The sequence below is a fragment of the Nocardiopsis dassonvillei genome, assembly GCF_964273065.1.
GTDB classification, from domain to species: Bacteria; Actinomycetota; Actinomycetes; order Streptosporangiales; family Streptosporangiaceae; genus Nocardiopsis; species Nocardiopsis dassonvillei_B.
The window spans coordinates 1-55,591 of sequence record NZ_OZ186816.1; the positions used below are offsets into that span (position 1 = coordinate 1).

General features: G+C 70.4%; 57 protein-coding genes and 1 pseudogene. 37 read left to right on the forward strand and 21 right to left on the reverse strand.

What is annotated here, in order from left to right:
* Positions 1 to 457 precede the first annotated feature (457 nt).
* Both thyX and ACSUPR_RS29285 read right to left on the reverse strand, forming a co-directional pair.
* Positions 458 to 1,114 (reverse strand): annotated as a pseudogene (gene thyX / locus ACSUPR_RS29280) (FAD-dependent thymidylate synthase); the annotation flags it as partial.
* 132 nt (positions 1,115 to 1,246) lie between these two features.
* Positions 1,247 to 2,008, reverse strand: coding sequence for a hypothetical protein (locus tag ACSUPR_RS29285; RefSeq protein ID WP_436892289.1), 762 nt, complete (start codon positions 2,006 to 2,008; stop codon positions 1,247 to 1,249).
* A 245-nt stretch (positions 2,009 to 2,253) separates the two neighbouring features.
* Between ACSUPR_RS29285 and ACSUPR_RS29290 the strand changes: the two genes are divergently transcribed.
* A complete protein-coding gene (locus ACSUPR_RS29290; RefSeq protein WP_436892290.1) occupies positions 2,254 to 3,864 on the forward strand; it encodes a serine/threonine-protein kinase in 1,611 nt (536 codons plus the stop codon).
* A 123-nt stretch (positions 3,865 to 3,987) separates the two neighbouring features.
* Here the strand turns inward: ACSUPR_RS29290 and ACSUPR_RS29295 are convergent, their stop codons facing one another.
* Positions 3,988 to 4,458: a hypothetical protein gene (locus tag ACSUPR_RS29295; protein WP_436892291.1), complete on the reverse strand. Its 471-nt coding sequence runs from the start codon at positions 4,456 to 4,458 to the stop codon at positions 3,988 to 3,990.
* A 193-nt stretch (positions 4,459 to 4,651) separates the two neighbouring features.
* On the opposite strand from ACSUPR_RS29295, the gene ACSUPR_RS29300 reads away from it, so the two are divergent.
* Positions 4,652 to 4,840, forward strand: a complete 189-nt coding sequence (locus ACSUPR_RS29300; RefSeq protein ID WP_436892277.1) for a hypothetical protein — start codon at positions 4,652 to 4,654, stop codon at positions 4,838 to 4,840.
* 9 nt (positions 4,841 to 4,849) lie between these two features.
* Here the strand turns inward: ACSUPR_RS29300 and ACSUPR_RS29305 are convergent, their stop codons facing one another.
* Both ACSUPR_RS29305 and ACSUPR_RS29310 read right to left on the reverse strand, forming a co-directional pair.
* Positions 4,850 to 5,083 carry a hypothetical protein gene (locus ACSUPR_RS29305; protein WP_436892293.1) on the reverse strand — a complete coding sequence of 78 codons (234 nt, stop codon included), beginning with the start codon at positions 5,081 to 5,083 and terminating at the stop codon, positions 4,850 to 4,852.
* A gap of 356 nt (positions 5,084 to 5,439) precedes the next feature.
* Positions 5,440 to 5,709, reverse strand: coding sequence for a hypothetical protein (locus ACSUPR_RS29310; protein ID WP_436892294.1), 270 nt, complete (start codon positions 5,707 to 5,709; stop codon positions 5,440 to 5,442).
* Between the two features lie 586 nt (positions 5,710 to 6,295).
* Here ACSUPR_RS29310 and ACSUPR_RS29315 point away from each other — a divergent pair.
* Together ACSUPR_RS29315 and ACSUPR_RS29320 are read left to right on the forward strand one after the other, a co-directional pair.
* Positions 6,296 to 7,447, forward strand: a complete 1,152-nt coding sequence (locus ACSUPR_RS29315; RefSeq protein WP_436892295.1) for a ParA family protein — start codon at positions 6,296 to 6,298, stop codon at positions 7,445 to 7,447.
* Between the two features lie 116 nt (positions 7,448 to 7,563).
* Positions 7,564 to 8,394: a ParB/RepB/Spo0J family partition protein gene (locus tag ACSUPR_RS29320; protein WP_436892296.1), complete on the forward strand. Its 831-nt coding sequence runs from the start codon at positions 7,564 to 7,566 to the stop codon at positions 8,392 to 8,394.
* A 102-nt stretch (positions 8,395 to 8,496) separates the two neighbouring features.
* Here the strand turns inward: ACSUPR_RS29320 and ACSUPR_RS29325 are convergent, their stop codons facing one another.
* Both ACSUPR_RS29325 and ACSUPR_RS29330 read right to left on the reverse strand, forming a co-directional pair.
* Positions 8,497 to 11,640, reverse strand: coding sequence for a PHP domain-containing protein (locus ACSUPR_RS29325; protein ID WP_436892297.1), 3,144 nt, complete (start codon positions 11,638 to 11,640; stop codon positions 8,497 to 8,499).
* 266 nt (positions 11,641 to 11,906) lie between these two features.
* Positions 11,907 to 12,458, reverse strand: a complete 552-nt coding sequence (locus ACSUPR_RS29330) for a hypothetical protein (RefSeq protein ID WP_436892298.1) — start codon at positions 12,456 to 12,458, stop codon at positions 11,907 to 11,909.
* Positions 12,459 to 12,866: 408 nt separating this feature from the next.
* Here ACSUPR_RS29330 and ACSUPR_RS29335 point away from each other — a divergent pair, with 408 nt between their 5' ends.
* Positions 12,867 to 12,998, forward strand: coding sequence for a hypothetical protein (locus tag ACSUPR_RS29335; RefSeq protein WP_436892299.1), 132 nt, complete (start codon positions 12,867 to 12,869; stop codon positions 12,996 to 12,998).
* Between the two features lie 1,046 nt (positions 12,999 to 14,044).
* Here the strand turns inward: ACSUPR_RS29335 and ACSUPR_RS29340 are convergent.
* The gene (locus tag ACSUPR_RS29340; RefSeq protein WP_436892300.1) at positions 14,045 to 15,178 is read right to left on the reverse strand and encodes a pentapeptide repeat-containing protein; all 1,134 of its coding nucleotides are present in this window, start codon (positions 15,176 to 15,178) and stop codon (positions 14,045 to 14,047) included.
* 544 nt (positions 15,179 to 15,722) lie between these two features.
* Between ACSUPR_RS29340 and mobF the strand changes: the two genes are divergently transcribed.
* Positions 15,723 to 19,397: a MobF family relaxase gene (mobF, locus tag ACSUPR_RS29345; protein WP_436892301.1), complete on the forward strand. Its 3,675-nt coding sequence runs from the start codon at positions 15,723 to 15,725 to the stop codon at positions 19,395 to 19,397.
* 372 nt (positions 19,398 to 19,769) lie between these two features.
* On the forward strand, positions 19,770 to 20,642 hold the full coding sequence (locus ACSUPR_RS29350; protein ID WP_436892302.1) for a hypothetical protein: 873 nt from the start codon (positions 19,770 to 19,772) through the stop codon (positions 20,640 to 20,642).
* Between the two features lie 100 nt (positions 20,643 to 20,742).
* On the opposite strand, the gene ACSUPR_RS29355 is transcribed toward ACSUPR_RS29350, so the two are convergent.
* Entirely contained in the window at positions 20,743 to 20,907 is a 165-nt protein-coding gene (locus ACSUPR_RS29355; protein WP_436892303.1) for a hypothetical protein, read from the reverse strand.
* 440 nt (positions 20,908 to 21,347) lie between these two features.
* Here ACSUPR_RS29355 and ACSUPR_RS29360 point away from each other — a divergent pair, with 440 nt between their 5' ends.
* The 6 genes from ACSUPR_RS29360 (at position 21,348) to ACSUPR_RS29385 (ending at position 25,906) form a co-directional block, all read left to right on the forward strand.
* Positions 21,348 to 21,638, forward strand: coding sequence for a hypothetical protein (locus ACSUPR_RS29360; RefSeq protein ID WP_436892304.1), 291 nt, complete (start codon positions 21,348 to 21,350; stop codon positions 21,636 to 21,638).
* Positions 21,639 to 22,570: 932 nt separating this feature from the next.
* Positions 22,571 to 22,771: a hypothetical protein gene (locus ACSUPR_RS29365; protein WP_436892305.1), complete on the forward strand. Its 201-nt coding sequence runs from the start codon at positions 22,571 to 22,573 to the stop codon at positions 22,769 to 22,771.
* A gap of 7 nt (positions 22,772 to 22,778) precedes the next feature.
* A complete protein-coding gene (locus ACSUPR_RS29370) occupies positions 22,779 to 23,618 on the forward strand; it encodes a hypothetical protein (protein ID WP_436892306.1) in 840 nt (279 codons plus the stop codon).
* Positions 23,619 to 24,180: 562 nt separating this feature from the next.
* Positions 24,181 to 24,312, forward strand: coding sequence for a hypothetical protein (locus tag ACSUPR_RS29375; RefSeq protein WP_436892308.1), 132 nt, complete (start codon positions 24,181 to 24,183; stop codon positions 24,310 to 24,312).
* 1,136 nt (positions 24,313 to 25,448) lie between these two features.
* On the forward strand, positions 25,449 to 25,688 hold the full coding sequence (locus tag ACSUPR_RS29380; RefSeq protein ID WP_436892310.1) for a type II toxin-antitoxin system HicB family antitoxin: 240 nt from the start codon (positions 25,449 to 25,451) through the stop codon (positions 25,686 to 25,688).
* A complete protein-coding gene (locus tag ACSUPR_RS29385) occupies positions 25,685 to 25,906 on the forward strand; it encodes a type II toxin-antitoxin system HicA family toxin (protein WP_436892311.1) in 222 nt (73 codons plus the stop codon). The genes ACSUPR_RS29380 and ACSUPR_RS29385 overlap by 4 nt, the downstream gene beginning before the upstream one ends.
* Positions 25,907 to 26,027: 121 nt before the next feature.
* Here the strand turns inward: ACSUPR_RS29385 and ACSUPR_RS29390 are convergent, their stop codons facing one another.
* From ACSUPR_RS29390 to ACSUPR_RS29400, 3 genes are all read right to left on the reverse strand, one after another.
* A complete protein-coding gene (locus ACSUPR_RS29390; RefSeq protein ID WP_436892312.1) occupies positions 26,028 to 27,665 on the reverse strand; it encodes a pentapeptide repeat-containing protein in 1,638 nt (545 codons plus the stop codon).
* Between the two features lie 74 nt (positions 27,666 to 27,739).
* Positions 27,740 to 28,201 (reverse strand): hypothetical protein, encoded by a 462-nt coding sequence (locus ACSUPR_RS29395; RefSeq protein WP_436892315.1) that lies wholly within the window; start codon positions 28,199 to 28,201, stop codon positions 27,740 to 27,742.
* Positions 28,198 to 28,701, reverse strand: coding sequence for a helix-turn-helix domain-containing protein (locus ACSUPR_RS29400; RefSeq protein ID WP_436892316.1), 504 nt, complete (start codon positions 28,699 to 28,701; stop codon positions 28,198 to 28,200). The genes ACSUPR_RS29395 and ACSUPR_RS29400 overlap by 4 nt, the downstream gene beginning before the upstream one ends.
* 1,077 nt (positions 28,702 to 29,778) lie before the next feature.
* Between ACSUPR_RS29400 and ACSUPR_RS29405 the strand changes: the two genes are divergently transcribed.
* On the forward strand, positions 29,779 to 29,937 hold the full coding sequence (locus ACSUPR_RS29405) for a hypothetical protein (protein ID WP_436892317.1): 159 nt from the start codon (positions 29,779 to 29,781) through the stop codon (positions 29,935 to 29,937).
* 140 nt (positions 29,938 to 30,077) lie between these two features.
* Here the strand turns inward: ACSUPR_RS29405 and ACSUPR_RS29410 are convergent, their stop codons facing one another.
* The 6 genes from ACSUPR_RS29410 to ACSUPR_RS29435 form a co-directional block, all read right to left on the reverse strand.
* Positions 30,078 to 30,272 (reverse strand): hypothetical protein, encoded by a 195-nt coding sequence (locus ACSUPR_RS29410; RefSeq protein WP_436892318.1) that lies wholly within the window; start codon positions 30,270 to 30,272, stop codon positions 30,078 to 30,080.
* Positions 30,273 to 30,314: 42 nt separating this feature from the next.
* Positions 30,315 to 30,758 (reverse strand): hypothetical protein, encoded by a 444-nt coding sequence (locus ACSUPR_RS29415; RefSeq protein WP_436892319.1) that lies wholly within the window; start codon positions 30,756 to 30,758, stop codon positions 30,315 to 30,317.
* Positions 30,759 to 31,038: 280 nt separating this feature from the next.
* The gene (locus ACSUPR_RS29420; protein ID WP_436892320.1) at positions 31,039 to 31,617 is read right to left on the reverse strand and encodes a hypothetical protein; all 579 of its coding nucleotides are present in this window, start codon (positions 31,615 to 31,617) and stop codon (positions 31,039 to 31,041) included.
* 70 nt (positions 31,618 to 31,687) lie between these two features.
* Positions 31,688 to 33,010, reverse strand: a complete 1,323-nt coding sequence (locus tag ACSUPR_RS29425; RefSeq protein ID WP_436892322.1) for a hypothetical protein — start codon at positions 33,008 to 33,010, stop codon at positions 31,688 to 31,690.
* Positions 33,011 to 33,332: 322 nt separating this feature from the next.
* Positions 33,333 to 34,565, reverse strand: a complete 1,233-nt coding sequence (locus ACSUPR_RS29430; RefSeq protein ID WP_436892323.1) for an XRE family transcriptional regulator — start codon at positions 34,563 to 34,565, stop codon at positions 33,333 to 33,335.
* 122 nt (positions 34,566 to 34,687) lie between these two features.
* Positions 34,688 to 35,440 carry a GntR family transcriptional regulator gene (locus ACSUPR_RS29435; protein ID WP_355269985.1) on the reverse strand — a complete coding sequence of 251 codons (753 nt, stop codon included), beginning with the start codon at positions 35,438 to 35,440 and terminating at the stop codon, positions 34,688 to 34,690.
* Positions 35,441 to 35,652: 212 nt separating this feature from the next.
* On the opposite strand from ACSUPR_RS29435, the gene ACSUPR_RS29440 reads away from it, so the two are divergent.
* From ACSUPR_RS29440 to ACSUPR_RS29510, 15 genes are all read left to right on the forward strand, one after another.
* Positions 35,653 to 36,222: a hypothetical protein gene (locus ACSUPR_RS29440; RefSeq protein ID WP_436892236.1), complete on the forward strand. Its 570-nt coding sequence runs from the start codon at positions 35,653 to 35,655 to the stop codon at positions 36,220 to 36,222.
* 43 nt (positions 36,223 to 36,265) lie between these two features.
* The gene (locus ACSUPR_RS29445) at positions 36,266 to 36,649 is read left to right on the forward strand and encodes a hypothetical protein (protein WP_436892238.1); all 384 of its coding nucleotides are present in this window, start codon (positions 36,266 to 36,268) and stop codon (positions 36,647 to 36,649) included.
* Positions 36,649 to 36,864, forward strand: a complete 216-nt coding sequence (locus ACSUPR_RS29450; RefSeq protein WP_436892239.1) for a hypothetical protein — start codon at positions 36,649 to 36,651, stop codon at positions 36,862 to 36,864. The genes ACSUPR_RS29445 and ACSUPR_RS29450 overlap by 1 nt, the downstream gene beginning before the upstream one ends.
* On the forward strand, positions 36,861 to 37,529 hold the full coding sequence (locus ACSUPR_RS29455; protein WP_436892240.1) for a hypothetical protein: 669 nt from the start codon (positions 36,861 to 36,863) through the stop codon (positions 37,527 to 37,529). The genes ACSUPR_RS29450 and ACSUPR_RS29455 overlap by 4 nt, the downstream gene beginning before the upstream one ends.
* A 194-nt stretch (positions 37,530 to 37,723) precedes the next feature.
* Complete coding sequence (locus ACSUPR_RS29460) at positions 37,724 to 37,888, forward strand: hypothetical protein (RefSeq protein WP_436892241.1); 165 nt, start codon at positions 37,724 to 37,726, stop codon at positions 37,886 to 37,888.
* Positions 37,889 to 37,981: 93 nt separating this feature from the next.
* Positions 37,982 to 38,287, forward strand: a complete 306-nt coding sequence (locus tag ACSUPR_RS29465; protein WP_436892243.1) for a hypothetical protein — start codon at positions 37,982 to 37,984, stop codon at positions 38,285 to 38,287.
* Positions 38,284 to 38,451: a hypothetical protein gene (locus ACSUPR_RS29470; protein ID WP_436892244.1), complete on the forward strand. Its 168-nt coding sequence runs from the start codon at positions 38,284 to 38,286 to the stop codon at positions 38,449 to 38,451. Before ACSUPR_RS29465 ends, ACSUPR_RS29470 begins: the two co-directional genes overlap by 4 nt.
* Positions 38,452 to 38,673: 222 nt before the next feature.
* Positions 38,674 to 38,844: a hypothetical protein gene (locus ACSUPR_RS29475; RefSeq protein WP_436892245.1), complete on the forward strand. Its 171-nt coding sequence runs from the start codon at positions 38,674 to 38,676 to the stop codon at positions 38,842 to 38,844.
* Entirely contained in the window at positions 38,841 to 39,914 is a 1,074-nt protein-coding gene (locus ACSUPR_RS29480) for a hypothetical protein (RefSeq protein WP_436892247.1), read from the forward strand. Before ACSUPR_RS29475 ends, ACSUPR_RS29480 begins: the two co-directional genes overlap by 4 nt.
* A gap of 369 nt (positions 39,915 to 40,283) precedes the next feature.
* On the forward strand, positions 40,284 to 40,676 hold the full coding sequence (locus ACSUPR_RS29485) for an RRQRL motif-containing zinc-binding protein (protein WP_436892248.1): 393 nt from the start codon (positions 40,284 to 40,286) through the stop codon (positions 40,674 to 40,676).
* A gap of 32 nt (positions 40,677 to 40,708) precedes the next feature.
* On the forward strand, positions 40,709 to 41,428 hold the full coding sequence (locus tag ACSUPR_RS29490; protein WP_436892249.1) for a hypothetical protein: 720 nt from the start codon (positions 40,709 to 40,711) through the stop codon (positions 41,426 to 41,428).
* 36 nt (positions 41,429 to 41,464) lie between these two features.
* The gene (locus ACSUPR_RS29495) at positions 41,465 to 41,881 is read left to right on the forward strand and encodes a hypothetical protein (RefSeq protein ID WP_436892250.1); all 417 of its coding nucleotides are present in this window, start codon (positions 41,465 to 41,467) and stop codon (positions 41,879 to 41,881) included.
* A gap of 3 nt (positions 41,882 to 41,884) precedes the next feature.
* On the forward strand, positions 41,885 to 42,625 hold the full coding sequence (locus tag ACSUPR_RS29500; protein ID WP_436892251.1) for a hypothetical protein: 741 nt from the start codon (positions 41,885 to 41,887) through the stop codon (positions 42,623 to 42,625).
* A 75-nt stretch (positions 42,626 to 42,700) separates the two neighbouring features.
* Positions 42,701 to 43,060 (forward strand): hypothetical protein, encoded by a 360-nt coding sequence (locus ACSUPR_RS29505; protein WP_436892253.1) that lies wholly within the window; start codon positions 42,701 to 42,703, stop codon positions 43,058 to 43,060.
* 273 nt (positions 43,061 to 43,333) lie between these two features.
* Entirely contained in the window at positions 43,334 to 45,550 is a 2,217-nt protein-coding gene (locus ACSUPR_RS29510; RefSeq protein ID WP_436892254.1) for a hypothetical protein, read from the forward strand.
* A gap of 534 nt (positions 45,551 to 46,084) precedes the next feature.
* Here the strand turns inward: ACSUPR_RS29510 and ACSUPR_RS29515 are convergent.
* Positions 46,085 to 46,894 carry a hypothetical protein gene (locus tag ACSUPR_RS29515; protein WP_436892256.1) on the reverse strand — a complete coding sequence of 270 codons (810 nt, stop codon included), beginning with the start codon at positions 46,892 to 46,894 and terminating at the stop codon, positions 46,085 to 46,087.
* A gap of 545 nt (positions 46,895 to 47,439) precedes the next feature.
* Here ACSUPR_RS29515 and dnaN point away from each other — a divergent pair.
* The 8 genes from dnaN to ACSUPR_RS29555 all read left to right on the forward strand — a co-directional run bounded on the left by dnaN (position 47,440) and on the right by ACSUPR_RS29555 (position 52,408).
* On the forward strand, positions 47,440 to 48,606 hold the full coding sequence (gene dnaN, locus ACSUPR_RS29520; protein WP_436892257.1) for a DNA polymerase III subunit beta: 1,167 nt from the start codon (positions 47,440 to 47,442) through the stop codon (positions 48,604 to 48,606).
* Between the two features lie 174 nt (positions 48,607 to 48,780).
* On the forward strand, positions 48,781 to 49,329 hold the full coding sequence (locus tag ACSUPR_RS29525; RefSeq protein WP_436892259.1) for an NUDIX domain-containing protein: 549 nt from the start codon (positions 48,781 to 48,783) through the stop codon (positions 49,327 to 49,329).
* A 32-nt stretch (positions 49,330 to 49,361) separates the two neighbouring features.
* Positions 49,362 to 49,931 (forward strand): NUDIX hydrolase, encoded by a 570-nt coding sequence (locus tag ACSUPR_RS29530; RefSeq protein ID WP_436892260.1) that lies wholly within the window; start codon positions 49,362 to 49,364, stop codon positions 49,929 to 49,931.
* Between the two features lie 163 nt (positions 49,932 to 50,094).
* Entirely contained in the window at positions 50,095 to 50,532 is a 438-nt protein-coding gene (locus ACSUPR_RS29535; protein WP_436892261.1) for a hypothetical protein, read from the forward strand.
* The gene (locus ACSUPR_RS29540) at positions 50,529 to 50,765 is read left to right on the forward strand and encodes a hypothetical protein (protein ID WP_436892262.1); all 237 of its coding nucleotides are present in this window, start codon (positions 50,529 to 50,531) and stop codon (positions 50,763 to 50,765) included. The genes ACSUPR_RS29535 and ACSUPR_RS29540 overlap by 4 nt, the downstream gene beginning before the upstream one ends.
* 179 nt (positions 50,766 to 50,944) lie before the next feature.
* A complete protein-coding gene (locus ACSUPR_RS29545) occupies positions 50,945 to 51,568 on the forward strand; it encodes a hypothetical protein (protein WP_436892263.1) in 624 nt (207 codons plus the stop codon).
* Between the two features lie 386 nt (positions 51,569 to 51,954).
* The gene (locus tag ACSUPR_RS29550) at positions 51,955 to 52,143 is read left to right on the forward strand and encodes a hypothetical protein (RefSeq protein ID WP_436892264.1); all 189 of its coding nucleotides are present in this window, start codon (positions 51,955 to 51,957) and stop codon (positions 52,141 to 52,143) included.
* Positions 52,144 to 52,282: 139 nt separating this feature from the next.
* On the forward strand, positions 52,283 to 52,408 hold the full coding sequence (locus ACSUPR_RS29555) for a hypothetical protein (protein ID WP_436892265.1): 126 nt from the start codon (positions 52,283 to 52,285) through the stop codon (positions 52,406 to 52,408).
* 161 nt (positions 52,409 to 52,569) lie between these two features.
* Here the strand turns inward: ACSUPR_RS29555 and ACSUPR_RS29560 are convergent, their stop codons facing one another.
* Positions 52,570 to 53,679, reverse strand: a complete 1,110-nt coding sequence (locus tag ACSUPR_RS29560; protein ID WP_436892266.1) for a hypothetical protein — start codon at positions 53,677 to 53,679, stop codon at positions 52,570 to 52,572.
* 156 nt (positions 53,680 to 53,835) lie between these two features.
* Complete coding sequence (locus tag ACSUPR_RS29565) at positions 53,836 to 55,494, reverse strand: tetratricopeptide repeat protein (protein ID WP_436892267.1); 1,659 nt, start codon at positions 55,492 to 55,494, stop codon at positions 53,836 to 53,838.
* Positions 55,495 to 55,591: the final 97 nt, after the last annotated feature.

Genomic DNA, 55,591 nt, shown 5'->3' on the forward strand with positions numbered 1-55,591 from the left:
CCAAACGACAACGGCAGGCCCCGCCTCAGGATGCGGCCTCAGCAGACCTCACGGTCAGCTGGGGCCGTTTCCGTCGAAGAACAGGTCCAGCAGGTGGGAGACCACTGCTCTGGCTGCTCCCCCCAACAGGGCGACCAACCACCCAGGAGTCGAGTCGCCACCCCTGCGCCCGCGCCAACGACGGTTCATACGGCACCTCTTCCGGTCGTGACCACGCACCTCGAAGCAAGATGCGGAGGAGTCCGGCGCCTGAACGCCTGATCTGCCTCCCGGGAACAGACCCGACCGGAAGCGGTACAAGAAACGCTACACGCACCCGGTGGCTGTCGGTGGGTCGTGCGCAGCCGCACTACCCCTACGAGAATCTCCCCATCGACGACGTAGAAACGCTCTCACCTGCGGAAAAGAAGACCGGAGGGTGCTCGAAGCCTGTGGATAACTCGCGGAAGTCATGTCCAATCTTGTGCCACTGGGGCACCCAGGCGCCGTCCTCCACGGTGTAGTCGCCGAACAGCGCCGGGGCCTCCTCCTGGAGGGTCTCGCCGATGCGATGGAAGAGCAGCCGGATCTCCTCCTCCGCACCGGGCGCGGTGCGGGCCTCCAGGGTGTGGCGCAGGGTGCGCACGTTGGCGGTCCACACCAGCCCGGTGGCCACGCCCTCGGGGGCGAAGCGGCGCATGAAGGAGGTCTTGTGCTTCTTCTCCGCGAACTTCACGCCCTCGTCGTCGAGGCCGAAGTGGTCGGCCATCCAGAGCTGGAACTCCTCCATCTGCGCCAGCATCGCCTCGGCGCGCTCCATCAGCTCCGGGGCGTTCTGGGCCCACTCCGGGAACCAGAACGGCAGGTCGGTCAGGCGCACGAACCGCAGCGACTCCTGGGAGATCGCCACACCCGGCCGGTGCCGGATCAGCTCGTGGGTGAGCACCCGGGACACGTTGTGCAGCACGAACCCGAAGTTCACGTGCTCCAGGACCGAGCCGTGCAGGCTGGCCAGGATGTTGCCCAGGTAGGCGTCCTGGTCGGTGCGCACCCGCGTGACGTTGGGGTTCAGGCCCGGCTCCCAGGAGCGGTAGCACAGCCGCCCGGCGAACTCGGCGAGGTTCTGCGGGTCGTTGTGGTCGCTGGCCTGAGCAGTCTCGGCGAAAAATCCGCGCGGGTTCCCGTTGAACAGGGTGGGCTTGGAGGCCATGTTCAGGCACGATCTGTGTCCTGGCCGAAGGGTGAATCACCGGCGCGGAATCGGCGGCTACAGCTCCAGGTAGCGGCGGGAGGGACCCTGGGTCTGGGGCAGCGTGTCGCCCGGGCCCAGGCCCAGGGTGGGCAGGAGCCGGGTGATCTCCTCGGCGGTGAGCGGAGCGGTGACCGGGATGGTCGCGTAGCCGCGGGGGTCGCGGCCCCAGGGCTTGCCCTGCTCGACGCCGCGCACCCGGACCACCTTCCCTTCGCAGACATAGACGATCGCGCGCAGGCGAGGTTCCTTGTCGGCGGCGATCCGCCACCACCTGTCGTCGGCTTCCCGCTGCGTCTTCTCGTCGGCTCCGGTCTCGCCGTAGGCGCGGTCGGACTCGTCGACCTTAGGGTCGGCGTTGCGGTAGACGACCATGACCAGGTCCTTCTCGTCCGGCTTCGGGGCGCGGGGGCGCCCGGCCTGGGCGTCGGTGACGGCGGAGGGCCAGCGGGTGCGGGCGGCTTGGCGGGTGATGCCCACCGCGTTCCCGAGGTCGGTGTAGGTGACCGGGGCGTCGGTGCGCCGCCCCAGGTCCAGGGCGAGCATGTGGGCATGCTCCTCCAGGGCCGCGCGCAGCAGCTCGGTGGCGCGCAGCTGGGCGAGGTCCTGGGCGCGGACCTGGTCGGGGGTGGCGGTCAGGGCGGCGCCGGCATCGGCGGGGGTGGTCTGGGGGGCCAGGGCGTGGCCGGTGCGGCGCACCAGGGCGGCCAGGTCGCGGGCCAGGCGCTCCCGGTCCTCGGCGGGCAGTGCGTAGGGGGTGGGGCGGCGGGCCTCGGACACAAGGGTCTCCCAGGGGTATCGGGGGACGCCGACCGCGCCCCGAATATGACAAGCTTACCTGTCATTATGAGTCAATGACAGGCATTCTTGTCATTTTCCTCGTTCATTCTGGCCCGCGATAAGTGGGTGCCCGAGGCTGCCCTTCTGGAGTGGTGGTTGCTCGGGCTTTCCTTGATGCCTTGGCGGCTTGTCCCGGCCGAGGCTAGGTTGGTCGCTCTGAACCGGTCGAGCATGCGGGAGCCGCGGTGGGTGTAGGCCAGGAGGTGGGCGGGTTCCGTCTGCTGCGGGAACTGGGCTCGGGCGGGTTCGGGTCGGTGTACCTGGGCCAGGACGCCCAGGGGCGCCAGGTGGCGGTCAAGCTGCTGCACCCGCAGCTGGCCAAGGACCCGCAGGTGCGTCGGTACTTCTCCCAGGAACTGGCCAACGCCCGCAGGGTGCAGGGGTTCTGCCTGGCCCAGGTCCTGGACGGCGACGCCGACGCGACGCGGCCCTGGCTCGCCACCGAGTACATCGACGGCCCCACCCTGGCCCAGGCCATCCGCAACGACGGCCCGCGCACCGGCGCAGACCTGCAAAGGCTGGCGGTGCAGACCATCACCGCGCTGGTGGCGATCCACGCCGCCGGGGTGGTGCACCGCGACCTCAAGCCCGCGAACATCCTGCTGGCCGTCGACGGCCCGCGGGTGATCGACTTCGGGATCGCCCGCGCCCTGGACGGCGCTACCTCGACCCCCACGCGGATCGGCACCCTGGGCTACATGGCACCGGAGCAGATCGAGGGCACCGACCTGGGGCCGGCGGCGGACGTGTTCGCCTGGGGTGCGGTGATGGTCCACGCCGCGACCGGTGCCCAGGCCTTTCCCGGCCCCACTCAGGCTGCCCGTATCAACCAGACCCTGAACCACCCGCCCCGGACTGCGGACATGACCGACCCGCTGCTGGGCATCGTGCTGGCCTGCATGGCCAAGGATCCCGGCCAGCGGCCCACCGCGCGACAGGTCCTGGACATGCTCCTGGCCGGGGGCACCGTCGGCCAGGATGTCGAGGACACCGGTTCCCGGGCGAGGCCGGAGGCCCCCTCGGACGACTCCCCCGAGGAGTCCGGGGCCGCCGAGCTGGTCATCGGCAACCTCAGCCCGGACCCGATGACGGCCCTCATCGACGGGACCGAGGTGGGTACCGTCCCGGCGGGCAAGAGCGGAAGCTTCCCGGTTGAGGCGGGCAGGCGCACCGTGCAGGTGGGCTCCAATGAGCAACGCAGCGCGGTGCGCCGCATCGACGTCGAACCGCACGGCGCCGTGCGAATGGCCTTCGAGACCGGAACCGGACTTAACGCCGGGCTGGAACCGGTGGAGGAGGTGGTATTCAAAGGCTCCGGGGTAGCGGAGATGGTCCTTGGAGGCTTCTTCGTCCTAGCGGGCACTGTGTGCTTCGGCGTACTGATCAACGTCCTCGCAACCCTCGTCGGCCTTCAGTTGGGCCCACTGCCCTTTGTCGCCGCGATCATCCTGTCCGTCTTGTTGCTCAACGTCTCGATCAACAATAAGCCTGCATACCTTGGTCTGCGCGTCAGCGGGCTGACGGCCGGAGCCGAGAAGGGACCAGGAAAGCGGACGGCTCGTTGGCAAGAACTGACCCAGGTCAGCCTGGTTGGTGAGGGAGCTCAGGCCCAGTTGGTGATCTGGGCCGGCAAGGACCTCCCCGAGTTCGCCTCACTCAAGGATTTCCAGGGGGGAAAGGTCGTGTGCGTCGCCCAGGAGATAGGTGCCGCAAAGCATCACGACGCCGAGCGTCTGCGTGCGGCGCTGCGGTGGTTCGCCGGTGACCTCTGGGTCGAACAGCCGCCCGTGCGGTGAATCCCGGGCGTGGCCACGGCCCCGGAGGACCGGTATTCCTCTACCGCTTTCGAACTGCCCGGGAACCGCTCCTGGCCCGCGATAAGTGGGCCAAATCGGGGGTCAGGGCTGGCTGGCGCTCAGTCAGAACGGGGGCCCATCCCCGAAGGTCTTGCCCCAGGAGCCAGGCTTCGGGGGAGGGGTGTAGTCCTGCATCGTGCCGTGGGCGTAGTCCGTGACGCCGCGAGCCGCAGCCCAGAGTCGTCGGAAGACCATCCGCGCTGGCTCGGGATCGGGAATCGCGTTGTAGTCGTCCAGGTCGTCGGTGTACTCCACCAGCCGATCCGGGTCGAGTCCGGCCATCGTCGACAGCCCGACGAAGACGGCTTCCGCGTTCTGCCAGGCGTGCGGCACGGCCTTGCCGGTGAGCATCTTGCGCACGGTCTCCTTGCTGGCGGCCCCGGCTTCAGGCGGGACGTTGTCGGCCGCCCTGCTCACCATCTCCATGGCTGGCATGCCGGCATCGACCCAGAGGCGAAAGAGCGTCTCCATGAACCTGCGCTGCGGGCCGGCGGGGAGCTCGTCCTGCGAGGGCATCCGAATCGACCGGGACATCTCCAGGCTCCTTTGAGCAATCTTCGGCAAGTGTGAGCAGCTTCTGACAATCTTAAGCTCTCCGGAGCTGGAACGGCTGCGGTTAGGGCTTTCCGGTGCTCTCGCAGGGTCCGCAGGGTGTGGTCGGAGCATCCGGTTTTCGCTGGTCCCAGGCTGGATCACAACCGGAGGTCCCGGCGTGGAGGGAGCGGAGATGATCGAGGTGCGCGCGGCGCTGATCCTGGTGGCCAGCACGGGGTGCGCGGCCCTGGCAGGGGCGCTGCGGTTGGCGGCGGGGGCGTCCTGGCCCGACGCGCTGCTCGCGGCCGGGGCCGCGTTCGGCGCGGCGCTGGGCGTGCTGGTGCTGGTGGTCAAGCAGGACCGCTCCCCGGGAGGGTCGTGAGCGGGCGTCTTACAGTCCGACGTGGCGCAGGGGGTTGTCGGTCCAGGCGTCGGCGGGGCGGATGTAGGCGTCGATGGCGGTGGAGCGCTCGGCCCACCGGCCCTGGCGGGCGATCCAGGCCCGCGGCACCCTCGCGGCCGCGGCGGCGGTGGCCAGGGGCCACAGCGCCACGCTGGCCCCGAGGGCGCCGACGACGATCCCGGACCAGGACAGTCCCACGCGCCGTTCGCACAGGACCGCCAAGGCTCGGATGGTGCGTTCGGTGAGGGTGTTCCGCCACGGGCCGGTGTCGGCGGGGGAGCAGGTGGGACCATGTTGCGACCGTAGCCAGTTCTGGATGGGACGTGGCCCCTGACCGGGTCCGGTCACCCCCCTTCCCTCGCCCGTCCGTGGCGGAAAAGGCGTTCTCACAGTTCCAGCCCGTGGCGGTCGATGCCGCGCAGCAGCGGCCCGATGGTGAGGCCATTCTCGGCCAGGGCGCCGAGCCAGCCTCGGGGCAAAGTGTCCTGCTGGAGCTGGTGATCGACCGGATGCGTGAGGCCACGAGAGACAGAGCACCCACCACCTGCGTGGGTGGAGCTCCAGGCTTCGCAGGCACCTCAGTACACCAGAGGCGGGCCGTCGATGAACACGGTCAGGACCCCACCATCCTGTGCGTCTCTACGGCTGATCATGGCTGAGTCCGAGTAGCTTTCGCTCTCTCCCGGGAGCGAACGGCCGCTGTCCCGGGGCGGCACCGTAGCGGCGATCTCCACCTCATAGACGTCGGCAGGCGGAGCGTCCAGGCTGATGGACAAGCGGCACACGCCGTCGTCCTGGACCTCGCCGACCGCGGTCTCGTCGGGTCCGACCGCGGGGACATCCCCCACGTCCAGAACGGTGCCGGCTCCATCTCGGAGAACGTAGGACAGGGCGTGCCATGTGCACGTGCCGTCATCGTTGTGACGTGCCAGCCCGCGGTGGTCCGTGGTGACCTCTATGGCCAGCGGTACTGGACCACTCAGACTGCTTTCCGTGGCTGGTCCGCTCTGTTCCGTCGGCGCCGCAGGGCTGGCGTGGTCGCGACCCAGGGCCCATCCGACTCCTACAGCTAGCGCCAGTGCTACGGCTCCGCCGCCGACCATCAGCGCGCGCCCTGCGTTTCGGCGGCCAGGAGCCGGCGCAGGGGCGGGTACGGGCGCAGAGGGTGGCATCACGGTGGTCCTCGCTCGCATCACGGGAGGCCTGGCCGCCCGTCGGAAGCGGAACAGGGCCTCATTGGCCGGGGTGGGGCGCCCAGAATCTACGGCACCCCGTACCGCAGCGTCGAGCAGCCCAGGTAGGCACACCGCCGAGACAGAGAGCCCTGTTGAGCAAGGAATGTGCACCTCGCTGGAGGCATCGGTTTTACGCGGTAAAAACCGAGCGCGGCATGGCGATGCGCCGTTCGAGTCAAGCGTTAGTAAGGTAACGCCCATGGCATCAGCATCCCCCGGCGATAAGGAGAAGGTCACCTCCAAGCTGCCCGCCCGCCTGCGCACCCGCCTGAAGATCCGGGCCGCCGAACGCGGCCTCGACATCCAGGACGCCATCGCCCACGCGCTGGAGCGATGGGCGCACGCGGGCCCACAGCCGACGGTGGACACCTCCGGAGCGCCCCCGTTCTCCACCTGGCTTCCGATCGGCGCCTTCGCCGACTTCAAGACCGCCTGTGGGACGCGCGGGGTCTCCTTCATCCAGGGGCTCTCCCAAGCGGTGGAGCTCTGGCTCGCCGAGCACCCTTCTCCTCAGGAGGAACACATGACGCACCCCAAGCGCAGGATCATGGCCAACCAGAAGGGTGGGGTGGGCAAGACCGCCCTGTCCGCCGGCGTGGGTCAGGCCTACGCCGAGGGCAGTGAGTTCGGCGGGCCGGGCCTGCGGGTCCTGCTGGTGGACTTCGACCCCCAGGGGCACCTGACCACCCAGCTCGGTGTGGAGCCGCTCGGGCTGGACAGCGACAGCCTGGTCAAGCACATGACCAGTGAGAGCCAGGGCGATCTGAAGTCGCTCATCGTACCGATCGAGGACGAGCGCTTCGGGGACCGTCTCCACCTGCTGCCCGCCTGCGCGGACGGGTTCGTCCTGGACGTGAAGCTGTCCACGACCCGAGCCCGCGAGGCCGCCCTGGAGCGGGCCTTGGAGCCGGTCGAGGGCGACTACGACGTGATCGTCCTCGACTGCCCACCCAGCCTCGGGCTGGCCATGGACGCCGCAATCTACTACGGGCGCCGGCGCCCCGAGGAGAAGCCGGGCGATTCGGGGGTGGTGATCCCGGTCCAGGCCGAGGACTCCAGCGCCGACGCCTTCACTCTGCTGACCGGGCAGATCGAGGACCTGCGCCAGGACATGCGGCTGGACGTCGACTACCTGGGGCTAGTCGTGAACATGTACGACGCCCGCCGCGGGTTCATCGCGACGTCCTCACTGAAGTCGTGGGAGGAGATCGGCGACCCGGAGGTGATCGCGGTGGTGCCCGACCGCAAGGAGCAGCGGGAAGCGGTACGCAGCAAACTCGGGCTGCTGGTCTATGACCCCTCCTGCGACCAGTCCGTGGCCATGCGCCAGATCGCGAGGACCCTCTCGTGAGCAAGGCCGACAAACTCGGGAAGTCGTCCTCCTTCGGGGCCGCCGGCCAAGCGCGCAGCGCCCGCCGCCAGCTCATCTCCCAGGCCGTCGGGGAAGCGCCGGTCGATCCAGCCCGAGTGCCACTCTCCCAGCTGGCGGGCAACCCGGAGAACCCCCGGGAAAGCCTGGGGGACCTAGACGAGCTCGCCGCGAGCCTGACCGAGCAGGGCCTGCTGCAGCCGCTGCACGTCTTGCCGCGGCGCGCCTACCTGGAGGTGCACCCCGAGCACGAGGCGGCGATCGGCGAGGCCGTGTTCGTGGTCGTCAACGGCAACCGCCGCCTGGCCGCCGCCCGCCAGGCCGGGCTGGGAACCGTCGCGGTGCACGTCCGTGGGCCCCGCGGCGGAGAAGGAGAAAGCGAGGTCACGCTGCGGGCCGCGGTGTTGGCGGAGAACATCCACCGCCAGGACCTGCACCCCCTGGAAGAGGCCCAGGAGATCAACAAACTCCTGGGGCTCGGGCTGAACCGGTCCCAGGCTGCGTCGCTGCTGGGCAAGTCGAACGGGTGGATCACCCAGCGGCTCATCCTGCTGGACCTGCACCCGGACCTGCAGAAGCTGCTCCGCGATGGGGAACTGAAGCTCGCCCAGGCCCGCGAGTTGGGCAAGCTCCCACCCCAGGAACAGCTGGCCGCGCTCCAGAGCGCAGAGTTTTACCCCGTAAAAACCGGCGAGGAGCCCCGGCAGGGCCCCGGTAGCGGTCCGGAACCGGTGCCCAAGCGGCCGAAATCCCCTGCCGATCCGCCTGCGCCGCAGTCCAAGTCCGCGGGAAGACCGGAACAGCTCACTCTGGACTTGGAGTGGGACGAACCGGAGGTACTGGCCGACAAGCTCTACGACGAACTGTCCGTCGGCTTGGACACCGACCAACTCCGGCGGTTGGCCAAGGCACTGCTCGAGCGTCTCTGAGAGCACGGCCCCGCACTCCAGCGGGGTGTTCCCCTCACGTCGATCCCTGCAACGAACACAGAGGGGCTCCCTGAACCGAGCAGGCGACACCGACCACAGTGGTCAGCGAAGAAGGGGCCGGACGCCGGTGACGGTGAGGGTGGGCAGGGCACCGGGGGCGGCCCGGCGCACCCGGCCCCGGACGACCACCAGCTTCTCCGGTGCCAGTGTGGCGGCGGCATGGGCAGCGGTGTCGGCGAACATCGCGCACTCGACCAGGCCGGTGCGGTCCTCGACGGTGAAGAACACGACCCGCCTTCCGGAGCGGGTGGGTGGGGTCTGGTAGCCGATGCGGCGCCCGGCGACGGTGACCCGGACACCGTCGGGGTGGTGGTACAGGTCCGCGGCGACCACCAGCCCAGCGCGGGAGGCGGCGAGTTCGGTGAGGCGGTCCACGTGCGGGTCGAGGTGGTGCCCGCTGATCTCGTACCCCAGGACGCGGGCCTCATCGGCGAGGCGCTCGGTGTGGGTGAGCGGCGCGGCGCGGCCCGCCGGGATGGCGACGGGTGCGGCGTCCAGGGCGAGCTGGTCCCCACCGCCGGCGGCCGCCGCGGTGCGGGGACGGTCCCGGACCAGAGTATGGGCGTGCAGCAGGACGTCGCGCCGCCCGGGACCGCCCGGAACCTCCGCACCGCAGAGGGCGTCCAGGGCGCCGACCATGATCAGGTCGTCCAGGGCCTCGGAAGGCAGGCGGGTGCGGGTGATGAGGTCGCGCAGGTCGGTGTAGGGACGGCCGGTCAGGAGCCGGTCACGGTCGGCGTCGGTGAGCGACCCGACGCCGGACAGCGGCGGGCGGAGACCCCATTCCAGGTCACCGACCTGCTCCACCTGCCACGTCACTCCGGAGGTGTGCAGATCCAGGGGCAGGATGCGCACGCCCATCCGGCGGGCCTCGGCGATGAGGGTGCGCCGCGGGTACATGCCCGAGTGGTGGGTCAGCAGCCCGGCGAAGAACGCGGCAGGGTGGTGGGCTTTGAGCCAGGTCGACTGGAGGGCGGGAATCGCGAACGCGGCGGCATGGGCGGCGCAGAACCCGTAGGACCTGAAACCGTCGACGATCTCCCACACCTTGGCCGTGGCGCCGGCGGAGCGGCCGCGGGCGGCAGCCGCCACATGGAACTGCTCGCGGACTTGGGCGAGCCCGTGCGGGGTTGCGAGGGTGCGGCGCATCGCCTCGGCGGCATCCAGCCCGCACCCGAGGAACACATCCAGGGCCCTCAAGAGCTGCTCGTGGTAGAGCACGGCGCCTCCGGTGGCGGCGAGGACGGGGTCCAGGTCGGGGTGGGGCGCAGGGCGGGGGTGGCCGGCCCGCCCGTCCAAGTAGGCGCCGACCATGTCCACCCCGACCGGGCCGGGGCGGAACAGGCTGATGTCGGCGATCAGGTCGGCCATCCCCTGGGGGCGCAGGCGGGACAGGAGTTCGCGCTGGCCCGGGCTCTCGATCTGGAACGCACCGATCGTGGCACTGGTGGCCATAAGGTGCAGGGTCGCGGGGTCGTCCTCGGGAACCGCGTCCAGGTCCGGCACGGCTCCGGTGGTGGCCTCGATCTGGCCCAGGGCATGGCTGATCGCGGACTGCATCCGCACCCCCAACACATCCAGTTTCAGAAGTCCCCACTCCTCGACGTGGTGCTTGTCGGCCTGGAGCAGCAGGTACCCGGCCGGGGAGGGCTGGGAGGCCACCCGGTCCGGGAGGGCGGGACCGCCGAGGACGAGTCCGCACGGGTGCATCGCCAGGTGCCGGGGCAGTCCCGCCAGCTCCTCCGCGAGGTCGTACAGGGCCTCGGTTCGGGGCCCGGCGATGGCGCGCACCGCGCGCAGTTCGGGCAGCTCGGCGATCGTCTCCCGGATCCGGTCGGCCCGCACCCGTGGGAGGGCCGAGGCGATGAGGTCGACCTCGGCGGCGGGCAGGGACAGGGCGGCGCCGGCGTCGCGCAGCGCGCTGCGGGCCCGGTAGGTGTCCACCATGGCCACCGCCCCGGCCGGGCCCGGGTGGGAGGCCAGCACCGCGTCGTACGCCTCCAGGCGGCGGTGGGATTCCACGTCCAGGTCGATGTCGGGCATGCTCGCCCGGCTCGGGGTGAGGAACCGCTCGAACAGCAGACCGTGCTCCAGCGGGTTCACCGGGCTGATCCCCAGCAGGTGCACCACCAGGGAGCCGACCGCCGAGCCCCGTGCCGCGCACCGGATGCCCTTCCCCTTGATGGCGCGAGCGGCGTCGTCCACCGCGGTGAAGTAGGACCAGAACCCCATCCGGTCGATGACGGCCAGCTCGTAGGCGGCGCGCTCGCGTGCCGCACGGGAGCGCTCCAGTCCCAGACGGGCGGCGCCGTCGGCCACCCGCGCCCGGAGCTGGGCGCGGGCATCGCGGTGCTCGGGCAGGTGGGCCTGGCCCATGCCGAGGTCGGCGGCCGGGTCCAGGACACAGGAGGCGGCCAGGGCGCGGGTGTGGGCGAGCAGCCGGCGGGCGCGGGAGCCGTCCCCGCCGCAGATCCCCAGCACGCTGTCGAACAGGGCGTCCTCGCCGGTCAGGTGAGCGCGGCCGGTCTCCGGGTTCAGGTCTACGGCGCCGGGAGCGTGGCGGCGAATCCGGTCCAGGGCCGCGGCCAGCGGCGCCCCGTCGGGGGAGGGGTAGCGGACCGGGCCCGCGGCGACCACCAGCAGGCGGCGGTCCTCGCCCAGGCGCAGCAGGGCACGGGCGCTCTCGCGCTGGCCGGGGGCTCCGTGGTCATGCACAACGAGCACGGTCTCAGCGCCGGCGGCCAGCCAGGCGTCCAGCGCCGTGCGGGCCGCGGCCGGGTTCCGGTGGGCCAGCGCCCTGCCGACATCGGAGTCCGACCCGAGCATGAGCACCAGCCCGTCGGGACGCTCGGCCACCATCGCGGGAGTGATCGCGGCCGGGGCCGCCCCGTGGTGGGCAGCGGTGACCAGGCGGCACAGCGACGCCCACCCGTCCCGGCCCCGGGCCAGTACCGTGGCCCGGCCCCCGCCCGGCACTGCCAGGGCCAGGTCGGCGCCCAGCACCGGGCCGAGCCCGGCCTCCCGGCACGCGGCGACGTGCTCGGTCGCGCCGATGAGGGTGTCCCGATCGGTGAGCGCGGCGGTGGTGTGCCCCACGGCGGCAGCCGCGTCTACCAGGACGGCGGGGGCGGCGGTGCCGTGCCGCATCGAGTAGAACGAGGCGACCCGCAGATGCAACGCGTACACCCCTCCCCTCCCGTACCGCGGCCCGGGGAAGAACGCCGCATACATCGAACTCGTGTTCGATGACTGTAGCGCTGTCCGAGACCACGGAAAACCCGCCTGACCTGCTTTGGAACCCCTGCTGGCGTGAGGATCCCCGACATGGCAGAGGTTTCCGGGGTCGAAAAATCTTCCCGAGCACACCGCGTTCTGTCAGTGGGGTCCTTTACAGTACCCCCGGCAGGTCTGCGCCTGCTCTCTTGCTCATCGAGGGGAGCTGGTGGCGCACCTCAGGCGAGGAAGTCGTGCTGGCCTGGGGAGAGCGGGGGCAGCACACCGCCGACCCATCCCTCGCCCAAGCGGTGTTCCAGATGGTGGTCGCCGTCGCGGGTGAGGACGTGCCAGATGTCGAGTGCGTCGCCGGTCTCGGTGGTCCGGTCCCAGTGGGCCAGGACCCGGACCACCCGCACCCGATCGCCGGGCCGGGCCGGGTCTGTCAGTGCGGTGGGCAGCCCGTCGTTGTCGACATCCACCACCAGGTCCCGGACGGCCTGCGGCCAGCGGTGTTCGGGAGATCCGGGCCAGTCGGGCATCCACCCCCGGAAGAACCACACATCCGGCCGGGCGGGTTCGCCGTCGGGCCGGTACACCGCCAGGGCGTCCGGGTCGGGATGGCCCCGGGGGCCGTGGTCGGTCGGCAGGAACACCTCCAGGTCCTCGCGCGGTCCGGCCAGGTCTGCACCGGTGTAGAAGCCCTCGATGAGCTGGTTGTGCCAGTCGTCGGGGCCGCCGACCATCCGGACGGGCACGGTGTTGTCGAAGCGGGGGGTGGGCTCACTCATGGGACCGAGCCTGCCATCCCGCCCGGCTCCCGTCCGAGGGGCAAGGCAACCCGTTCCGCAGCGTTGATGCCGCTGACCAGGGACGATCGGACCGGGCAGGCCTGTCTCGTCCGGCGCTCCGGTCCGCAGCCGGCCCCGGAGCGCATGCGACAAAGCCCGAGCAGTGCTCGGGCTCATCTGTTTATTCCGGAATGACGACCGTACTCCGTACGAAGTTGTATCCAGGGTTCCCAGCCAAAAAGCCAGCTCACGTATGTGTTGCATTGTGCGACACCCGGAAGGCCGTCACAGAATGGCCGGAGAGGCTGTATCTTAGTGTCATTCCTCTTCGGCGGGGGTCGGTCGACCTCGCGCGAGTCGATCTGTGCCCATCAGGGGCATAGGCGCTCTTAGCCGAGGAGGCTGCCCATGGAGGGTGAACCCAGGAGCTGGTGGCGGGATCTTCGCGTCGCGATCATCAAGACCGCCCTGGCTCTGCTCCGGTTCCTGCTGGCCCTAGGAAGCTTCATCCTGTGGCTGGTCAGGTGCGGAGCCGGGTGACCTCTCGTGGGGGCCGGCCGAAGACGTCCGGCCGGACCCCACGGGGTCTGTAGGGGTTCGCGGTGGTCGTCCTGGCAGATGGCCCACCGCGGGCCCCTCTTCGTGTTTCTGTGGGCAAGTATAGACGAAACTTAATCAGCTCACGCACCGAACCTGGCTCCGGAAACTAAATCCGACCGCTGGGAAACTCTGTAAATCATTTCCCGGAGGCCGCGTTCCGGGATTTTGAGACAGTGGGTTTCGATGGTTTCTCCCTGGGTTCGGTGCCGGGTTTCGGGTACGCACCGGTGCACCGGAAAACCCCGGTTTTCGGGGTGGTACGCCCTCCGACCCCGGCTCCACCCCGGCGAAGTGGGTTGGGGTGGGTTAGACCTGGGTTGGACTTGGGTTGGGCCGGGCCGGGGTTCGGTACCGGAAAGCGCACCACCCCCTCTGACCTGGAGTGGGGTGGGTGGGTTGGGTCTGGGGTGGGGTGGTTTACCACCTCGTACCGGCGCACGTACCGCCCTGTACCGGTACAGGGCGGTACGGGGTGGTGCGCGCACCGGTGCAGGGCGGTAACCCACCCCACCCCAGACCCAACCCAGACCCGAACTGCGTACCCCACCGGGGTGGGGTGGGCTGGGGTCGCGGGCTGCACAGCACCTCTACCGCAGGGGCGGCAGGTAGCGATTGAAGGGGCCCAGGGGCCGGGAAACCGGCTAATCCACCAGGCTGTCCCTATTTCCGCGGAGGTTCTGCGGCCGCACCGGTTTTTCACCTAGCAGCGCCGGTCAAGGAGAGTTTGACCAGGCGGTTCCCTGTCAACTAGGACCGGCCCGCCGTAGGTCCAGCCTCGGGGGTAGCCGACTGGGCTCAGAACCGGCTCCGATCACGTCCATCGGGTCCGCCGCCCTTGTCTCGGTCGAGGCCTGCGGCCCGTCCCAGTGTGCGGGTCCCGCAGGGCGGTCGCGCCTGAGCGCGGCCCGGATCGCGCATCGCCCGCTTGGTGCCAGCGCGATCTGTTGAGGGCCGCGAAGATGACAGTGCCTGCGGCCACGGGGATGTCAGTGACCAAGTTGACCAGGGGGCGTGCCTGGATCTTCCTGCTTGCTCCTCGGTTTCCAGCGCTCGGGCAACGCCACCACCCTCGGCTTTCCTGCAGCGGCTGTTGCCACCAGTGCGAGAGGGGGTGGGCCTGTGACGTCGATGAAGAAAACATGCCCGTCGAGGAACTTGGCTCCATGGAAGTCCACCGTCGCGTCGGAGAACTTGGCTACGTCGAAGTCGACAGTCGCGCCAGAGAACACTGCTCCCTCGAAGTCCACCCGCCCGCTGGCGAACTCCGCCTCGACGAAGTCCACTGCCCCACCCGTGAAGTGGGCACCACTAAAGTCGCCGCCGTCGAAGACGGTGCCGGTGAAGTCGTAGTTCTTGCCCCTCCAGCGGGTGTCGGCTCGGAGGTGGTTGCCGATGATACGGATGATGGTGTGCCGCACCTCCCGGAAGGAGGCGAACTTCAGCTCGCGTTCGCGGTGCTTGGCGACTTGGTCGTCCGTAGCGCCCTCGGAGAGCGGGCCCGGCGCGGGGGTATAGGGCATGCGCAGGTAGGCGCACAGCACGTCGATGACCATCTGCACCTCCTCCTCGGAGGGGGCGTCGTCGGCCAGGTGGGCCAAAGCGTGGACGGCGCCCAGACGGACAGCCGCTTCCTCACTGCCCAGTTCGGTGTAGGCGGCCGTGAATCGCTCGTTGAACAGCTTGATAGTCTCGCGCCGGTCCCCGGTCTCGTTAGTGCGCTGGCGCCGGTAGGCGATCATGAGCAGCGCAACGCCGCCTAGGCCGGCGACGACGGCGAAAGCGCGAGTGGCGATCGAGTCCAGACCCTGAGGAGTCAGGTCTGCTGGGGGTTTCCAGTTAGGGGAATCCAGTAGCAGCCAGGCCAGCCCTGTCAAAGCCGCGACCGCGCCTGCGGCCACTGTCCAGGCGACCAGGATCAACCAGGCCAGGTGGATGGGTGAGGTGCGATTCCAGTTCGTTCCCACCACCCCGGCAGCCAGGACCAGCAAGCACGCCCCCAGAAAGACCAAGCGCCAGGCCTGGTCAGTGGTGAGGCCGAGCAGGTCCCAAACTGTCGCGACCAGAGGCCATAACGCCACCGCGGCCCCGAACCCGCCGACGATGATCCCGGCCCAGGGCAAGTAACGGAGCAGTCCGCTGACCCACGCGAGGACCCTGCTGGCCCGTTCCTTGAATCGGTGATCCCATGGGGGACGTCCGGTTGGGGGGGCAGATGTCATGAGGCGAACGTAGCCAGCCAAGCGCTTCGCAGCACCCGGCCACGCCCGATACGGGCCCCGAGCGGTCATCGAGCGCCTGGACGCCGCACGGGAGTGAAGGTGGCGGCGGAGTTGTCCTACCTTTCACCGTGACCGGACGGCGCCGAGTGTTGGAAATCGATCATTAGATGGACACCCGCAAGGTTGCGCGCTCAGTCACGTGCGTCACGGAGAGGGCTACCGCCAAAATCCGGACCGATCCTCCCCGGAGGCCGAACGGCCGGACTACTGACATCCCCGTGGCCGATGTCCACTGACAAGTTGGTGGCCGATCCACTGACATCTTCGCGGCCGTCAACAAGAGAGCCCGCTAGGGTCACCAAAGGCAGGTGAGTGCGTCAGGTATCGCTGCCGCGATACGAACCACCCGTACCGGGTGGAAACAGACAAGACGGGGGGTGGTCGGGTGGGTGCGTTCGCGACGCCGATCCACACCGCCGAGCAGGGCGACTACCGGCTGGTGGGGGCGTGCGGGGAGGAGCAGGTCCGGGCCGCCTCGGTGGCTGTGGAGTATCGGCTCGGCCTCGCCCAGGGCCAGGACCCGATCATCCGCCTCGGGTCCGGCTGGCGGCAGTTCGGCCGTGACCCGGGCACCGCCCTGGCGACCGAGGAGGACGTCGAGGAGGTCCGGCGGATCCTCGCCGGCCGCGACCCCCGCACCGGCGAGCGGCTGATGCGGTTCAAGACCGCGACCGCCCCCGAGGCGCTGCTGTCCGCCCGCCTCCTGGTCGACGCCGTCGACAAGGCCGCCGCCGACCACGGCGTGAGCGTGGAGGAGCTGCTGTGGCGCCTGTCGTGGGCCAAGGACGCCGCCCGGCCCCAATCCACGAACGAGCGGTCGCCGTGGGCGTTCAAGCGCTACCAGCGGCTGCTGCGGTGCTTGGAGAAGGGGGGCGAGCACCACAAGGCCCCCGTGGCGGACCTGGAGCGGGTGGCGCTGGCGGCCGGGGTGGACCTGGCCGACGTCTACCCCGCCGCCGACCTCGCCCGCGCCCAGGACCACAAACACGACCGGGTCGACGTCGGGGTGCGCGCCTGGGACCTCACCCTGACCCGGCCGCGCCGCCAGCAGCTCGCCCAGGAGGCCGCCCCCGCCCACATCGCCCGCCGGATGGAGCAGATCCACGACGAGGCGGTCGCCGAGACCATCGCCTACGCCGAGCAGGTGTTGGCCTACGTGATGCGCGGCCACCACGGCGACGGCCAGGCCGCGGAGCGGCACCCGGTGGAGGGGGTCATCGCGACGGCGACCAAGCACCGCACCTCCCGCGCTATGAAGGACGGGGAGCCGGGGGATCCGCACACCCACACCCACGTCGTCATCTCGGTGATGGGCCGCGACCCCTCCGATGGGGCCTGGCGGACGATCGGGGCCGGCGGCCGGGACCTGATGCGGCACGTGGCCGCGCTGGGGGAGCTGCAGCGCGCGATCGAGCGCCGCAAGATGACCGCCGAGTTCGGGTTCGTGTACGCCCAGGACCCCGAGTCGCGCCAGTGGGACCTGGTCGGCATCCCCGACACCGTCAAGGCGCACTTCTCGCGGCGCCGCGACCAGGCCCGCGAGGAGGTCGGCGCCGACGCACCGGGGGCGGCCTCGCGCGCGGCCGCCCGGCGCACCGCCGCGAAGAAGGTCGCCTCCACCCGCTCCCAGGAGCGCGAGTCCTGGCACAAGCGGATGCGCCAGCTGGGGTACCCGACCCAGGTGCTGTGGCGGGCCGTGCTGGAGGGCCGCGAACCCGGCGCCGAAGGGCCCGCGGCCGCGCGGGGGCCGCGCCCTGACCTGGGACCCGAACCCGACGCCGTGGCCGCGGCGGTGTGGGACCCCGAGACCGGGGTGACCGCGAACCGCAAGGTCGCTTCCGAGGCGCGGATCATGGCAGCGGTGGCGGCCGCGTGCGAGGGCGGCCTAGCGAGTGGGGAGGAGCTGGAGGCGCTCACCAAGCACGTGCTCGCCCACCCCATGGCGCTGCGCCTGCCGGACCAGGGCGCCGTCCACATGACCCACGTCGCCCGCTACACCGCCGCCGATCTGCCCCCCGCCGAAGCCCTGATCCTGGACACCGCCGAAGCGGGCAAGAGGGCGGGGGTCGCGGTCGTGGAGCGGGCCGAGGCCGCCCGCGCTTTGAAGGTGTGGCAGCAGGTCAAGGGGTTCTCCCTGTCCCGCGAGCAGCTGGACGCGGTGGTGCGGCTCATCGAGGACGGCCACCGCATCGACACCGTCCTCGGAGTCGCCGGGGCCGGGAAGACCACGATCATGTCGGCGGCCCGGTGCGCGTGGGAGGCGGCCGGGCTGCGGGTCGAGGGCGCCGCCGTCGCGGCGGTGGCGGCCGCCGGCCTGCGGGCCGGGGCGGGGATCACCTCGCGGACCATCGCGTCCTGGCGCCAGAGCATCAAGACCGGTCCCGGCCTGAAGGGCGTGGATGTCCTGGTCGTGGACGAGGGCGCCATGGTCGGCGACCGGGACATGGCCGCCCTGGTCGAAGAAGCGGTCCGGCGCGGCACGAAGATCGTGAGCATCGGCGACCCGCTGCAGCTGCGCCCCGTCAGCGCAGGGTCGGTGTTCGCGCGGCTGCACAAGAACATGGAGGGTGCGGAGCTGCGGGAGAACCGCCGCCAGAAGGGCAAGGTCGACCAGGAGGCGCTCGCCGCCTGGCGTGAGGGCGCCCGCAAGTCGGCGCTGGCGCTGTGGGCCGAGCACGGCATGGTGCACGCCACTGTGGACGCCGACGCCGCCCACGCCCAGATGGCGGCCGCCTGGACACAGGATCGGGCCCGCTATGAGAACCCGCTGGACGCCGTCGACCGCCTGTTCATGGTCGCGGCCACGCGGGCGGACGTGGACGCGCTCAACCGCCGCGCCGCCCAGGCCGCCCGCGCCGCCGGCCACACCGGCGCCGAGCTGACCTTCACCGGCCGGGGCGGGGAACAGCTGGCCCTTGCCGAGGGCGAACAGGTCCGCGTGCGCCGCAACGACTACCGCTCCCGGCACTCCGAGGAGCCCGACGTCCTCAACGGCTACCGCGGCGTGGTCACCGCCGTGGACGAGCGCCGCGGCGTCCTGGTGGCCTGGCGGCGCGGGGAGCACACCGAGCAGGCCTGGATCAGCCCGGCCCAGCTCCGCCGCGGCGACCTGACCCTGGGGTACGCGACCACGATCGCCTCCGCCCAGGGCGTGACCACCGACCGCTGCCACGTCTACGGGCTGGGCGCCGACACCCACGCCCTCTACCCCGCCATGAGCCGCGCCCGGGTGCGCACGGACCTGTACCTGCCCGGGGCCGAGATAGAGCCCTACACCACCCGGGCCCGGCTGGGAGAGGCCGCCACCGCTGAGGAGGCGCTGGAGCGGGTGGTGGCCGCCTACGCCGCGACGCTGACCGAGGACGAGGACCAGCTGCTGCTCGAGGAGCTAGAGCGGATGCGCCCGCCCGCCCCGCCAGCGGCCCCCGACGACCTCGAAGAGCACGAGCGCACCCCGGCCCCCGAACGACAGGTGCCCGAGCACGAGCGCCTGGAGGCCAAGGCCGAGGCGCTCATCCGCCGCGCGAACGAACTGGAGGCCGAACTGCCCGCCTTGCGGGAGGAGCTGCGCCTGGCCGAAGAACGTGTCCTGATCGGGCGGGTGCGGCTGCTGTTGGAAGGCACCACCCCCGCCCAGGCCCGCACCGCCGCCCAGCACGCCCAGGCCCAGTTCGACCGCGTCCGCAACGAGGCCTCCGCTGTGCGCGGTGAGGCGGCCACGCTTGGCCGGCGGGCCGAGGCCGAGCGCCGCCGCCACGCCCAGGCCCAGGCCGAGCAGGCCCGCCTCCTCGCGGAAGTGGAACCCCTCGCCATCGAGCGGGGGCTGACCCGCGCCGACATCCGTGCCCTGCCCGACGCCGAGCGCCAGGACCTGGCCGACCGGGCGCCCGCGCACCGGGCCCTGGCCGTGCGCCGCACCCTGCGCAAGCGCCCCACCAAGGTCAGCGCACCCGCCCCGGCCCCCGCTCCGGTGCGGCGGCCGCCGCCCTCCCCCGCACCCGGGCAGGCCCCGCCCACGCACACCCCCAAGCGCGCACCGCGCCCCGGTCTGGGGCACTGACCTGCCCGCAAAGCCACCAAGGCACCAAGCTGCGAGGCGCAAAGGCGGCAAGGCGACTGTCCGGCGGCGCGTGCGGTGTGGCCGGCGACTGGTGCGCGCGGGGGCTCGCCGCCCCCGCACCCCCGCCTTGCCGGGGGAACACCACCGCCCTTCCGGCGTGCGCAACCATCCGTTGCTGGCGGTGGTGTCCCCCCGGCCCAGCAGGCGGCCGCCCCACCCAGTCCACACCCCTGGGGGTGGATTCCCCCCGGGCCCCTCCCGTCGACCGGGAGAGTGCTGCCGCTGCCTGTCTGTACGGGTCTGGGAATCTGAGGGCGACCGGCCCCGGACAGCACCCTGGGACGCGCCTGGGGGCTCTGGCAGACTCGCGGGGTGATCTACACGCCGGAGCAGTTGCGCAGGCTGAGCGACGCCGAGCTGGCCGCTGAGGAGACCGCGGCCGCCCGTGCACTGGAGGGCACCCTCGCGGAGGTCGCCGCGGTGGCCGGCCCCGACCCCGAAGGGCTTCACGTCGTGGACCGCGCCCGGCTCCGCTTGGCCCAGGTCCGGGCGGAGCGGCACATGCTGGCCCCCGCCCTGGGACGGGAGGGGCCGATCCGCCCCTGGCCGCCCGGCCAGCGGCGCCTGCACCTGTACCTGCTGCCCGACCCGGAGCATGAAGGGCTGGCCGGTCTGCCGACCCGGGTGGGGCGGGTGCTCCAGGCCCACACCGACCTGCTCACCCCCGTCCCGCACCGGTGGCTGCACACCACCGTGGGCCGCCTTGAGGACGCCACCGAACCGGAGACCGAGGCGCTGGCCGGGGTGCTGGGGCCGTCGATCGCCTACCGGACCCGCTCCGGGCCGGTGCGCATGGCGGCGCGCCTGGTGCTCACCGACCACGGGCTGCTGCTGACCGAGGCCGACCCCTGCTCCGCCATCCCGGACGGGCGGTCCCACCCTCAGGACACCGGCCGCGCCTGGTCCTGGTCCTTCGAGCGCGACCGGTGCGGCATCGACCCGGGCCGGGCCCACCAGCCCGCCCTGGACGGGGGCTGGCACCTGACACTGGCGCACTGCCACACCGCCGGATCGGGACGCCGCCTGGCCGCCGATCTCGCAGCGGCGAGCGTGCCCCTGGACATGGTGGTGGATGTGGTCTTCACCGCGGCGGTGCTGGCGTGGGTCACCCAGCACCCGGGCCCCGCCTACACCTGGGAGACCGCGAACAGGTGGGCGCTGCCCCCGGGGCCCGGACAGGGATGATCGGCCGCCCGCGGGGCCGTGCGCTGGCTAGTCTGGTGGGTGAGGGCCCGCGCGGTGAAGTGAGACGCACACGCAGGCCCTCCCAGGACCGGCCGGTCACCTAGTGGCCGGTCGGCCCCTCCCCTTCGCGCCACAGCCACAGCAGGGCCCTGGCCAGGGCCAGGAGCGTGCGGGCGGCGTCGGCGGCCAGGCGCCACAGCCACCAGGGCTGCCGCCCGCCGTCGTCTCCCTCGCCGGGGGCAGGGCGCTTCCAGGGCATCCGCATCTCGATCTCCTCGCTCGGGCCAGCGGAACAGGGGCTCCTGTTCCGCGCACGAGAGGGCGCCTGGGCGGCTCCGAGCGCACATCTGATCGGGCGGTTACAGGCGAATGTACCGCGCCCCGACGCCTGGGTCTGCACGTGCAAATGCACATGCATGAATCGGGGACTTTGGGCCTGATCAGTGCAGACGGTGACAGGAGTCCCGGCAGCCACGAACCGCGGGAAACACGTGGCCACATCGGGACAGCAGTCCCACCGGCTCCGCGGCTCCCGGTAGAACGGCTCTCCCACCCTCAAGCCCCGGGAGCAGCCTGTGCCGCGCAACTTCAAGGGCCAGTTCAGCGACTGGCCGACCCAAGTGATCATCATCGTGGGCCTGGTCCTGCTGCTGGCGTGGATCAACGCGAACTGACCCGGTCATCCCTCTGCGCGATCCTGGGACCATGACCGAGCGCGCTGAACCGACCCCTGACGTCGAGCACCTGGCCGCGACGCTGCGCCGCCGCCGCGAAGAGCTGGCCGGCGCCCCCGGGGTGCGGATCGGGCAGGGGGCGGTGGTGCACCGCCTGGACTCGCACATGTGGGCCGGGGTGGAAATCCCCGCAGTCGGCTGCCACGCGGCGACCGACCCGCTGCGACTGGTGGCGTCGGCCGGGCCGGTGACATGCCGCCGGTGCCTCGGGAAGGGGCGGCAGGGGCGTGAGCAGGTGCCCGGCCAGACCGAGCTGCTGTGAGGATCCGCCCCGCACTCCCGGGCGAGCTGCCCGCCCTGGCGGCCGCCGCGGCCCGCGCCGGAGTCCCCTACATCCCGGACGGCGAGCTGGTCCTAGTCGCCGTCGACGACCAAGAGCGGGTCGTGGGGTGGCCGTCGGGGACGCTGGCCAGCGCCTACCCGGACCCGGGGTGCCGTGCCCGCTGCCGCACGGCTACGTCCAGGCCGTCGTCGTGGCCCCGGCCGTGCGCCGGCCGAGGCGGGACACGCGCTGCTGGCGGCGTTCACCGCCGCCGCGGCCGGGGTGGCGTGGGTGTTCAGCGCTCCGGACGAGGGCCCTGGCGTGGAGGGGCGGGTCGGCTGGTTGGGCGCCGGTGGCCGACCCGGATGAGGCGTGGCCGGTGATGGGCCGGCGGACTGCGCCTAGGCCGTGACGTGGGAAAGCGCCGGGGGTTTCCACTTGGTGGAAACCCCCGGGTGTGCGGACCGAATCGTGCCCGCGGTCTCCGGAGTGAGGGTCCGGAGCGCGGGCCGGGCGGGTTTCCCGGGGCGGCCCCACCATGGGGGTGGCTCTCCTTTGGCCGCGGATCCCGGGGCACCCACGACCCCAAACGGGGATATTCGGGGCGAAAACCGCGTCCGCTACTCATTGGCGAGTGTGTCATAGGAGCTTGCGCACCGACGGAAACACCCCTGGGGTTTCCAAAACGTTCCGCCGCAGCTCGAAGCCGCTATGGACCCCACCAGGGACCCTTTACTGGGGGTGTGCCAGGAAATGCCAGCCTCGAAGCGGTGTTCCCCACCCTGCGGCTCTACGAGCTGCCATAGTGCGATTGGGAGAACACGCCCCCTGGGGCGCACCCCTCCCATTTCACCCACCGGCCCCCGGTCGCGCCCCTCTCTCCTTCGGCGTACCCGCGGGCCCTGACCCGACCTCAACGAGGAGGTCCCTTCATGTCCGCTACTCACCCCACCACCGGCCACTCCTGCGAGCCCCCGACCTCCCGGCCCTGGCCGCGGGTGGTCATCGCGATCGTGGTGATCGCCGTGGTCGTCTACGCCATGGCCACCGGCTACGACGTGGCCGCCGCCATCACGGCAGCGACCGGCGCCGGGTTCGGCGCCGTGGCGGTGGCCCGCCGGCTGGCCCACTGAGCCGCCGGTGGGCGACGCCAGCTGGTCGGCCCGCCCGGTGCGGGCCCTTCTTGACCAGCAGATGCCGCTCGCCCGCTGCTCCGCGGAGGACCGGCTCAACACGCTGATCCTCCTGTTGCGCGACCGCTCCGCCACCACACCGGCGGACCTGCGCGACCACGGACGCCTCCTGGGCACCCCACCGGGTGCGATCGAGGCGATCCTGAACGGCGACATGCACACGCTGAACACCGTCCTGTGCGATTCCGGGGGGTGGCCGATGCTCGCCTCCCTGCTCGCCTACGGGCCGGGCCTGGGAGCCGACCTGGACACCCTGGCCGTCGCCCAGGCCGAGTACGAGGAGATCGCCCTGGGCGATGAGCGCGTGCGCCCCTCGCTGGCACCGGTGAACCTGTACCGGCGCGGCTACCGGGCCGCACGCCGCACCCGCACCCCAGTGGAAGAGGTCACCAACCCCAAGGCCGTCAACACGCACCCGGAGCTGGTGCAGGCCCTGACCATCCTGCGGGCCGCCCGCGGGGATCCCCCCTTCCGGGAGATGGCCACCCGGTCGGAGAAGCCCCTGCCCGGGTGGAACCCGGACGAGCACGAGCCCCGGTCGCACACCGGCATGCGCGCGGTGATCAAGGACGGGGCCAAGCCGCGCCTGGAGGCGGTGCTGGCGTTCGTGCGCGGGTGCGGGATCACCGACCCGCAGGTGGGCCGGGCCTGGGCTGCGGCGCACGCCCGTGCGGCGGTGCATGAGGAGCTCATGCGCTCCCGTAAGCCGCCGCCGAGTCTGGAGGACACCGTGGAGGAGTGGGCGGCCCGTTCCCCGACGGGCCCCAACCCCCCGCTGGGGGGATGATCCGGCATTGAGGATCAGGGGTGTTGCGTGCGCCATGAAGCGCGCAACACCCCTGGCGAGTAAGTAGAGACCCCTTCGCCTCCCTGCCCACGCCGGGGAGCCCGCGCTGGCCTGTGCGCGGTACCCGGGGGCTCGCGCCCCCGGGCCCCCCGCCACGTGCGGGACCCCGCCGCCCACCCGACGCGCGGTCCCGCCCGTGGCGGGTGGCGTGGACTGGTCGCGAACCGGCACGAAATGGGAGCCTTCCCCCTGTACCGGCCGCCGGGGAGGGCCCCGGACCCCCTTCGGGACGGGCGCCTGTCCAAGAGCCGCCCTTGACTGCGGGCGCCGTCCAGGACGGCGGCGTCGCGCTGACCTGCTACGACGAATTACCTCGGTAACAGTATTGTGCATTCATGTGCAGAGGAGGGGGCGACAAAATGTCGTTCCCGGCTCCCGGGAGAAGTGCGGAACGGCACCGGACTCGGGTATATTAATCGTCGAGATCCTTCACGGTGGAGGCCGATCGGCCGCACGTGCACCGATCGGTGCGCTCGAAACCGAACCGTGAAGGAGATGCCCTATGGATAGGGAGCCCCGCAGGAAGTCGTGGTGGAGGATCGTCCTCGACGCCATCAGGACGCTGGGAGCGGTGGCGGCCGCCATCCGGCTCGTCGCCTGGCTGATCAGCCTGCTCGAGGGGGGTTCCTCGTAGGGGTCCGGCTGTAGGAGCAGCCAGGACCCGCTACGAGGCGCAGGGGTTCGCGGTGGCGAAGGTCTGACGGGACACAGCCGCCGCGGGCCCCTCTCGGTGTTTCTGCCCCGAGTATACACCCCCGTGCGCGAACTACTTTCAGAACCGGCAGAAATTAATTTGCTTCCGGCTTGCTTATCACACCTCGAGGATTCCAAGAATAAAAGCAAGCGCTTTACTCTTTGCGTCGGCTCTTGCGCGGGGAATGGGCAGGGGTCGTGGTGCGGTTGTCACACGGGGTTCCGGCGATGTGGATCGGGTGTGGATCGGCACCCCACACCGACCCCACACGCCGGGTTGAATGTGGGGTGAGCCGGGTCCGGGTGCCGACGGCCACAGCACGCCGCGGTTCCCTGTCTTCCTCGTCCGAGGTGCGGAGGCGCCGCCCGCCCCGCCTTTCGGGGCGTGCGGCGCCCCCCGGGACGTCCCGCAGGGACGCGGGTTCCGACCAGGCCTGGGGCGCGGGCATGGGACGGGGGCGCGTCCAGGGGACGTCCCGGCGCCGGCAGCCCCGTCCCGGGGATGTGGATCGGGTGTGGATCGGCACCCCACATCCACCCCACACGCCGGGCTGGATGTGGATCCACATCCTGGTCATGGTGCCTTGACGGACCGACACAGCCGCAGGAGGCGGGGCCTATTCGGGTGCCCGTCGAATGTCCTCGGCTTTCGCTGTGCCCTGGCGGCCAAAACGTTCGAGACGGCATCGGGGCGGTGCGCGACACCGCATTATCCGGGCTTCCTGGCTGGTCGCCGCCGTGATTGCAGGGCTGCGCTTAAGGCACGAACTCCTGTCGGAGTCAAAGAGGCCGGCATGGGGCTCGTGGGGGGCGGGAGAACCCGGGGCAGAGCGGCACATGGTTTTCTGCGCGTGCATCTGCACATGCATTATAGGGTCTTTCGGCCTGATCCGCGCAGACGGAGTCAGGTGCCCCACCGGCAGCGGATGGTGGTGTGCTCCTCCGGGGCCTGCGATCGCCGTCGTGGCCGGAGCTGGCGGCTCTCCTTGTCAGGAGATGTTCGCTGACCTCAAAGCGCACACGGTGGCAAGGGCTCTGGGCTGCTCTGGGGGCGGGCCCGGGGTTAGGCTGCTGTGCATGGAGCGCACACTGCGGTTCGCCGCCACCTTGACCCCGGACACCGAGGTCGGAGGGTATGTCGCCGAGGCCGTAGGCGTCGGCGTGGTCTCCCAGGGCGAGACGGTCGAGGAGGCCGTGGACAACCTGCGCGAGGCGTTGGAGCTGTACTTCGAGGACGAGCCCGCCGAGCAGGCGCCTGTGGATAACCCGGCTGCACCGGTTCTGCTGACCTCTGTGGATGTACGTTTGTCGGCGTGAGCCCGTCGCACATCCCCATCACCTCCGGCCCCAGGCTCGTGCGCGCCCTGGAGCGCGCCGGGTGGGAGCACGTGAGCACCAAAGGCGACCACGCCAAGCTCCGCAAGGGCGGTGAGCGGGTGATCGTGCCGCTGCACACCGAGCTCAAGCGCGGCACCACAGCCGCGATCCTGCGCCAGGCCGGGATGAGCCCGCAGGAGCTGCGCGACCTGTTGTGAGCCCCAGGGCGGCCGATCGGTCCGAGGCCAGGCCCTCAAGGACAGGGTCAAGAGCGCGGACAGACCGCGCCCCTGTGAGGAGTGCGATCGGCCTGGTGCGGCCTTGGCACATGCAACCCCTTCACTGGCCCTCCTCCGCGTCTTCGTCGGGAGCGGGGGCGCTCTCCTCAGCAGGCGCCGTGGGGGACTTCTGAAAGTCCTCCTCGTACCACTCCAGCGGCAGGGGCGCGGTATTGAAGGGGGCCTTCTCTGCGGCCTTGACGATCCCTGCAGGAGCAGGTCCGGTTGCCCATATCGCCGTCCCCCTGCTGTGAAGCACCTCGATGAACGTCACGCGGCTTCCGCACAGGACCACTCCGGCGAAGTTCACCAGCGGGCCGCCAAAGCGCAATGGAGCGAACTTCACCTCACCGCCTTCAAACCTGGCTTCGTCGAAGGTCAGGGAGGCATTGCTCAACCTGGCACGTTTGAAACTCAACAGGCCAGCGGTGATCCGAAGTCCGTCGAAAGCCACGCTGCCCCGTTGGAAGCGGGCGTTGCCGAACAACATCCGGCCGCCGTCGATGCGCACGTCAGTGAAGTCCACCTCCGCTCCCTCGAACCTGCTGGCCAGGAAGAAGACCCTGCCATCCAGGACGCACATCTCGCTGAAGGACACGGACCCGCTCTGGAAGCAGGCCCGGGTGAAGTCAGCTCCACCGCTGGTGACCTGGGCCTTGTCGAACAGCACCCGGGCGCCATCGAACTCGGCCTGGGTGAAGTCGACCTCGGCGCCCCGGAAGCGGACCTCCCTGAAGTCCACGACACCGCCGGTGAACCTGGCCCCGCCGAAGCTCACCCGGCCGCCGGTGAAGTGGGCGCCGTGGAAGTCGCCGCCGTCGAATTCGACGTTGGTGAAGTCGTAGTCCTTACCGCGCCAGCGGCTGCCCTCGTCTTCCCGGAGGCGGTTGCCGATGATGCGGACGATGGTGCGTCGCACTTCGCGGGACGCGCTGTACTTCAAGAGCGTCTGGCGATACTCGGCGTTCTCCTGGGGGGTGGGGTCCTCAGGAGTCTCCATGGGGGCGGTTTCGGAAGGTATGCGCAGGTAGGCGCAGAGCACGTCGATGACCATCTGCACCAGGTCTTCGCGCTCTGGGGGTGCTTCGTCAGCCAGGTGCGCTAGGGCGTGCACTCCGCCGAGGCGGACCGCGGGCTGGTCGTCTCCGAGCTGGCCTACGGCGGTGGTGAACCGCTCGGTGAACAGCTTGGTGTTCTCGCGCTTCTCGCCGTTCTCGGTGGTCTGCTGGCGGCGGTAGGCGATCACCAGGAAGGCCACGGCTCCCAGACCGGTCACGATCGCGAAGGCGCGGGTGATGAGCCCGCTCACCTGTGAGGGCTGCAATTCCTCGGGAAGCACGATGCGGGGGGTCCCCAGGAGCCACCAGGCTCCCGCGATGATGAGCAGGACCAGGCAGATCACCGTGATCCAGGCTGCGGCGATCACCGCCCCCAGGGGCTTGTCCTTGAGGTGCCCGCGAAGCTTGAAGGCCCGGTCCGGCAGCAGGGCGAGCACGACCAGGATCGCCCCAGCCGTGCCCGCGATGACCTCGGCGGCCCGGGGCAGGGACCACAGGTGTGACCAGCCGTGGGGGAGGAGCTGTGTGCCCACGACCAGGATCAGGGCCGCACCGAACCCCAGAGCGGCAGTGCGCCACTGGCGGCGCATGCGCTCTACCAGGGTCCCAAGACCGACGGATTTGGTGTTCAGCTCGCACACTCCCACCACTGATGGCCTGCGGAACCAGCGTTGTCAGACCTGCTTGGGCGCCCACCGGGCTCCCGATCACGGGCTCAGGCCGGCGGGACGACTCTCAGGTGGCCGGCGCGGGAGCGGCGGCCCCGGCGGGACGATTGGGCCGGTTTCGCCGCTCCGTGGGCGTACTCGCTGATGTCGACCATGATCTGGGGCGCATCGGCCGGCAGGGCCTCAGCCGACCGCAGCCAGGCCTCGTGGGATCCGCGGCCGGCGAAGTGGGGGTTGACGCGGATGCGGTGGTGGTCCTCCCGCCAGGCCAGGCCGTGCTTCTTGAGCTTGGTGGTGACCCGGCTGACGTAGGTGTCGCCCACACCGATCGCGGTGGCGATGTCCTCGCGGGTGGCGTGGACCACTCCATCGGGCCCCATGGAGCCCAGCAGCAACATGAGGATGCGCAGTTCGGCACCAGAGAAGTCCAGGGAGGCGATGTGCCTCAGGACCAGGGCGTTGGTGTTGACGGCCACGTCCTCCAGCGGGACCTCGTTGGGTTCGCTCATCGCGGTTCACCGTCCCTTCCTAGGTCGAACTCCAGCACGGCCGGGTCCAGTAGGGCCAGGGCCTGGGCCTGCTCGTCGCTGGATCCGGCGAAGAACACCCGCGGATGCAGCTGGTACTTGCCGCGTTTGACCTGGATGACCAGGCCGATCTCGCGCAAGGTGCCCAGCAGGGTGGACACGTCGGTGCGGTGGATCCCCAGGTGTTCGGCCATCTCGGCCTGGGTCATGGCGACCAGGCCTGTGCCGCGCTCCTGTTTCAGGCCGAGCAGCAGCAGGATCAGGATCTCCCGGCGGCCCAGGTCGTAGTCCTTCACGATCCAGAACAGGGACCGGGAGACCTGTTGGAAGGCGCCGCCGACGAAGTCGTACTGGGCGGGGCGGTCGCGGCGCTGGACGACGAGCTTGTCGCCGCGGCCGAGTTTGACGGGGTGGACGTTGGCGTCCGCGGGGGCGGCTTCGGGGGGCGGCTGGGGGCGAGCCCGGCGTGCGTGTCGGCCCACGCGGACCTCATTCCAGTAGTGGCTGAAGTGACCGTGGTGGTCACTGTAGACCAAATAGTGCACCACAGGTGCACTGAAACGTGGCATAGACACCACATTCACGCAGCGAACGTAGCGTCAGCGCTACGTTCGCCCTTCACCCGACCAGAGCCCCCGAACGCAGTGCCAGCACTACGTTACTTCCCGGTAACGTAGTGCCAGCACTACGTTAGGGATCGCGTTCTCGCAGCTCAGAGCGCCTCTTGCCGGGTTTGCCTCTTAGAACAGAAACCACTGCGCGCAGCATCGCCCCTAAAGGTGCGATCAGGGCTGCGCCCTGGGCTCTGGCGGTACCCGGGGGCTCGCGCCCCCGGGACCCCCCGCCACGTGCGGGAACCCGGCGCGGACACGATGTGCGCGACCTCAGGCGGCACGCGCCGGAACCCCGCCCGTTCCAGGCGTCCGTGGACTGCTTGCAGCCGGTCGTCTCTCACGCCCAGCCGCCCCCGGATTCGACCGTCGAACCGCCGGAGCAGGCGGCTCGCAGACGGCGACGAGTCGCGAGGGCAGGCCATACTGATCGCCGCAGGCGCAGAGCTGAGGACAGAGCGCTTTCCGGACGGCCTGAGCGCTGGTGAACTGCCACACAGGGGCAGCTCTTGAGCCCCCTTAGCTGAGTCGATAGCGGGACATCCCCGAACAACGTGGGTTGATGGGGCCGCTGCACACCCGGTGCCAGGCGTCTTAAGGAAACTTTTTTGGTACCCAAATTTCTGCGATAAGTAATCGCGGAAGCCAAAAGCCCTGGTGACGATACAGCACAGAGAGTACGGTCGTCACTCTTGGTAGTCGAAGGTTCCGTTCTGACACACCCTGTGACGCCGTGCTGGTGAGAGGGCCTATAGAGTCGTCCACGAGCGGCCCCCGCTTACGCGAGAGGGCACCCCGAGCAGTTTCTCAGGCGACTCGGGATGCCCGCAGAATCGCGCTGACTCCAGCTGACTCCAAGGGAAATCCTATGAGATCGAGCGATCGGATCGACACCCCCCGCCGCACCACACTCCGCATGGGCACCAGCTCCCCCCAGGGGGTGGGGTGATGGGCGTGCACATGGGCCTCACCCTGGTGACCTCACTGGTCATCGCCGCCATCGCGGCCGGGCTGTGCATGGCCGACGGCAGGAGCTGGCCGACCGCGCTGCTCGTCGCGGGCGCGGCCGCGGGCGGCACCCTCGGGATCGCCTCGGCGATTCTCTGAGGGAACAACACCCCCACCTATACAATGTATAGGTGGGGGGTGTTCTCTACCGAAGGGTTATGGAGCTTCTGTTGTTGACGAGCACGGGGATGTCAGTGGATCGAGCACCAACTTGTCAGTGGGGACCGAGCACGAACATGTCAGTGCTCGACCTCTGCTTCCTCTCCCCCTGACGGTGAGTGTTCGGGGAAGAGGCTGAACCGGACGTCCGGGTCCACGGCGAACCCGTCCTCGGCGGTGTAGTCGGCCAGCCCGGCCGCCCACAGGCCGCTGGCGCCCGCTTTCCAGGCGGCGCCATCCGACGTGGTGTGTTGCGCGACGGTGAGTACGTCCATCCGCGCTTCCAAGACGTAGGTGTATGGAAGGGGCGGGCAGGGTCACTGGGTTGTGCGGCGTTCGATCTGATCGAGCAGCACGGCGACCTCGGGATTGACTTCCCCTTCGACGACCAGAGCGTCATACCAGGGTGCGGGTAGCCAACCGCTGCTCAGGCCTATGTTGAGGAGCTTGCCCAACCAGGCCAGTTCCAGCTCGTCGCGGGTGCACAACCACTGGTCGACGGCCCAGCCCTGCAAGCGGAGGAAGGGGTCGTCGGGAGATCCGGGGGTCGTGGCGACGTCGATTGCGGGCTGGACCAGACGCAGGGCCAGCACGATTCCTGGAGTAACGGTGGAAGGGCCGGACTGGGTGATCTCGGCGAGCAGACGATGCAGCGGAGCACGGTCTCCGGTGTCCCGGGCACGGTGGAGCTCCGTCTCGATCTGGCGACTCCAGGTCTGCATGAGGGGGTCGAGCTCGACATCGCTTGGGTCAATGAACACAAGCCTCATCCTTCTGTACTCCTGACTGACGGGCTGCTGCGGCGGCTTCCCTCATGCCCTGCCTACTTGGCGGTGGAAGTGGCGGGCAGGAGGGCCAACCACATCCTGTCGACGAGTACGAGGGTGTCAGCAGAGCCGCTACTCAGTGCAACCGTGATCCTGATGTTCGACCGGTGTGTCCGCAGGTCAGGCGGTAGACCAATCCAGCGGCGTGGAGTGGTCTACTCACCTCGCGCGGTTCGTGCCCGTTCAACCGTTTCTGACCCGCGATAACCCTCACTTAGCGATGGTGACCGTCACCGTGAGTTGCTGACACTTTCGTGCTCGCAGCACTGACGTTCCCGTGCTCGCCAACAGTTCTCCCGCCCTTATCCGGGTGATCCTGGTCTGTCAGGAGCGCGTCCAGGAGTGTCCAGGTGCCCTCGTCCTGGTCGTGGCGCACGAGCCCGGCGCTCGCCATCCGGTTGAACTGGTTGTAGGCCCAGCTGCGCCCCCGGTCGATGCCCCGCTGGCGCAGGTGGCGCGTGATGTCGGAGATTCCCACGGTCCGGTTTCCGGCCTGTACCAGCTCCACGAGCAGGACGCGCAGCGCGTCGCGGGCATGGGTCGCGGCCTCGGCGGTGTGCTTGGCCTCCGCTGGCTCCACCCCGGTGCGCTCGTCCTGGCCCTGGTGGTCTTCCGGCATGCGGCCGGCCAGGGCCTCGGCGCGGCTGAGGGCGCGCTGCTCGGCGAGCCAGGCGACCAAGGCCTGCTCGGTGAACTCGATCCTCCACTCCCCATCGACGGTGTGCTGTTGGACGCCGGGGCGGTCCAGGGCGTCCTGGACAGCGGACAGCAACGGGCCGAGTCGGCCAGGCATCACGATTCCTTTCGATGTGCCAGGGGTGGCCGCATCGGTGCGGCCACCCCACAGGTGTAGGGCCCCGAGGTCACCCGCTGTTGGCGGTCTCCGCCCGGCGCTTGGCCTCCATCTCGGCCCGCAGCCGCTTGTACTCCTCCGTGGCGGGAGACCCGTGCAGCGAGGCGTACATGTCCGCGAGCAGGGTCGGGTCCAGCTCCTCGATCTCCGGCTCGGGATCGGCGGCGTCCTGGTCCTTATCCTGCGCAGCGTCGGCCGCGACGCGCTCAGCCTCCAGGCGCTCCCACTCGGCCCGCTCCTCCTGCTCGCACCACAGGCACGCACCGTCGTCGGTCAGCGCGACCTTGTGGCGGCCGCACACGCCTGCGTGGACGTCGGCCCCGCCCCGGGGCGCCTCGCGCCCCCCGCGGGCTTCTGAGGCTTCCTGGGCGCCGCGCTGCTCGCACGCCCACGCCCATGCCTTGGTGACCTGTTCGGGCAGCAGACGCCATCCCAGCGCGCCAGGGAGGGACGTGAACGTCCTCCGGCCGTCCTTGCGCACCCACCCCTGCTTGAGCCAGGCGGTGTACTCCTCCCAGGACAGGCCGGGCTGGGCGTCCACCAGCGACCGGGCGGCCTCCACGAGCACCGCCAGGCGCTGGTGGTCGATCGCGCTCAGGTGCTCTCCGGGGAGCAGGGCTCGGCCCGCGATCTCCCGGACCAGGTTGGCCGAGGCCAGGCTCGGCGCGACGAAGTCGGCGCCGCCGGCCACCCCCCACTGTGGTTCGTCGACAGCAGAGGGATCACCCCCCGCGCGCGCACGCGCGTCCCCCTCCTCCCCCTCCCCTTCAAGGGTGGTGTTCTTATGCATGGGATTTTCCAAGCTTGGAAAATCAGATGCTGGATCCAGGATGCGATTTTCCGATGTTGGCTCTGAGCTGGGGTTTTGCCCTCCGGACTCCAGGATGGGATTTTCGCATCCTGGCTCGGTGGCGCCTACGTCGCCGTCCGGGGGGGTGGGCTGGCGCCGCTTCATCGACTCGCGGGTGCGCTTGTTCAGCGGGGTGAACCGGCGCCCTTCGGCCGCGAGCTGGTCGAGGATGGCTTGGGCGTGCCCGGGAAGGGTGGCCGGGTTGTCGGAGAAGATCCATAGGGCACCCGCTCGGGTGCCGTTCGCGAGGATCTCGCGGAAGCGCAGCATGTAGCCGTCCTCTTCGAGTTCGGCCAGGCCTGAGCGGACAGCGTGCAGCTTGTCGGTGCTTTCTTCGGCCAGGCGCTCCTCGCTGGTCTCCCATCCCTCGACGTGGGAGCCGAGGTAGGTCAGGATGCCGCGGGCCTTGAAGCTCAGCCGCCGGTCACGCACCATGCGGTTCGCCACGATGGTGTGGCCGTCACCGCTGAAGGGCGCACGCATCAAGATGGTGCTGTACTGGCGTTTCGGGTCGTTCACGGTTGTTGATCGCCTCCTAGGCGACACCGCGACGGAGGATGCTCCCGCATGCCCACCGAACCCATTGGGTACGATGAGCGCATAGCGTTTCGGTGGGAGTTTCCTGGTCGCAGCATCGGCCAGTCTCATCTGCGGAGGCGGGGAACCGGGGGCAACCGGGGCCCCGCCTTTTTACTTGGTTGATGCCCTTGACCTTAGAGCTTGTGACGCTCAGAGGCCGCTTCAGTCACATGTGAGGCCTGAAAAGAGCCCGGACGGGCGAACTGTCCGGGCTTTGGTCTTGCTGCTAGGCCGCACGGTCCGCGAGGGACCGTAGTTCTTCGATGTAGTCCTCCGCTTCCTGTTCGTCCTTGTACCGCTCAGCGACGATCTGGCCGAGTTCTCGGCTGACCATCACCAGGGATGGCACCGACTGACGATCGCTGTCCAGGGCACGTCGGCCGTAGTCGACCGCTGCTTCCAGATCACCACTGCGAGCCGAGATCACGCCCTTGGTGACCAGAGCTTCGGCCGCCCGCATGGGTGCGACCATGCGGCCGCTCCAGTCTGTGGAGCTGTTGAGCACCTCATCCGCGAGCGCGCCAGCCATTCGGTCATCTCCTACCAAACGGGCGGTGTCCATGGCGTAGAAGTCAAACTTCGCCGGATCTACTTGGAAGTGGTGGCTCGGGTCGTCCGGGTAGGGCAGTGATTCGAGGAGCTGGCGGCCTTTGTCTAGGGCAACCTCTACTCGTCGCCGGTCCCCGATCCGGGCCCAGGCTTTGGCTTGCTGGGCATAGAGCTGCACCGTGACGGATCGGTCGCCAGCGGCGTGGATGCCTGCTTCGGCAGCGGCCAAGACGCTCCGATAGTCGCCTCGGGTGAGAGCGAACCAGCAGCTCATCTCATGTGCCCACCCCACAACGCTGAGGTCATCGGCTTCAGAACCCAGGGTCAGCGCGGACCGGCGCGTGCTTTCTGCCGTCGTGCTGAGCCCGATGTCCTGCTCCAGACAACCGACGAGAAGAGCGAGCATCCCAGCCATGGAGAGGATCTCCCGGTGCTGGGAAAGGCTGACCCCCATGTCGAGCATGTCCGCGAGTCGTGCGAGCCAGGCCCGGCCCTCGGTCAGGAGCTGGTGTGCGTCGACTAGCGGGTAGTCCGAGCACAGCCTGTCCACGGTGAGCCTGAGGGCGTCCAACGTCGCAGTATCCACCGACGACCTGCGCAGACGTGCGATCAAGTTGGGTGTGTCGGCGTCCGGGGCGGCCGCGGCCATGATCTCGCGCGGACTGCGGGGGACAGCGAACATAGCGCCGCTGACGGTTCCGAATAGGGACGCGATCATCCGCTGGTACTCCGGACTGGGCATGACACGCCCGGATTCCCACCTCTTCCACTGGTTGATCATCGTGGCTTCGTCGGGCAGTTCTTGGATGGTCTCGTACCGCAGCCGACGCACGCATTCGCGCTGGGTCCAGTTCCGGAGATCACGCTCACGTCGAATCCGCCGCGCCCACGGGGCCATCGAGGTAGTCATGCCTTCACACTCCTCAGCCTGGACTGTTGGTGTCTAGGTGGCAGCTGGGGGGCACGCCTGTGTCCCCCAACTGCCTCTCGCGCAGAAAAAGAGCGCAAGCCAAGCTCACAGGTATGACCCCCTCACCCTCTGTTCAGCGGCAGCCGGTCGTAGACCGCTTGTACGCGGTCGGCATCACCGATGGAGCGCAGAACTTCCAGCACCCTGCCGTCTTCGCCGTAGGTGATGCGCTCGATGACCAGCACTGGTGTGGATGGTGCGAGCTTCATGACCTCAATGTCCTCTGGCGTTGGCTGCTGAGCAGTGACGGTCTCCGTGGTTGCTGTGGGCGAATGCCCCAAGGCGATCAGTGCTCCGTAGACACCGCCTTCGACCTTGGCTTCTTCTGCAAGAGGGGTTCCATCTACCAGGGCGAGCGGCATCCATGCCTTTTGGATCTGTGCGACCTGGGGCCCCGCCCACATGTGGCGCTGTCGGTACACCACGGGTGTTCCCGGGGCGACATCAAGTGCTTCTGCGATGGACTCCTCTGCGGCGATGCGCTCCACCGAGACGACCTCTGCGTGTCCGCTGACGCCTTGATCAGCGCATGCCTGCTCCCACGGCCCTTTCGCACCGCCTGGAGCCAGCACCTTGCTGTACCGGGTCAGGGGGATCCGCACAGTGGTTCGATCACGTACCACGGTGCCCTTGCGTCGGATCGGGGTAATCAGCCCTTCGCTCTGGAGCAGGCTTACGGCTTCCCTCACGGTGTAGAGGGACACGCCGTACTGTTCCGCAAGTTTGCGCTGGTGAGGGATGGTCTCACCGGGTTTGTAGTCACCACGGTTGATCGCTTCTCGCAGGTCTTGGGCCACCTCTTCGTAGCGGTTCACCAAGGTTGGCACCTCCTCTCCACGGTCTCTGAACTCTCTCATGGCCATCTTAGTTCCGGAACTATTGACAGGTCCACTCGGGGTGTGCATACTCTCAAATAGTTCCGGAACTAATCAAGGGTCTGGAACGACGAGACCCCGACGCGGCTCGGCCTGGAAAACCGCCGCGTCGGGGCCCTCTACCGGCGAACCAACTGGGAAGGCGGCCCGCCATGTCCATCATTGCAAAGGTCGCGGAGGCCACCGGCGCGACTCACACCGAGATCCTTCGGGTCGCGACCCAGGGCGGCACCACCGCAGAGGATTGGCGGATCGCCCACGCGATCGAGGCCGCGGGCGGCCGCTCCGCTTACGAGCTGATGCTCACCGCGGGCCGGGACGAGCGGATCGCTGAGGTCTGGGGGGACGCTGGCGCCCCGGCCGAGACCCCGACCCAGATCAACCCGAACGCCACCTACGACCCGGAGATCACGGTCTACTCCGAGGACACCGCCCCGGACAGCCCGAACCGGATCTCCCCGCACCACCCCCACGACCAGGGCGAGGACGACGAGCTCGCCGCCCGCGCCGACCAGGCCGCCACGGTCCACGCCGACCTGGTCGACCTGACCGACGAGGTCGACACCGCCGAGCAGGTCTACCGCAAGTGGGCCTCCCGGATCGACGCGGTCCACCAGGCCGCCCGCCGCACGGTGCAGCAGCTGCTGCTCTCCCACCCCCGCACCCGCCGCCGCGCGGTGCACCGGGCCCGCCAGGCCCGCCGCCTGGCGCTGGCCGCCTGACCAGCACACCCACACCCGACACACCCAATGAGAGGGGACAGCCATGTCCGATTCCACCTACACCGACCGCGAGGTCCTGTGGCCCGCCTCCGAGCGCCCCACCGTCCCGGTCCGGCCGATGCCCACGGCCGACCACATCGACGAGATCCGCACCATCGCGGAGATGTACAGCGGTGACCTGCGCATCTACGAGGTCCGCGCGACCTCCGGCGGGGTGCTGGTCTCCTACTCCCGCGACGTCGGTTCCCCCTCCCCCGCGCTGGTGGCGGTGGGCTACCGGGTTCAGCCGCTGCGGGAGGGCCTGCTCCTGGTGACGGGCGCCGTGGACGCGGCCGCGCTGATCACCGCCCAGATCGAGGCCCTGGCGGCCGAGCGCGAGCGCCTGGAGCGCGCCGAGCTGGAGCGCACGACCGGGGCGCCGTTCTGATGGCCGCCCCCACCGCAGAGCCGGTGCTGTCCCCGCTGGTTGAGGCCCTGGCCGCCGTTGACCTGGCCGATGCCGCCCGCCCGGGCGGGATCCGCGCCGGTGTCGAGCAGGCCGCCGGCCTGATCCGCACCCACGTGGCCGCCTGGTCCACCGGACCCGACGCCGACATCGTCCCCCTGCCGAGCAACACCACCACCGAAGGAGCCGCCGCATGAGGTTCACCCACCGCCAGTGCCAGCAGGAGCTGGCCCAGGCCCACGCCCTGCTGGACCACCGGGAGACGGAGCTGGAGGAGGTCACCCGGGAGCGCGCGGACCTGCGCCACAACGCGATCCTCGCCGAGGTCGAGCTGGGGCACCTGCGCGAGCGGGTGCGGGCCGCCGACGCCCAGGACCAGGAACGGTGCCAGGAGAACCGCGGCCATTCCATCTCCCTGGGGCAGCAGGTCGACGAGCTGGAGCGGCAGGTCGCCGAGCTGGAGACGTGGCGCGAGCACGCCGGGCAGCTGTCCCGGGAGCTGACCGCGCACGAGCGGGCCGAGAGCGTGCTGGCGGCGCGCCGGCGGCGGGTCGCGGCGGACGCGCTCGATGACGCCGACGAGCGCCCCAGCCACCCGCAGTCGGCGCACCAGGCCACGGTGGCGGCCGCCATCGCCGCCATGCCGCTGACGTACTTCGACCCCGAGGTCGTCTGCGACGTCGGCTACGGCCGCCCTCGGTGGCTGGTCGACGGTCAGGCCGTCGACCCCTACGGCACCCCGGAGCGCGCCAGGGATCAGATCGCCGCCCGGTACGGGTTCACCGACGCCGAGCTGGACGAGATCGAGGCCGCCGCCCGCGCCCAGGCCGCGGCGGAAGCGGAGGCGGCGGAGGCGGCGTGAGCGAGGAGCACCAGGCCGTGGTCCTGGTGGCCGTGCTGGTCCTGGTGCTCGCGGTCGTCGTCCCCGCGGCGGCCGCCCGCACCGCCCGCTGAACCTCACCCCTGGGGCGCCCGCCCCCACCGGCCCGCCGCGGCCGGTGGGGTCCGGGGACCACCAGGGTCCACCACCGTAAAACCCCTGATGAGGAGCATCGAATGGGTCGCCGCGAGGAGAACACCAGCACGCCCGGGATCGTGAACCTGGGCGGCAACAACTCCTTCACCAACGTCGCCGTCGGCAAGGGCGCCACGATCGTCAACGGCAAGGTCACCCGGGGCACCAAGCTGCCCGACACCAAGAAGGACGGCAACCGCAAGTAGCAGCCGCACACCACCTGACCTCATGAAACGAGCCCGCCCGGGTCTGCACCCCGGGCGGGCTCCGCACATCCATCCCGTGAACAGGAGCAACGAATGCGCAAGAACAAGCCTACCTTCGGCCCGGTCGCCGCCCCGGTGATGCGCGGCTGCCAGGGGTGCGACTGGGAGATCTGGTCCGACTCCGCCGTGGTGGCGGAGCTGGAGCAGGCCGCCCACCGGGTCGAGGCCCACGCCACCCTGCCCGAGCGCCTGCAGATCCAGCACCTGGTCGCCTCCTACCGGGAGCTGCTGGGGGACCTGCCCGGCCGCCTGCTGGTGATGGCTGTGCACCACGTCCTGGACGGGTCCGCCCCGCTGGCGCTGGCCGGCCCGGCCTGCGGAGAGGGGGCCGCGGCATGACGCGCGACCCGATGGCCCTGCTGGGCCTGGCGCTGATGCTCATCGCGCTCGGGACCCTGTCCTTCGAGGCCGCCGTGCTGGTCACCCTGGCCGCCGCCCTGGTTCTGGTCGACGACGAGACCGAGGACGCCCTCGACGGAGGGGCGGGGGTGGACCGGTGCTGACCTTCCTGACCTGGGCCCCGACGTTGCAGCCTCCGATGCACTGCGGGTCCGCCATGGAATGGGACGTCCTGCGGGCCGCCTATGTGTGCCACTGCGGGGCGGTGCGCTGATGACCGACCTCGAATTCCACCTGCAGAACTGCTCCGCCTGCCGCAAGGGCTTGGCGTGCGCGACCCGGCGGATGCTCGGCGGGTTCGCGGCCCGCTTCCGGGGGTGGTTGCGGTGATCGGAACCGTCCTGGCCCTGGCCGGGCTCGCGCTGACCTGCGGTGCGACCGGTGTGCTGCTGGCCCTGTCCGGGCCGATGGCCTACACCGACCGGCCGCTCCCCACCCCCCGACTCCGTCTCCGACTCCGTTTCTTCCGACGCGCCCCGAGGAGGGCTGACCGATGAACACCACGACCCCGTCGGGGCCGCGCACGCGGCCCCTGCTCATCGCCGCGACGATCCCGTCCGTGCTGTCCCTGGCGTGGACGGCCTGGTCGGTGGCGGACATGATCCCCGCCCCGACGCCGATCGCTGTCGCGGCCGGGATCGCCCTGGACGTCGCGCTGGTCGCGGCGGTGGCGATCGCGTGGGTGGCGCCGGCCATCGCCCGGCCCGCCCAGGTCGCCTCCTGGCTCATCGCGGCCGTGGCGGCCGCGGCGATCGCGATCCACTCCTGGTCGATCTCTCCGGCGCTGTCGCTGATGGCCGCCGTCCCGCTCATCTCCAAGGCCCTGTGGCACCTGGCCCTGTCGGCGAAGGCCGCCGGGGACGCCGCTGTGGCCGAGGCCGCCGCCCGGGAGGCGGAGCGGCAGGAGGCCGCGCGCGCCGAAGCCGACCGCAAGGCCCAGCGCCTGTCCACGGCCCTGTCCGAGGACGAGGAGGCCGAGCTGGCCGACCTGGAGCGCCAGGCCGCCTACGTCGCGGCCAAGGCCGACAAGCAGGTCGCCCTGGAGGAGGCCAAGGCCAAGGCCGAGCAGAAGCTCCGCCTGGCCGAGATCGACCGCGACGCGGAGATGCAGATGGCCACGGACGAGGCCACCGCCCGGATCTACGTGCGCCGTGCCGAGTTGGCGCACCGCATCCGCCTGGCCGAGCCCGTCTACACCGCGACGGAGATCGGTGCCGGCACCCGGGTCCCGGACGACCCCTCGGGGCTGGACGGCCTCCCGCCCGCCGGTGCTCCGGTGGCGGGGTTCGGGTTCCCGCAGACGCCCAGCCCCGCGCGGGGCGCCTCCCCCGCTGACCTGCGGACGCCTCCCGGCGCCTCCCCGGCCGCCTCCCCCCGCGCCCCCCAGGGGGCGCAGGTGCTCAGCGGCCCCGAGCGGCTGCTGGCCTACGTCACCCAGGCGGGCCCGGAGGCCACGGTCAAGGGCGCCGCCCGAGTGCTGTCGGTGGACCCGCGCACCATCCGCCGGTGGCGGTCGGACCTGGCCCAGGCCGGGCACGACGTGTCCGCCCTGGGCGGGCAGGGCTGACCCGCCCGCCCCGATGAGGGGGCACCCGCACTGACCTGCGGGTGCCCCCTCCCCGCACCGATCGCGCCCTCCGGGGCGCCTCCCCGCCTTCGGCGGGTGAGCAGAGCCACCCGGCCCGTCCTGCCGGGTGGCTCTGTCCACCACTCCGAGGTCGGGCGCGCGAGACCGCCGATGCCACCGAGAGCAGCTCCCGGGCGAGTCGGAGGCCGCAGACGCCCGCCACCACCCCCTGTCCGCCCCCGACCTGCAAGAGGAGGAGCCGATTCACCACCGATTCCACCGATCCCGCGCCCCGCCCCCGGGTGGTGCGCACCCCGCGGCCGGGCCGCCTCCCATCACGGGCGGCGGCCCGCCCCACACCCGGAGGGAGTGCCGTTGACCAGCAAGTACTACGACCCCGAGGGCGAGCGCTACGGGATCCCGACCTACCCCCGCCACCTGGCCCCCGAGGGCCTGGCCACCAAATCCCAGCTCCGCTTGCTGGGGCTGCGCCCCGGCGGACAGGACCCGGTCGCCCAGCTGATGTGGCGCTCCCGGGCGGGCGGGTCCCGGGGCGGGGTCCGAATCGCCTGGCTGTACCGGGTCGACCTGGCCCGGCCGGTGCGGCCGATGACCCCGGCCCGCGAGAAGGCGCTGGCTCGCGCCTTGCTGGCCCGGCACACCTGCGCTTCCTGCGGCCTGGTCCACGAGTACTGCCTGCCCACGTCGCTGGGGCGCACCTGCCCGCCGGGCACCGGATGCGCCGCCGCTGCGGCGGCTTGACCTGCACACACACGCACAGATGGGAGGGGCCGATGGTCCCGCCGAACACCACCACCGGCCGCGCTCCCGGACGCGGCCGCCGTCCCGAGGACGCACCCACCCCGCCCTGGGGACAGCCGGCCGCGTCCCGCCCCGAGCCCGCCCCGGCGCCCGAGCAGGCCGTCCCGGCGGCCCCGGCCGGGCTGCCCGAGGCGCTGGCGGCCGCGGTCCTGAACCCCCAGGCCCCGCCCACGGCGAAGCCCAAGGCCCCGGCCGCCCCCGCGCCCCGCACCGAGCAGCCCGCCGACCCCGCCCCGGCGGCGCCGGCGCCTGCTCCGGAGCGGGGCCAGGGTGCCAAGCCCACGGCCCCGCCGTCCCCGAAGGAGGCCTCCAAGGAGGCCGCCACCAGCACCGATGTCCCCGACACCCCACCCGAAACGACGAAGGAGACGGCGTTGGTCGCCGTGACCGAGAGCCGCAGCGCGGCCGACGCCGCCCGCGCCATCACCTGGCTGGGCGTGACGTTCCGCCCGCCGGACGTGTGGCGCGAGCGCCAGCCCTCCCTCAAGGAGGAGTGGGAGTTCGTCATGGACGGCTCCCACCTGCCCGAACAGGGCCTGTGGCGGGCCGCCGCCCGCGGCTACGCCGCCCCGGCGATCGCGGTCATCACCGCCCTGCACGTCCTGATCTGGGTGCTGCGGTCCCCGGCCCGCCACGCCACCGCCTGGGCGGTCCTGGCCCTGGTGGCCGGGTCGGCCGCGTTCATGCTCTGACCTGCACAAACCACGAACCTTGAGAGGAGTTTTTCCATGTTCACCATCGGCGCGATTCTGTGCCTGGCCCTGTTCTGGTTCCTGCGCAAGAAGGCGCACTGGCTGATCAGCGGGTTCTTCGCCGTCTTCGGCGGGGCGCTGTTCGCCTTCAGCTTCCTCGGGGGCTGGGCCACCAACCTCATCACCTGGGTGCTCGGGTTCGTCCTGGGCCTGTTCCCCGAGCCCATCTCCGTCGGCGCGGTCCTGGCCGCCATCGCGGTGTTCTTCCTGGTCATGGTCGCCATCGACGTCTGGCGCGACCGCAAGCTGGACGAGCACGGCCAGTGGGCGGCGATCTGCCTGCCGGTCGTGCTGCTGGCCGCCGGCGGGTCCGTGGGCGGGGTCGGCGGCGGCGTCGTCTCCAACCTCGCGGCCGCGGGCACCAACATCTTCGGCCCGCTGCTGGGGTGGTGACCAGTGGAAATGCTCATCCTGGCGGCGGTCGCCGCCTTCTGGATCAAGAATGTCGCGCTGGACTTCGGGTCCCTGGCGACCGGCAAGACCCCGCCCAGCCACGCCTACCGGATGGCGAAGCTGCGGGAGAAGGCCGCCCGCGAGCAGCGGCGCCTGGCCGCCGACCCGGACCTGCGGGGCGGGCTGAAGATGGTGGCCCGCCACTGCTGGCTGGACGCCTGCGAGGACCTGGACACCTGGCGGGCCAACCGGCGCGCCACCCGGCCCGAGCGCAAAGCCGCACGTCAGGCACGACGGGAGCAGCGCCAGGGGTTCACGGCCCGGTGGGGGTGGCGCACCGAGGACCCGATGCCCGAGGACGTGATCGACGCCGAGATCGTCGACGAGGACACCACCTTCACCCCCGACGCCCCGCCGCCCGGGGCCGCCGCCGGCGGCTCCGGCGTCCCCGGGGCCGCCCGGCGCACCGCCCGCACCACGACCACGACGACGACCACGTCGTCCACGGTCACCGAGGAGAGCACCGCCCCGGGCTCGGATGTCGTGCTGCTCAACCCCGATGAGGAGACGGTGCGGCCGCCGCTGCCGCACCGGCGCATGGTCCTGATGACCATGCTCGCCAACGCGGGCTACGCCCCCGACACCGAGGCCATCGGCCAGATGAGCTCGGAGGAGGTCGACGGCGCGATCACCGCGCTCATCGCCCACGAGCGCGCCACCCGCGGCGCCGCCCACACACCCTGACCAGTACCGATTCCCGGGGGCCGGACCCGACACGGGGCCGGCCCCGCTCACCTATCCGGAAGGAACACCACCACCATGAGCGCTCAGCAGATCGGCGCGGGGAACACCGTCGCCGCCTCCAACGCCAGCTCGACGCTGCGCTACTCCGACGCCTCGGGCCTGGACGCCCACGCCCAGACCATCACCGGTGTCGGGTCCCTGGTCAAGCAGTGCAACGACATGCTGGAGATCGTCGAGGCGCAGATGCGCGCCGCGGACATGGGCACCGAGGTCACCTCGGAGCTGGCGACGCTGCGGGACCTGGGCGTCGCCTACACCACCCAGGCCATCCGGGCCCGCGCCAAGCTCGAAGAGGTCAACCGGGCCGTGCAGGAGGCCTACGAGGCCAGCCGCGGCCAGGCCGCCGACAAGGGCTACCAGCTCGGCGGCCGCTGACCCCGGCGCCGTTCCCGGGCCGTCCCCGCACGCGGGGGCGGCCCCCTCTTCGCCTGTTTTCGGTGACTGAACGTGATGAGACAGCGGTGAGACGTCCCGCGCCGTTGTCTCATCACGCTTGTCCCCGAACGCGAACTATCTCCCGATTTTCTGTGAGACAAACCCCGGCTGAGACACCCCTGCGGGGGTGTTCCCCGGCGGGGTGAGACATCGAGACAACCCGCTCCCGCCCCGGGTGCGGACACGCACAGTCACCGATTGGAAGGAGCCGTCGTGGCCCGCAAGTCGAAGAAGAACCCCCCGGCGCCCGCCCCGGCGGGCCCGGTCCCGGGGTCGGCCTCCCTGCCGCCCGAGGTGCTGGCCGCCCTCGGGCACCCCGTCAAGCAGCCCGAGACCCGCACCCTCCGACACGAGGGCGTGGGCGCGATCATCGCCGCCGGATGGCGGCTGGCGTTCCGCCCCGGCGAGGGTTCGCTCCGGCGGCACATGGCCGCCCAGTTCTACCCGTGGAAGGTCGGCGGCGTGGTCCTAGCGGCCGGTGTGGTCGCCGCCCGCGCCGCGGAGGTCTCGGCCACCCACGGCCTGATGCTCGCGCTCGCCACGGGCGCCGGCGCGTGGGCCGCTTTGCGGGTGCTGTCCACCGTCAAGGCCCGCCGGTGGAAGGCGACGAAGCTCGCCTCGGAGTGGGCCGAGATCGACCCCGCCCACGCCCGCGTGTGCTCCTGGGCGGCCGGCCTGTGGCTGGTCGCGGTCATCCTCATCTCCCCGGCCACCCTCACGGCCTGGTGGTGGGCGGGCCTGGTCGGCCTGCTGGCCCTGCTCGCGCTGGGGAGCCGGTTCTGGGCGCACCACCGCGTCCCCCGGGTCCTGGCCGTGGCGGAGGAGGAGCTGGCGCCGCCCCCGCCGCCGGGGGAGCACCCGATCGCCCGCCAGTGGCGCACCACCGTGGCCTCCTCCCAGGGGCCGCTGCCCGGCACCAAGCTCACCGACCTGACCGAGCAGCCCTACGGGGTGCGCGGCCGGCTGCACCTGGTGCGCGCCCGCCAGACCATCACCTCCGTGCGGGCCGCGATCGGCTACATCGCCACCGGCCTGGGCGTGTCCGAGGCCGACATCCTCATCGAGCACACCGAGCCCACCGAGGAGCACCCCAAGCCCGACTCCTCGATCCTGGACATCAAGATCGTCACCGTCGGTCTACTCAGCAAGAAGGTGCCGCTGGAGGCCGGCCGCCTGGACATCAGCGACGACGGGGAGGTGCACATCCGGCTCGGCCCCTACGCCGACGGCGACGGCCAGGCCCGCTACCGCCTCTACACCGCCGACTCCATGTGGAGCGGGTTCGTCGCGGGCAGCACCGGCAGCGGCAAGAGCGGGTTGATCGACAACCTCGCCCTGGGCGCGTGGGAGACCAAGAACACCGTGGTGTTCTACCTGGACCCCAAGAACGGCGGATCGAGCCCGCGGATCTTCGACCGGGCGCACTGGGCGGTCCCCAACGACCCTGCCACGTGGGACCGGCTGCTGTCCGGTCTGGTGGAACTGGTGGAGGCGCGCGGCCTGGAGAACTCGGCGCGGTTGAAGACCAGCGGGTTCACGCCGAGCTTCGCCCGGCCCGGGGTGCTGGTGATCGTGGACGAGTGCCACGCCGTCATCAACGCCGACAACGCCTACCGGTGGGGGCGCATCGCCCGCGAGGGCCGCGCGGCCGGGGTCGCCCTGGTCCTGGCCTCCCAGATCTACGGCCTGGACTCCTTCGGCGGGTCCGACGCGGTGCGCGCCAACGTCACCGCCGGCAACACCGTCGCGCTGCGGGTGAGCCGGAACCAGGCGTCGATGATCGCCGACATCACCCTGGACCCCTCCGCGCTGCCCAAGATCACCGGCGTCGGCCTCACCGCCGAGGGACGGGATGTGGCGTTCCGGGCTGCGTGGGCGCCGAACGAGGTCACCGCCGCCCTCATGGACGCCGCACTCGAAGGCGCGCCCCAGGAGCTGGATGCGCTCGCGGCCGGCGCCCTGGACGCCGGATCGGGGGGCCTGTACCGGCGCCGCCACGAGATCGCCGCCCAGCAGGTCGCCGACGCCGAGGAGCGCCTGGCCGCCTACGAGACGGGGCGCACCCCGGGCGCCCGGGAGGCGACCGCACCGCAGGTGGCGCTGGCGAACTTCGTCAACCCGTCGCTGGACAACCTGCCGACCTCGATCGACCCGGCGCTGCTCACCGACCGCGACCTCGGTTTGGGCATCCTCGCCGAGGCGGGCCGTGACCCGCACGAGCGGCTGCTCGCCAGGTGGTCGGGGGCGGCCAAGCGGGTCCTGGAGCTGCTCATCGAGTGCGGGGCGCTGCGCCGCGGCGAGATCGAAAAGCGCGTCCGGGAGGCCGAGGAGTGCTCCCGGGCCACCGTCTCGCGCGCCCTGGACGACCTGGCCGAGGCCGGGGTCATCGAGGCGCTGCCCAACCGCGGCGGCTGGCAGCTGGCCGCCTAAAGGTCACGCCCGGTCACCACGTGGCGGGTGAGACATCCACTCCGGATGTCTCACCCGCTTTGTACCTGAACGTGAACAATCACCCGATTCTCGCGCGAGACAAACCCCCGCCAGACCCCGAAAACCCCGGGCTCCGGCCCCGGCCGAGACACCGAGACAACCCGCCCCGGCCCCGGGGCGGCATCACCCACCGTGAGGAGAACACCGTGAACACCACCACTGCCACCGAGCCGCTGCGGGTGCGGCTGGGCGCCGCCACCACCGGCGCCCCCGCCACGGCATCGTCGTCGGCGGCACCGGCTCGGGCGGCACCACCGCCCTGACCGCACTGACCACCCTGTCCAGCTGATCGGGCCCGACCGGCCCAAGGCCACGCAGGACAGCGCGTACCGCGCCGCGCATCGGCCACGGCGAGAGAGGCCGCATCGAGGGTGCCCTGTGACAAGAGCACGCCCTCGCCGGGCCGGTACCCGGCGCCCCCGCCCGAGGGGCGTCCGCCGGACCAGTACACGCAGACCTTTCGCGAGGCGCCGGTCAGTACGACGTTCCGCCCGCGATGAGCGGCGTCCACCGGTCGTCGTCCAGGGTGAGGGCCGCCGGATCGGGGCCATAGTCGTCCGCGTAGATGGGGTCGCCGACCTCGACCACGATCCAGTCGCCGCCGCGGACCTCAGGCTCCCACCGCATGTGGCGCCCGTGGACGTAAGTGCGGGAGAACTCCAGCCCGCGGCCGTCGCTGATCTCGTCCTCGGACAGCACTATGACCCGCACCAGACCCTCCTCCAGTTCCTCCCAATGCACGCCGACCGGCACGACCTGGTAGGACGCTCCCGGGGCGGGGAAGCCCTCCGGGGCGAAGACCGCGCCTGGGGGCATCGACAACTCGATCCCCAGGGCACGGTCAGGGAACAGCTTCTCCTCGATGACGTCGGGGGTGACGTCGTACCCGTAGTAGACGCTGCCCGCCTCCACCAGGTCCTCGGTATCCAGGGTGGCCAGCGCCCGGATCTCGTGGACCGCCGCCGACACCGCACCCTCCGGGGTGTTGGGGAACCCGGCCGGATAGCGGTCGGCGACCCGGTGGCGGCCCTCGTGCACGACGAACCCGCCGGCGACCTCCCCGAAAACCTGCTCTGTCGGGGACTCCTGCCCCGGCGTCGGGGAGGCCTGCACCCCCTGGACCGCTGGCGCTGCGGACTCGGAGAAGTCGCGGCCCAGGGCCCACCCGACCATCACGGACAACGCCAGCGCCGCAGCCCCGCCTCCGACGAGCAGGACGCGCCCGGCCCCTCGGCGACGGGGAGCCGGGACAAGGGCGGGTGCGGGCGTGGGGGGTGGCGTCACGGTGATCCTCATTCGCGTCACGAACAGCCCGGCCGCCCGCAGACCGCGGCGGCGGGGCCTCATCGGCCGGGGGAAAACGCCCCGAGGCTATGGCACCCCGTACAGGGCCGTCGAGCAGCCCAGGTGAAAACCACCGCCCCGGCGAACGCTGGCGCCGCACAGCGTGCCCCGCTTCGGGGTGCCGTTAACGAACGTGTCACCAGCCGCAAACGGCGCGGTGCTCCCGAACGCCTGGCAACAGCAACGTGACCCTCCGGTCGCGTCAAGGGGGTGACCGTCAGCGACCAGCCAACCAGGCCGGGAGGCTTAGCGCCGGATCCTGGTCGCTTGTTCCTCAACCCCCGAAGCCGAGGCCGCCCTGGAGGACGCCGCCGACGACCGCCTGTCCGCCTGACCCGTGCGCTGGCCCTGACCACCCCGCCCCACACCGCGGCGGGGTGGCCGGGGGGACCGCACGGCCCACGAACACAAGACGGCCCGCCCCAGAACCACCAAGAACCCGGGCGGGCCGATCACTCCCCCTATGACGAAGGAGCGCTTCCAGTATGGCCACTGCCACCGCGACCCGCGCCACCACCCTGACCGCGTCCGTCGGCCACCTGGCCGACCGGATCGGCTGGGTGGCCACCCACACCCCGACCATCTGCACCGTCCCGGTACTGGCCGGTGTCCACCTGGCCATCACCCCCGACGGCACCGTGGCCACGACCGGTGACTACGACACCTGGGCCCGCGTGGACCTGGACATCGACGCCGACGGCGACGCCCAGGTCGTCCTGCCCGCCAGGTTGTTCGCGTCGCTGCTGGCCACCCTGCCGCGCACCCTGATGGTCACCCTGTCCCTCAGCGGCGACCGGGTGACGGTGTCCTGCGGAGCCACCAACGCGAGCATCCGCACCCTGCCTGCCGAGGACTTCCCCACCCTGGCGGCCTGGCCCGAGGCGATCGGCACCATGGCCGCGGCCGACCTGGCCGAGGCCACCCGCCAGGTCGTCGACGCCGCCGACACCGACTCCTCCTACCCGGGCATGTGCGGGATCGAGCTGACCCTGGCCGAGACCGGGCTCATGGCCACCGCCACCGACCGGTACCGGTTCGCTCTGGCCACCGCCCCCTGGACACCCGCCCTGGCCAACGACGACCAGGAGCACAAGGCGCTGGTGCCCGCGACCGTGCTCGCCCAGGCGGCCAAGGCCATGGCCAAGGCCGGCGAGGGGCTCGGCATCGGCCTGGCCACGGGGGAGGGCACCGCGGACGTGCTGGCCCTGTACGGGGACGGGCTGCGGCTGTGCACCCGCCTCATCGGATCGGAGACCGTCGGCTGGGACCGCGCCAAGCAGTTCCTACCCGAGGTGGACACCGAGATCACCGTGGCCACCGCCGACCTGGTCGACGCCATTCGCCGCGTGCAGCTGTTCGCCGCGCGCGGCACGGCCGTGCGGATCACCATCACCCCCGGCGGCCTGGTGGTCAGCGCCGGAGCCGACGACGAGAGCGCCGCCTCGGAGGAGGTGACCGCCGAGGTCGACACCGACCAGGACGAGATCCGCCTCGCGGTGCGCCCGGACTACCTGCTGCTCGCGCTGACCGCCCCCCGCCGGGAGCGGATGCGCCTGTCCCTGGGCCCGGTGGACCGGCCGCTGCTGGTGCGCACCGACGACGACGAGGAGACCGGCTACACCCACATCGTCATGCCCATCCGCCAGCCCTGACCCGGGCGGTGTCTCTGCCCGCCCCGCGCACACCGCGGGGCCGGCGGGGGGACCGCCCGGTCCGCCGTCACGCGAAGTGCGTGTGACGAAAAAGCACGCGGCCCGCCCCCGATTCGGCCAAGGACCAGGGGCGGGCCGCTGCATGCACTCCCACTGCGAAGGAGCACCCCCAGTATGTCGAGCAAGAAGTGCTGCGGAACCAGCGTCGGCGTCCTCATCTGGTCGCCCGACCGCACCGAGCTGCTGATGATCGAGCGCGGCACCCTCCCCGCCGGAATCGCTCCGGTGGCCGGCCACGCCCTGGACGAGCACGCCGACTACGAGTCGGCGGCCAGGGAGGAGGTGTTCGAGGAGGTCGGGCTGAAGGTCACCGGCCTCACCCCGCACGCGGTCGGCGGCCGCCACCCCGGCCGGTGCCGCCGGGCCGGGTCGACCGGCCACACCTGGCGGATCTTCACCGCCACCGTCACCGGCGACCTCGCCCCTTCCCAGCGTGAGGTCGCCCGGGTCGGGTGGTGGGACCTGGGCGAGCTCCAGCACCTCGCCGAGCGGACCGCCGACCACGCCGCCGGACTCATCAGCGCGAAGGAGTTCGCGGCCCGGCCCGGTCTGGAACCGGTGTGGTGCCAGTGGTTCTTCGAGCTGGGGCACGTCGATCTGCCCAACGAGGACCTGGCCGCGATCGAGCGCCTGGCGGCCACCCCGCCCTCCCTGCACGCCTGATCACCCCCACCCCCTCGAAGGAGAGAGACACGATGACCTGGATCTGCGACGGCAAGAGCACTGCGGTGCTGATCTTCGACGAGGCGGGGCGGCTGCTCGCGCACACCCGCGCCACCGCCCCGGCCGGGATCGCTCTGGGGCCCGCCGGCCACGTCGACGACGTCCGCCCCGGCGCCACCCACCTGGACGCCGCGGTGCGCGAGACCGAGGAGGAGTACGGGCTCACCGTCGCCCCCGGCGACCTGGACCTGGTGCTGCACCGGTGGCTCCCCAACCGGTGCGGAGCCGACATCCCCGCGCTCCCGCACGGCGGCCACGAGTGGATGGTCTACCGCGCCCGCACCTGGTCCGGGACCGTGACGGCCGCCCCCGACGAGGTCCGCGCGACCCACTGGTGCACCCCCGGCCAGCTGCAGTTCCTCGCCGAGCGCACCATCGCCTACGTCCACGGCCGCCTCCCGGAGACCGACTGGCAGGCCGCCCCCGGCATGGAACCGGTGTGGGTGTACATGGCCGACATGCTCGGCCTGGTCGACGCCGACCCGGCGGACCTGGCCGTGGTCCTGGACTACGCCCAGGCCGCTCCGACCCCGATCCGCTGACCACGTTCACGCTGCGGCCGCCCCTCCGAGGGGAGGGGCGGCCGCAGGCTCGCAACACAGTGTTGCTCGGACTTCCCGTGGCCGCATGCGGCCTTCACCCCACCCCGGCCGTCACACGGCTGTACCGTGACCGCGCCCGGTGCCCCTCTCCCGGAAGGTGTCCATGACCCACGAGACCGGCCCCGCCCACATCGACCGCCTGATCCGTCTCCTGATGATGCTGCCCGACCCCGAGAGCCCGTTGTATCGCAAGTTCTGGAGCCAGGTCGCCGAAGAGCACCACGACGACCTGCACTACATCCGGAAGAACATCGGCGGACCGCTGTACCAGATTCTCCTGCGGCCGGCCCAGGCGCAGGCGATCCCCCGCGCGAACCTGGCCAGGTACGCCCTGTACTTCTTCGCGGACCCCAGCGACGAGCTGGTCGCGGCCATCGCCTCCCAAATCCACCCCGGCTTTCCCGGCACCGTGGCCGGACAGATGTGGGTCCAGCAGGTGCGCGCCACGGCCTTCGAGGTGCTGCTGGAGAACCTGTCCGAGGAACAGGTCGACCAGGCGTGCACGAACTGGATCCGCACGATCAAGGTCCCGCAGCGGTGAAGGAAGAAGAGGCGAGCAAGATGAGCCACCGGCACGAGTACGACATGGCGCACCGGGCGGCAGAGAACCTGTCACTGCAAGCTCAGGGCTACGCGGCCGACCAACCTGACGTGGCTCGCGCTCTGGCCGCGGCCTCCCAGGTGCACGCCACCCTCGCGTTGGCAGCCGCCACGATGGTGGCCGCCGAACAGAACCCGAAGCCGTCGACAGCCCGGGCACGTACCGATTCCTGAGATCCGCCCTGGCTGGCAGCCGCACCATGAAGCCCCGCACCCCGGAACCCCGGGGTGCGGGGCTTTCTGCATTTTAGGGCTGGTGTGGCTGCCTGGAACGACTGGTTTGCGTTCCACGTCGTACGAGAGGAGGCAACGAGCTGCCTCCAGCTTTCTCTCCAGTCCTAGAGAGGGCCCCCATGGGCGACGAGCACGAAAAAAAGAGCTTCGTAAACAGGCATCAGACCTTGACCTGGGTGCTCGGCCTGACACTTTTCCCCCTCGTCTTCGGAGGAGGAGGATTCGCTGCGGCTTCTTACTTTTTTCCGAGGAACCCTTCACCGCCTGCCGAATCTGCATCCATACCTTCTCCTGGCCAGGGAGGAGAGGCAGGTCTGATCAAGGAAAAACCTAGTCCGGTCTCCGAGGCCGGAACTATTGCTGGCGTTGTGGTCGATGATCTGACGGGGGTATGGCGGGGCACTTATGAGTGCAGCCAGGGTGAAACCGGACTGACCTTGGAAATCACCCATGACTCCGATGCGCGCGATCAGGTCCGAGCGGCATTCAAGTTCTATCCTGTGCCTGAAAATCCAGGGGTTGATTCCGGTTCGTACGCTCTTGTCGGAACTTACCAGGCAGGACACCTGTTGCTGGATCCCGATTACTGGATCGACAACGACTCGGGTTACCAGATGGTCGGCCTAAGCGGTGAACTCGAAGACGCCGACACTCTGACCGGAGTGATGGGATCCGATACCTGCGGGCTGTTCTCCGTGCAGCGGATCTCCGATGAGGCAGACCCGCCGCCACCTGAAGACTGATGCCACACACCAGAAGTTCCGGACTCCCGGACTCCCGAAGTCCGGGAGTTCCCGGCCGCATCCGGCCGTGGCCCCTGGCGGCCACCAGAGCCTGCCCTCCGCCAGCGCGGGGTAGACCCCGCACGCGAGCGGGCGCACCCGGCGCCCGCAGGGGAGACCCCTGTGCACCGATCCAAGGGAGGCGGCCCGTCGGCGGGCACGCGGTTGCCGCCCCAGTTCTCCCGAAGCTACGGCGAGGGGCAAAGTAACCCGTGAGTAGCTTCGGGAGAACTGAGCCTACTTGGATCGGGAGGGATCGCCCGGTGAGCAGGCCCCGGTCTCATGTCATAGCCACCACCGATCTCCGTAATCGGGTGGAGGTGGTTGACATGACCGTTCGGATAACGGTGATCCTGATTGGCGCTGGCGGGTGCGCAGTCCTGGCAGGTGCCCTGCGGTTGGCGGCCGAGGCCTCGTGGCCCGAAGCTCTGCTGGTGGCAGGGGCGGCACTCGGTGCGGCTGTGGGGCTGCTAGCCACGTTGGTCAAGGAGGAGGCCCTGCCCGAGGACGAGGACCACCGGGGCCGCCAGCGGTAGATGGGGGTCGAGGAGGATCTCGGAAGAAATTCTCGTCAGCGGTAGGGTCGCTTTCGGCCACCGGGGCCTGCCCGCCGTTGGCGCGGGGTAGGCCGCTTCCCGGCGGGCGCACCGGATACCCCTAGGGAAGGAGACCCCCGTGCGCAGATCCAAGCAGGGCCCTGGCGTCGGCAGCCGCGGGTTCGACCCGTTGGATCCCCTCCCGCCGGCCCCCGAGCCGGAACCGGTGCCGGAGAAGCCGGGCACCGAGCGCAAGCCCGGCTGAGGTCATAGGACGAACGCTTAGCGCACGATCCTGTTCCGTTGTTACTCACACCCCCATCAGAGCCCAACCCTGGTAGCTCCCATGGCCGCTCACACCTGATCTGCACACCACAAAGCCCCTCGCACTCCGGAACAGTCGGAGCGCGAGGGGCTTTTCGTGTTTTAGAAGGGCCCCTCGAAGTTTTTGTGCTCCTTGCCTTGCACTCCGCCGAGAAGTTCCCTGAAGAACTCACCCAGCATGGCTTCCGCCGCCTTGGCGTTGCTAAACTCCGCGCCGCCGAAGCGGTACACCTCATAGCCTTGGAGTCGGATACGCCGGTCTTCACGCACCATCTCCGCGTACAGGTCCGGCGCTGGCACTCCATCACGCGAGTAGTGATGCTTGCCGTCCAGTTCCAGAACGTACCGGCGACCGCTCGGGGCGAGCAGCAAGAAGTCCATGCGCTGACGTGGAAGAACCTGACCTTCCGCTCGCTGGATTCTCTGCTGTTGGGTGAGCGGGTCGAAGTGGAGGTACACCTGCGGCAGCAGGGCAGGAGAGGTATCGAATCCCTTGTTCAGGGAGAGCCGCCAGTAGAAATCCAGCATCAGCCGCTCAGGCTCGCTCTTGTTCAGGGATCGCAGGAGACGGTTCCGAAGCGTTGTGCGCAGTGACTCTTCTGGAAGGGCGTAGTTGCCGTCCTGGTGCTTCCACCAATCAAGGAGTTCGCCCCAGGTGAGTCCTTGGGCGCTAACCGGGCGGTCATACAGCAGGCAATGCTGCTTGTTCTTCGTAATCTCGATGGTTCCTGCCGTCACGTCGCGCCAAACAATCTCCGGCTTGTACTGGGCGGCGAAGATGAGGTTGCGCAGTTCGCCGCGCAGGCCTCGAAGCCCGCCTCCGCCATGGAGCCGGTCACGTCGCTCCAAAGCCTCTCGTACAGGTGCGAATACCAGTGTCAAGTCGGTGTCGCGCCCGTTGTTATTGTCCATGCAGAAGGACTGGTAGCCGCGCTTGTCGTGGAACGGTGGCTTAAACTCGATTCCCAGCCGCCAGAGCACGACCGTGAGGCATCGGATGACCGCACCGGTCTCGATGTTGTTCAGGCGCCCGTCAAACTCCGGATCCAGGAACAAGTCGTCGATTAGCAGATAGAGGAGGGCATGAGCGACGTCGTCGTCGTTGATGTCGGAGGCTAGCCCTTGCCTGATTTCATCGATAAGCCTGTGATTCAGCCTTTTGAACCAGTGACCCCCATTTTTGACGCTCTCGAACAGGTTATCCTGGTGCACGCTTTCCTCCTCCAACAGGGGCAAACAAGGCAATACCGAAAGGGGCAATGGTCTGTCCCGGCCACTCAGGGCCTGCCCGGGAAGGCGCGGAATAGGAGTTTCCCGTGCGCAGGTCCAGAGCCAGCGGCCCGTCCGGAGGACATCCCTTCAGAGCGTTCAGACCCCGCCGAACGCATCGCGGAGCTTCTGCCAGAAGGTGACCGGGGCCTGATCGCTGGTTCCACCCTTGCTACCCCCCGTGGCCTTCTCAGGTTGGGGCGGTGGTTCGGCTTCCGAACCACCGTGGTCCTCGGCCCTCTCGCGTCGGAGCCGCCACTGCTCGGCCTCCTGGGAACGGCCATCCTGTTCCAAGAGCTGGCCCAAGTTCCACATGGCATCGGTGTCTCCAGCTTCGGCTCCCTTGAGGTACCACTGCTCAGCCTCCTGGAGGTTGCCCTTCCTCTCCGCCAAAGCGCCCAGATAGTACATATCTCTGGTGTTTCCGGCTTCGGCTCCCTGGCGGTACCACTGCTCAGCTTGCTGGAGGTCGCCCCTCCTCTCCGCCAAACGACCCAGGTAGTGCAGGGCGGCGTCGCCGCCTGCTTTGAGGTAGCGCCGGTACCAGCGCTCGGCTTCCCACAGGCGACCGGCTTGCTCCGCCAAGAGGCCCAGGTGCCACATGGCGTCAGCATCTCCTTCTTCAGCGCCCAGGAGATACCAGCGCTCGGCCTCCTCGAGCAGACCGGCCCGCTCAGCCCAAAAGGCCCGGGACCACTCGTAGCCGTCGCCACCGGTATCGACCCTCTTGCGGTACTTCTCCGCAGCTTTCTCGCGGTCGATGGCCTTCTTCGCCAGAGCGTCCAAACTCTCCCCGGCATCGGTGTTACCGGCCTCGGCTCCTCGGCGGTACCACCGCTCGGCCTCCTGGAAACGGCCGACCTTCTCCAGCAAGCGACCCAAGTACTCCAGGGAGTAGCTTTCACCGGCCTCAGCACCCTGGCGGTACCACTGCTCGGCTTCCCGGAAGTCGCCGGTCTTCTCGGCCAGACAGCCCAGGTACCACAAGGCGATGGTGTCCCCGGCCTTGAGGGCGCGCCGGTACCAGCGCTCGGCCTCCTGGAACCGTCCCATCCTCTCCGTCAACGAGCCCAGCCGCGTCATCACGTTGGTGTCCCCGGCTTGGAGGGCGTCCTGATACCAGCGCTCGGCGTCCTGGAGACGGCCGGTTTCCTCCATCAGATTGCCCAGGCTCGACATCGCGTCGGCGTTGCCGGCCTCGGCCGCGCGGAAGTACCACTGCTCGGCCTCAGAAGGGTCGTCGGCTATGCCTGCCAGGATGTGCATGGCCCGGGTATCGCCCGTCTCCGCGGCGGCGCGGCAGATTTCCGCGACTTCCTCGCCCTGGCCCAGGTCCTGCAGCAGCTCGACATGCTCGTACAGGGCCTCGCCGTCCTCCCCGGACTCAAAGGCCCGGCGGAGCCGCCCCAGTGGACTCTCGTCGGGAGGCAGAGCCTGCGCCTTGTGGGTTCCCTCGTCCTGGTGGGGGCGGTCGGAGCCCGGGGATGCATCCTCTTCCTCGGCAGGCTCTTCCTGCTGCGGTTCGCTGGCGGCCTGCTCCAGGTGGGAGCCCTCCTCAGCGGAGTCTTGCTGTGCGGTCGGCTCCGGGGAGCGCTCGTCCAGGGCCGCGCTCTCCCACAGCCCAAGGAGGCGGGCGACCTCGGCCTCGACGTCGGCGCCGCGGACCGTTTCGGCCAGGACCTCGGTGATCATCTCGACCGCGCCCTTGGTGGGCAGGTCCGGTTTGGTGAGGGTGTCGTGGACCTTGGTGTGGGACATGGGCACCCCCTTGGCGTCCAGGGCCCTCTGGATCTCGCGGGAGGAGGGCCAGCCGGCGCGGTGGTGCAGCTCGTGCAGCGCACGGTTGAGCTCTTCG

Bases quoted from the DNA above. Each gene is read 5' to 3' on its own strand.
- ACSUPR_RS29395 (WP_436892315.1), bottom strand. From the start codon at position 28,201: ATGAGCGAACCCAACGAGGTCCCGCTGGAGGACGTGGCCGTCAACACC.
- ACSUPR_RS29455 (WP_436892240.1), top strand. From the start codon at position 36,861: ATGAGGTTCACCCACCGCCAGTGCCAGCAGGAGCTGGCCCAGGCCCAC.
- ACSUPR_RS29425 (WP_436892322.1), bottom strand. From the start codon at position 33,010: ATGCGTGCGCCCTTCAGCGGTGACGGCCACACCATCGTGGCGAACCGC.
- ACSUPR_RS29430 (WP_436892323.1), bottom strand. From the start codon at position 34,565: ATGACTACCTCGATGGCCCCGTGGGCGCGGCGGATTCGACGTGAGCGT.
- ACSUPR_RS29445 (WP_436892238.1), top strand. From the start codon at position 36,266: ATGTCCGATTCCACCTACACCGACCGCGAGGTCCTGTGGCCCGCCTCC.
- ACSUPR_RS29300 (WP_436892277.1), top strand. From the start codon at position 4,652: ATGATCGAGGTGCGCGCGGCGCTGATCCTGGTGGCCAGCACGGGGTGC.
- ACSUPR_RS29470 (WP_436892244.1), top strand. From the start codon at position 38,284: ATGACGCGCGACCCGATGGCCCTGCTGGGCCTGGCGCTGATGCTCATC.
- ACSUPR_RS29440 (WP_436892236.1), top strand. From the start codon at position 35,653: ATGTCCATCATTGCAAAGGTCGCGGAGGCCACCGGCGCGACTCACACC.
- ACSUPR_RS29420 (WP_436892320.1), bottom strand. From the start codon at position 31,617: ATGCCTGGCCGACTCGGCCCGTTGCTGTCCGCTGTCCAGGACGCCCTG.
- ACSUPR_RS29365 (WP_436892305.1), top strand. From the start codon at position 22,571: ATGTCCGCTACTCACCCCACCACCGGCCACTCCTGCGAGCCCCCGACC.
- ACSUPR_RS29355 (WP_436892303.1), bottom strand. From the start codon at position 20,907: ATGCGGATGCCCTGGAAGCGCCCTGCCCCCGGCGAGGGAGACGACGGC.
- ACSUPR_RS29295 (WP_436892291.1), bottom strand. From the start codon at position 4,458: ATGTCCCGGTCGATTCGGATGCCCTCGCAGGACGAGCTCCCCGCCGGC.
- ACSUPR_RS29535 (WP_436892261.1), top strand. From the start codon at position 50,095: ATGACCCACGAGACCGGCCCCGCCCACATCGACCGCCTGATCCGTCTC.
- ACSUPR_RS29410 (WP_436892318.1), bottom strand. From the start codon at position 30,272: ATGGACGTACTCACCGTCGCGCAACACACCACGTCGGATGGCGCCGCC.
- dnaN (WP_436892257.1), top strand. From the start codon at position 47,440: ATGGCCACTGCCACCGCGACCCGCGCCACCACCCTGACCGCGTCCGTC.
- ACSUPR_RS29525 (WP_436892259.1), top strand. From the start codon at position 48,781: ATGTCGAGCAAGAAGTGCTGCGGAACCAGCGTCGGCGTCCTCATCTGG.
- ACSUPR_RS29465 (WP_436892243.1), top strand. From the start codon at position 37,982: ATGCGCAAGAACAAGCCTACCTTCGGCCCGGTCGCCGCCCCGGTGATG.
- ACSUPR_RS29565 (WP_436892267.1), bottom strand. From the start codon at position 55,494: ATGTCCCACACCAAGGTCCACGACACCCTCACCAAACCGGACCTGCCC.
- ACSUPR_RS29490 (WP_436892249.1), top strand. From the start codon at position 40,709: ATGGTCCCGCCGAACACCACCACCGGCCGCGCTCCCGGACGCGGCCGC.
- ACSUPR_RS29460 (WP_436892241.1), top strand. From the start codon at position 37,724: ATGGGTCGCCGCGAGGAGAACACCAGCACGCCCGGGATCGTGAACCTG.
- ACSUPR_RS29530 (WP_436892260.1), top strand. From the start codon at position 49,362: ATGACCTGGATCTGCGACGGCAAGAGCACTGCGGTGCTGATCTTCGAC.
- ACSUPR_RS29480 (WP_436892247.1), top strand. From the start codon at position 38,841: ATGAACACCACGACCCCGTCGGGGCCGCGCACGCGGCCCCTGCTCATC.
- ACSUPR_RS29380 (WP_436892310.1), top strand. From the start codon at position 25,449: ATGGAGCGCACACTGCGGTTCGCCGCCACCTTGACCCCGGACACCGAG.
- ACSUPR_RS29315 (WP_436892295.1), top strand. From the start codon at position 6,296: ATGGCATCAGCATCCCCCGGCGATAAGGAGAAGGTCACCTCCAAGCTG.
- ACSUPR_RS29360 (WP_436892304.1), top strand. From the start codon at position 21,348: ATGACCGAGCGCGCTGAACCGACCCCTGACGTCGAGCACCTGGCCGCG.
- ACSUPR_RS29375 (WP_436892308.1), top strand. From the start codon at position 24,181: ATGGATAGGGAGCCCCGCAGGAAGTCGTGGTGGAGGATCGTCCTCGAC.
- ACSUPR_RS29335 (WP_436892299.1), top strand. From the start codon at position 12,867: ATGGAGGGTGAACCCAGGAGCTGGTGGCGGGATCTTCGCGTCGCGATC.
- ACSUPR_RS29495 (WP_436892250.1), top strand. From the start codon at position 41,465: ATGTTCACCATCGGCGCGATTCTGTGCCTGGCCCTGTTCTGGTTCCTG.
- ACSUPR_RS29405 (WP_436892317.1), top strand. From the start codon at position 29,779: ATGGGCGTGCACATGGGCCTCACCCTGGTGACCTCACTGGTCATCGCC.
- ACSUPR_RS29545 (WP_436892263.1), top strand. From the start codon at position 50,945: ATGGGCGACGAGCACGAAAAAAAGAGCTTCGTAAACAGGCATCAGACC.
- ACSUPR_RS29505 (WP_436892253.1), top strand. From the start codon at position 42,701: ATGAGCGCTCAGCAGATCGGCGCGGGGAACACCGTCGCCGCCTCCAAC.
- ACSUPR_RS29330 (WP_436892298.1), bottom strand. From the start codon at position 12,458: ATGAGTGAGCCCACCCCCCGCTTCGACAACACCGTGCCCGTCCGGATG.
- ACSUPR_RS29450 (WP_436892239.1), top strand. From the start codon at position 36,649: ATGGCCGCCCCCACCGCAGAGCCGGTGCTGTCCCCGCTGGTTGAGGCC.